Source organism: Kitasatospora sp. UYEF31, assembly GCF_057291755.1.
Genome location: NZ_JBXAWK010000028.1, coordinates 1 through 57671, shown reverse-complemented (window position 1 = coordinate 57671; position 57671 = coordinate 1). Strand labels below are relative to the sequence as shown.

At 69.1% G+C, this 57671-nt stretch carries 48 protein-coding genes, 2 pseudogenes and 1 riboswitch (1 of these 51 running past the window's edge); of the genes and pseudogenes, 27 read left to right on the top strand and 23 right to left on the bottom strand.

Annotation, left to right across the window (positions count from 1 at the left end; translation table 11 throughout):
• On the bottom strand, positions 1–355 hold the start of the coding sequence (locus AC0Z36_RS16115; RefSeq protein WP_485463570.1) for a C40 family peptidase. 764 nt of this gene lie to the left of the window's left edge; only the first 355 of its 1119 coding nucleotides appear in the window; it begins with the start codon at positions 353–355; its stop codon lies off the left edge, out of view.
• A gap of 3 nt (positions 356–358) precedes the next feature.
• A riboswitch (cyclic di-AMP (ydaO/yuaA leader) is annotated at positions 359–517 on the bottom strand.
• Positions 518–913: 396 nt separating this feature from the next.
• On the opposite strand from AC0Z36_RS16115, the gene pcrA reads away from it, so the two are divergent.
• Positions 914–3364 (top strand): DNA helicase PcrA, encoded by a 2451-nt coding sequence (gene pcrA / locus AC0Z36_RS16110; protein WP_485463569.1) that lies wholly within the window; start codon positions 914–916, stop codon positions 3362–3364.
• A 261-nt stretch (positions 3365–3625) separates the two neighbouring features.
• Here pcrA and AC0Z36_RS16105 read toward each other — a convergent pair whose 3' ends face one another.
• The gene (locus AC0Z36_RS16105; RefSeq protein ID WP_485463568.1) at positions 3626–5269 is read right to left on the bottom strand and encodes a M23 family metallopeptidase; all 1644 of its coding nucleotides are present in this window, start codon (positions 5267–5269) and stop codon (positions 3626–3628) included.
• Positions 5270–5393: 124 nt separating this feature from the next.
• Complete coding sequence (locus AC0Z36_RS16100) at positions 5394–6488, bottom strand: esterase/lipase family protein (RefSeq protein WP_485463567.1); 1095 nt, start codon at positions 6486–6488, stop codon at positions 5394–5396.
• Positions 6489–6716: 228 nt separating this feature from the next.
• Between AC0Z36_RS16100 and AC0Z36_RS16095 the strand changes: the two genes are divergently transcribed.
• The 5 genes from AC0Z36_RS16095 (at position 6717) to AC0Z36_RS16075 (ending at position 14316) form a co-directional block, all read left to right on the top strand.
• A complete protein-coding gene (locus tag AC0Z36_RS16095) occupies positions 6717–8057 on the top strand; it encodes an SWIM zinc finger family protein (RefSeq protein WP_485463566.1) in 1341 nt (446 codons plus the stop codon).
• Positions 8054–9547 (top strand): DUF5691 domain-containing protein, encoded by a 1494-nt coding sequence (locus tag AC0Z36_RS16090; protein WP_485463565.1) that lies wholly within the window; start codon positions 8054–8056, stop codon positions 9545–9547. Before AC0Z36_RS16095 ends, AC0Z36_RS16090 begins: the two co-directional genes overlap by 4 nt.
• Positions 9548–9663: 116 nt before the next feature.
• On the top strand, positions 9664–10785 hold the full coding sequence (locus AC0Z36_RS16085; protein ID WP_485463564.1) for an ATP-binding protein: 1122 nt from the start codon (positions 9664–9666) through the stop codon (positions 10783–10785).
• Positions 10782–13199: a DUF5682 family protein gene (locus AC0Z36_RS16080; RefSeq protein WP_485463563.1), complete on the top strand. Its 2418-nt coding sequence runs from the start codon at positions 10782–10784 to the stop codon at positions 13197–13199. The genes AC0Z36_RS16085 and AC0Z36_RS16080 overlap by 4 nt, the downstream gene beginning before the upstream one ends.
• Entirely contained in the window at positions 13186–14316 is a 1131-nt protein-coding gene (locus AC0Z36_RS16075) for a VWA domain-containing protein (RefSeq protein ID WP_485463562.1), read from the top strand. The genes AC0Z36_RS16080 and AC0Z36_RS16075 overlap by 14 nt, the downstream gene beginning before the upstream one ends.
• Before the next feature lie 70 nt (positions 14317–14386).
• Here AC0Z36_RS16075 and AC0Z36_RS16070 read toward each other — a convergent pair whose 3' ends face one another.
• Both AC0Z36_RS16070 and AC0Z36_RS16065 read right to left on the bottom strand, forming a co-directional pair.
• Positions 14387–15073 carry a Uma2 family endonuclease gene (locus AC0Z36_RS16070; RefSeq protein ID WP_485463561.1) on the bottom strand — a complete coding sequence of 229 codons (687 nt, stop codon included), beginning with the start codon at positions 15071–15073 and terminating at the stop codon, positions 14387–14389.
• A 140-nt stretch (positions 15074–15213) separates the two neighbouring features.
• Positions 15214–15405, bottom strand: coding sequence for a ferredoxin (locus tag AC0Z36_RS16065; RefSeq protein WP_485463585.1), 192 nt, complete (start codon positions 15403–15405; stop codon positions 15214–15216).
• Between the two features lie 28 nt (positions 15406–15433).
• On the opposite strand from AC0Z36_RS16065, the pseudogene AC0Z36_RS16060 reads away from it, so the two are divergent.
• From AC0Z36_RS16060 to AC0Z36_RS16050, 3 genes and pseudogenes are all read left to right on the top strand, one after another.
• Positions 15434–15511, top strand: a pseudogene (locus AC0Z36_RS16060) (CGNR zinc finger domain-containing protein); the annotation flags it as partial.
• 90 nt (positions 15512–15601) lie between these two features.
• The gene (locus AC0Z36_RS16055; protein WP_485463560.1) at positions 15602–16177 is read left to right on the top strand and encodes a Uma2 family endonuclease; all 576 of its coding nucleotides are present in this window, start codon (positions 15602–15604) and stop codon (positions 16175–16177) included.
• Positions 16178–16260: 83 nt separating this feature from the next.
• Entirely contained in the window at positions 16261–16626 is a 366-nt protein-coding gene (locus AC0Z36_RS16050; RefSeq protein ID WP_485463559.1) for an antitoxin VbhA family protein, read from the top strand.
• A gap of 22 nt (positions 16627–16648) precedes the next feature.
• Here AC0Z36_RS16050 and AC0Z36_RS16045 read toward each other — a convergent pair whose 3' ends face one another.
• On the bottom strand, positions 16649–20113 hold the full coding sequence (locus AC0Z36_RS16045) for a helicase-related protein (RefSeq protein WP_485463558.1): 3465 nt from the start codon (positions 20111–20113) through the stop codon (positions 16649–16651).
• Positions 20114–20555: 442 nt separating this feature from the next.
• Here AC0Z36_RS16045 and sucC point away from each other — a divergent pair, with 442 nt between their 5' ends.
• Entirely contained in the window at positions 20556–21731 is a 1176-nt protein-coding gene (gene sucC / locus AC0Z36_RS16040) for an ADP-forming succinate--CoA ligase subunit beta (protein WP_485463557.1), read from the top strand.
• A gap of 70 nt (positions 21732–21801) precedes the next feature.
• Complete coding sequence (gene sucD, locus AC0Z36_RS16035) at positions 21802–22689, top strand: succinate--CoA ligase subunit alpha (RefSeq protein WP_485463556.1); 888 nt, start codon at positions 21802–21804, stop codon at positions 22687–22689.
• Between the two features lie 163 nt (positions 22690–22852).
• Here sucD and AC0Z36_RS16030 read toward each other — a convergent pair whose 3' ends face one another.
• Positions 22853–23707, bottom strand: coding sequence for a SigE family RNA polymerase sigma factor (locus tag AC0Z36_RS16030; RefSeq protein WP_485463555.1), 855 nt, complete (start codon positions 23705–23707; stop codon positions 22853–22855).
• Positions 23708–23924: 217 nt separating this feature from the next.
• On the opposite strand from AC0Z36_RS16030, the gene AC0Z36_RS16025 reads away from it, so the two are divergent.
• Positions 23925–25667: a cell division protein PerM gene (locus tag AC0Z36_RS16025; protein WP_485463554.1), complete on the top strand. Its 1743-nt coding sequence runs from the start codon at positions 23925–23927 to the stop codon at positions 25665–25667.
• Here AC0Z36_RS16025 and AC0Z36_RS16020 read toward each other — a convergent pair.
• Positions 25664–26338, bottom strand: a complete 675-nt coding sequence (locus AC0Z36_RS16020; protein WP_485463553.1) for a hypothetical protein — start codon at positions 26336–26338, stop codon at positions 25664–25666. The genes AC0Z36_RS16025 and AC0Z36_RS16020 overlap by 4 nt on opposite strands.
• Before the next feature lie 223 nt (positions 26339–26561).
• On the opposite strand from AC0Z36_RS16020, the gene purN reads away from it, so the two are divergent.
• Both purN and purH read left to right on the top strand, forming a co-directional pair.
• Positions 26562–27215 carry a phosphoribosylglycinamide formyltransferase gene (purN, locus tag AC0Z36_RS16015; protein WP_485463584.1) on the top strand — a complete coding sequence of 218 codons (654 nt, stop codon included), beginning with the start codon at positions 26562–26564 and terminating at the stop codon, positions 27213–27215.
• Positions 27212–28777 (top strand): bifunctional phosphoribosylaminoimidazolecarboxamide formyltransferase/IMP cyclohydrolase, encoded by a 1566-nt coding sequence (gene purH, locus AC0Z36_RS16010; protein ID WP_485463552.1) that lies wholly within the window; start codon positions 27212–27214, stop codon positions 28775–28777. The genes purN and purH overlap by 4 nt, the downstream gene beginning before the upstream one ends.
• A gap of 112 nt (positions 28778–28889) precedes the next feature.
• Here the strand turns inward: purH and AC0Z36_RS16005 are convergent, their stop codons facing one another.
• The 4 genes from AC0Z36_RS16005 to AC0Z36_RS15990 form a co-directional block, all read right to left on the bottom strand.
• A complete protein-coding gene (locus tag AC0Z36_RS16005) occupies positions 28890–29687 on the bottom strand; it encodes a polysaccharide deacetylase family protein (protein WP_485463551.1) in 798 nt (265 codons plus the stop codon).
• A gap of 188 nt (positions 29688–29875) precedes the next feature.
• On the bottom strand, positions 29876–30028 hold the full coding sequence (locus tag AC0Z36_RS16000; protein ID WP_485463550.1) for a hypothetical protein: 153 nt from the start codon (positions 30026–30028) through the stop codon (positions 29876–29878).
• A 1-nt stretch (position 30029) separates the two neighbouring features.
• Positions 30030–31073 (bottom strand): glycosyltransferase family 2 protein, encoded by a 1044-nt coding sequence (locus AC0Z36_RS15995; RefSeq protein WP_485463549.1) that lies wholly within the window; start codon positions 31071–31073, stop codon positions 30030–30032.
• Between the two features lie 540 nt (positions 31074–31613).
• Positions 31614–33368: a Cys-Gln thioester bond-forming surface protein gene (locus AC0Z36_RS15990; protein WP_485463548.1), complete on the bottom strand. Its 1755-nt coding sequence runs from the start codon at positions 33366–33368 to the stop codon at positions 31614–31616.
• A 536-nt stretch (positions 33369–33904) separates the two neighbouring features.
• Here AC0Z36_RS15990 and AC0Z36_RS15985 point away from each other — a divergent pair.
• The 6 genes from AC0Z36_RS15985 to AC0Z36_RS15960 all read left to right on the top strand — a co-directional run bounded on the left by AC0Z36_RS15985 (position 33905) and on the right by AC0Z36_RS15960 (position 40828).
• Positions 33905–35434 (top strand): glycosyltransferase family 2 protein, encoded by a 1530-nt coding sequence (locus AC0Z36_RS15985; RefSeq protein ID WP_485463547.1) that lies wholly within the window; start codon positions 33905–33907, stop codon positions 35432–35434.
• Positions 35435–35519: 85 nt separating this feature from the next.
• On the top strand, positions 35520–36593 hold the full coding sequence (locus tag AC0Z36_RS15980; protein ID WP_485463546.1) for a glycoside hydrolase family 26 protein: 1074 nt from the start codon (positions 35520–35522) through the stop codon (positions 36591–36593).
• Complete coding sequence (locus tag AC0Z36_RS15975) at positions 36593–38389, top strand: ArnT family glycosyltransferase (protein ID WP_485463545.1); 1797 nt, start codon at positions 36593–36595, stop codon at positions 38387–38389. Before AC0Z36_RS15980 ends, AC0Z36_RS15975 begins: the two co-directional genes overlap by 1 nt.
• A 118-nt stretch (positions 38390–38507) precedes the next feature.
• A complete protein-coding gene (locus AC0Z36_RS15970) occupies positions 38508–39365 on the top strand; it encodes a bifunctional methylenetetrahydrofolate dehydrogenase/methenyltetrahydrofolate cyclohydrolase (RefSeq protein WP_485463544.1) in 858 nt (285 codons plus the stop codon).
• Positions 39362–39733 carry a DUF3017 domain-containing protein gene (locus tag AC0Z36_RS15965; protein WP_485463543.1) on the top strand — a complete coding sequence of 124 codons (372 nt, stop codon included), beginning with the start codon at positions 39362–39364 and terminating at the stop codon, positions 39731–39733. The genes AC0Z36_RS15970 and AC0Z36_RS15965 overlap by 4 nt, the downstream gene beginning before the upstream one ends.
• Positions 39734–39838: 105 nt before the next feature.
• Positions 39839–40828 (top strand): malate dehydrogenase, encoded by a 990-nt coding sequence (locus AC0Z36_RS15960; protein ID WP_485463542.1) that lies wholly within the window; start codon positions 39839–39841, stop codon positions 40826–40828.
• 114 nt (positions 40829–40942) lie between these two features.
• Here the strand turns inward: AC0Z36_RS15960 and AC0Z36_RS15955 are convergent, their stop codons facing one another.
• From AC0Z36_RS15955 to AC0Z36_RS15945, 3 genes are all read right to left on the bottom strand, one after another.
• Positions 40943–41410, bottom strand: coding sequence for an Lrp/AsnC family transcriptional regulator (locus tag AC0Z36_RS15955; RefSeq protein ID WP_485463541.1), 468 nt, complete (start codon positions 41408–41410; stop codon positions 40943–40945).
• 130 nt (positions 41411–41540) lie between these two features.
• Positions 41541–42764, bottom strand: a complete 1224-nt coding sequence (gene rocD / locus AC0Z36_RS15950; protein WP_485463540.1) for an ornithine--oxo-acid transaminase — start codon at positions 42762–42764, stop codon at positions 41541–41543.
• Positions 42765–42876: 112 nt separating this feature from the next.
• Entirely contained in the window at positions 42877–43788 is a 912-nt protein-coding gene (locus AC0Z36_RS15945; protein WP_485463539.1) for a dimethylarginine dimethylaminohydrolase family protein, read from the bottom strand.
• Positions 43789–44206: 418 nt separating this feature from the next.
• Between AC0Z36_RS15945 and trpS the strand changes: the two genes are divergently transcribed.
• From trpS to AC0Z36_RS15930, 3 genes are read left to right on the top strand one after another with little or no spacing between them, the layout of a single operon-like run.
• Positions 44207–45223 (top strand): tryptophan--tRNA ligase, encoded by a 1017-nt coding sequence (trpS, locus tag AC0Z36_RS15940; RefSeq protein WP_485463538.1) that lies wholly within the window; start codon positions 44207–44209, stop codon positions 45221–45223.
• A 5-nt stretch (positions 45224–45228) separates the two neighbouring features.
• Positions 45229–45789 (top strand): 2'-5' RNA ligase family protein, encoded by a 561-nt coding sequence (locus tag AC0Z36_RS15935; protein ID WP_485463537.1) that lies wholly within the window; start codon positions 45229–45231, stop codon positions 45787–45789.
• Between the two features lie 19 nt (positions 45790–45808).
• A complete protein-coding gene (locus AC0Z36_RS15930) occupies positions 45809–46828 on the top strand; it encodes a YihY/virulence factor BrkB family protein (protein ID WP_485463536.1) in 1020 nt (339 codons plus the stop codon).
• Positions 46829–47182: 354 nt separating this feature from the next.
• Here the strand turns inward: AC0Z36_RS15930 and AC0Z36_RS15925 are convergent, their stop codons facing one another.
• The 4 genes and pseudogenes from AC0Z36_RS15925 to AC0Z36_RS15910 all read right to left on the bottom strand — a co-directional run bounded on the left by AC0Z36_RS15925 (position 47183) and on the right by AC0Z36_RS15910 (position 50470).
• Positions 47183–48367, bottom strand: a complete 1185-nt coding sequence (locus AC0Z36_RS15925) for a beta strand repeat-containing protein (RefSeq protein ID WP_485463535.1) — start codon at positions 48365–48367, stop codon at positions 47183–47185.
• 48 nt (positions 48368–48415) lie between these two features.
• Positions 48416–48769, bottom strand: coding sequence for a hypothetical protein (locus AC0Z36_RS15920; protein ID WP_485463534.1), 354 nt, complete (start codon positions 48767–48769; stop codon positions 48416–48418).
• 176 nt (positions 48770–48945) lie between these two features.
• Positions 48946–49089 (bottom strand): annotated as a pseudogene (locus AC0Z36_RS15915) (transposase); the annotation flags it as partial.
• A 229-nt stretch (positions 49090–49318) separates the two neighbouring features.
• Positions 49319–50470 (bottom strand): D-alanyl-D-alanine carboxypeptidase family protein, encoded by a 1152-nt coding sequence (locus AC0Z36_RS15910; protein ID WP_485463533.1) that lies wholly within the window; start codon positions 50468–50470, stop codon positions 49319–49321.
• A 238-nt stretch (positions 50471–50708) separates the two neighbouring features.
• Between AC0Z36_RS15910 and AC0Z36_RS15905 the strand changes: the two genes are divergently transcribed.
• Positions 50709–50945, top strand: coding sequence for an SCO4848 family membrane protein (locus tag AC0Z36_RS15905; RefSeq protein ID WP_485463532.1), 237 nt, complete (start codon positions 50709–50711; stop codon positions 50943–50945).
• Positions 50942–52309: a cytochrome P450 family protein gene (locus tag AC0Z36_RS15900; RefSeq protein ID WP_485463531.1), complete on the top strand. Its 1368-nt coding sequence runs from the start codon at positions 50942–50944 to the stop codon at positions 52307–52309. The genes AC0Z36_RS15905 and AC0Z36_RS15900 overlap by 4 nt, the downstream gene beginning before the upstream one ends.
• Before the next feature lie 543 nt (positions 52310–52852).
• Here AC0Z36_RS15900 and AC0Z36_RS15895 read toward each other — a convergent pair.
• Both AC0Z36_RS15895 and AC0Z36_RS15890 read right to left on the bottom strand, forming a co-directional pair.
• Positions 52853–53701: an SGNH/GDSL hydrolase family protein gene (locus AC0Z36_RS15895; RefSeq protein WP_485463530.1), complete on the bottom strand. Its 849-nt coding sequence runs from the start codon at positions 53699–53701 to the stop codon at positions 52853–52855.
• 131 nt (positions 53702–53832) lie between these two features.
• Positions 53833–54324, bottom strand: a complete 492-nt coding sequence (locus AC0Z36_RS15890; protein ID WP_485463529.1) for a MarR family winged helix-turn-helix transcriptional regulator — start codon at positions 54322–54324, stop codon at positions 53833–53835.
• A gap of 119 nt (positions 54325–54443) precedes the next feature.
• On the opposite strand from AC0Z36_RS15890, the gene AC0Z36_RS15885 reads away from it, so the two are divergent.
• Positions 54444–54890 carry a VOC family protein gene (locus tag AC0Z36_RS15885; protein WP_485463528.1) on the top strand — a complete coding sequence of 149 codons (447 nt, stop codon included), beginning with the start codon at positions 54444–54446 and terminating at the stop codon, positions 54888–54890.
• 58 nt (positions 54891–54948) lie between these two features.
• On the opposite strand, the gene AC0Z36_RS15880 is transcribed toward AC0Z36_RS15885, so the two are convergent.
• Complete coding sequence (locus AC0Z36_RS15880) at positions 54949–55551, bottom strand: TetR family transcriptional regulator (protein WP_485463583.1); 603 nt, start codon at positions 55549–55551, stop codon at positions 54949–54951.
• A 58-nt stretch (positions 55552–55609) separates the two neighbouring features.
• Entirely contained in the window at positions 55610–56560 is a 951-nt protein-coding gene (locus tag AC0Z36_RS15875; protein WP_485463527.1) for an acyl-CoA desaturase, read from the bottom strand.
• 262 nt (positions 56561–56822) lie between these two features.
• Between AC0Z36_RS15875 and AC0Z36_RS15870 the strand changes: the two genes are divergently transcribed.
• On the top strand, positions 56823–57599 hold the full coding sequence (locus AC0Z36_RS15870; RefSeq protein ID WP_485463526.1) for a hypothetical protein: 777 nt from the start codon (positions 56823–56825) through the stop codon (positions 57597–57599).
• Positions 57600–57671 lie beyond the last annotated feature (72 nt).

The following is a 57671-nucleotide window of genomic DNA, read 5'->3' as shown; positions in this document are numbered from 1 at the left end:
GGCCGCCACCGCGGTACTGGGCGGCGGCGACCTGGCCGATCTGGTCGCGCAGGTCGTTCATCGCCGACTGCTTCTCGGACACGCGGGTCTGGGTCTGGCTGGACGTCCGCTGGAGCGTGTCCACCTTCTCCTGGACGCCGTTGGCCTCGTCGCCGGCCTTGAGGGCCTCGTGCGTGAGCTGGTTGACCTGCGCCTTGACCTGGTCGAAGGTCGGGGCCGGAGCGGCGTGTGCGCTGCCGCCGAAGGCGATCACGCCGGTCATGGTGGCCGCTGCGGTCACCACCGTCGCGGCTCCGCGGACCACGGTGCGGGGCTTCGGCTTGCGGTGCTGGCCTACTCGTCGTTGGGACGCCACTGCTGTTCCTTCCTCGGCCGCCTACCGGGTTAGCTGTCGGGTTCGGGCGGAAGAAGGCGCCCTACGGTCACCGGTGGGGGCCGGTGGCCGATTCACCCCAAGGAACGTCGTGCCGGTCCGTACGCCCCGGGCCGTGTTCGAACGGTCGGGCCGAGCGGACCCGCGGTGGGTCCCCGGCTCCGGCTCGGACCTGTGCACCGGACTGCGTCGCAGCACCTGCGCCGACTGCTTCATCGGCTGGGCTGCGACCGGTGGGTCGTGCGCCGGACTCAGCGGTGGTGACCGCGCCGACCGGGTGGACGGCGTTCTGCGATCACCTGGCCGAGAACAATAGTCACGGATGGATCACGGTCGACCCCGTTGTGAGATTCATTGCTGTTTTTTTACTATCGAATGCGTTTCCTTGCCCGGATTGAACTGGTTTGGCTGGTGTGATTCCTGTTACATCTGAGCCCTTAGAGCAACCTGGGGCTGCCGCGACGCACGTCACGTCCCGCCCGGAAGAGAATCGGCTCTTCGGCACGGACAGCCCTCCCCGGGCTCATAGACTCGTGGACGATGAGCAGCCTCTTCGATGACGCGACCGACCTGTCCCTGCCTGTGCGCGCGGCGGACGACATCCCCCTGCCCCCGGAGCCCGACGAGCCCGAGGACCTGTTCGGCGGCGCGTTCACGCCACCGTCGAACCCGGCCGAGTCGTACTACCGCAACGGCGCCCCCAAGCCGGTCGCCGACGCCGCACAACTGCTCGACGGGCTCAACCCGCAGCAGAAGGCAGCCGTCGTCCACGAGGGCACACCCCTGCTCCTGGTCGCCGGAGCCGGCTCCGGCAAGACGCGGGTGCTCACCCACCGCATCGCCTACCTGCTCGCCGCCCGCGGCGCGCATCCCGGCGAGATCCTCGCGATCACCTTCACCAACAAGGCCGCAGCCGAAATGCGCGAGCGCGTCGAGGCCCTCATCGGTCCGCGCGCCAAGGCGATGTGGGTGTCGACCTTCCACTCCGCGTGCGTGCGGATCCTGCGCCAGCAGTACAAAAAGCTGGGCATGACGTCGTCGTTCTCCATCTACGACTCGTCGGACTCGCAGCGGCTCATGGCGATGGTCTGCCGGGAACTCGACCTGGACCCCAAGCTCTACCCGCCGCGCAAGTTCAACGCGCAGGTCTCCAACCTCAAGAACGAGCTCATCGACGAGGAGACCTACTCCAGCCAGGCGGCCAACGAGACCGACCGGCTGCTCGCCCAGGCGTACACGATGTACCAGCAGCGACTGCGCCAGGCGCACGCGCTGGACTTCGACGACATCATCATGACCACCGTGCACCTGCTGCAGGCGTTCCCCGAGGTCGCCGAGTTCTACCGCCGCCGCTTCCGGCACGTGATGGTCGACGAGTACCAGGACACCAACCACGCCCAGTACATCCTGGTGCGCGAACTCGTCGGCGGCGCGGCCGGCAGCGCGCCGAAGAAGACCGTCGACGGTGACTACGTCAACCCCAACGCCGCCGCGCTCGCCGACATCCCCGCAGCCGAACTGTGCGTGGTCGGCGACGCGGACCAGTCCATCTACGCGTTCCGCGGCGCGACGATCCGCAACATCGTCGACTTCGAGCTCGACTACCCGAGCGCCGTCACGATCCTGCTCGAACAGAACTACCGCTCGACGCAGACGATCCTGGCCGCCGCCAACGCCGTCATCGAACGCAACACCAACCGCCGGGCCAAGAACCTGTGGACCCAGGCCGGCGACGGGGCGCTCATCACCGGCTACCTCGCCGACGACGAGCACGGCGAGGCGCAGTTCGTCGCCGACGAGGTCGACAAGCTCACCGACGACGGCAAGTGCAAGCCCGGTGACGTGGCGATCTTCTACCGGACGAACGCCCAGTCCCGCGTCTTCGAAGAAGTCTTCATCCGTACGGGACTCCCGTACAAGGTCGTCGGCGGTGTGCGCTTCTATGAGCGCAAGGAAGTCCGCGACATCCTGTGCTACCTGCGGCTGCTGGCGAACCCGGCCGACGTGGTGTCGCTGCGCCGGATCCTCAACGTGCCCAAGCGCGGCATCGGCGACCGGGCCGAGGCGTGCGTCGACGCGCTGGCCGCCCGGGACCGCATCTCCTTCGCCGACGCGCTGCGGCGCGCGGAGGACGCCCCCGGCCTGGCCAAACGGTCGGCGAACGCGGTCAAGGGTTTCGTGACGCTCATGGACGACCTGCGCACGGTCGTGGACGGCGGCGCGGGCCCCGCCGTGGTCCTGGAGGCGGTCCTCGAACAGACTGGCTACCTGGCCGAGTTGCAGCACTCCACCGACCCGCAGGACGAGACGCGGGTCGAGAACCTTCAGGAACTCGCCGCAGTGGCCCTGGAGTTCGAGCAGGCCAACCCGGAGGGCACACTCGGCGACTTCCTGGAGCGGGTCGCGCTGGTCGCCGACTCCGACCAGATCCCGGAGGACGGCACGGGCGTGGTCACGCTGATGACCCTGCACACCGCCAAGGGCCTGGAGTTCCCGGTGGTGTTCCTGACCGGCATGGAGGACGGCGTCTTCCCGCACATGCGCTCGCTCGGCAACACCAAGGAGCTTGAGGAGGAGCGCCGGCTCGCGTACGTCGGCATCACCCGGGCCCGGGAGCGGCTGTACATGACGCGGGCTCAGGTCCGCAGCTCGTGGGGAGCACCCGCCTACAACCCGCAGTCGCGGTTCCTGGAGGAGCTGCCGCCCGCTTTGATCGAGTGGCACGGCCTGAAGAAGGCCGCGGTGCCCCCGGCCCCGCGCGGCGGCAACCCCCGCTCCGGCAAGCTGACTTCGGGCTTCGGCGGCAAGCGGGCCGTGGAGCGCGAGGTCCTCGCGCTGAGCGTGGGGGACAAGGTCACGCACGACAAGTTCGGCATGGGCACGGTCCTGGAGACCGGCGGCGCGGCGGACAAGGCCGAGGCGACGATCGACTTCGGTACGGAGGGCAAGAAGCGGCTGCTCCTGCGGTACGCGCCGGTGGAGAAGCTGTAGTCGGCTACTGGCCGACAACGGAACGGCGGAGGCCGGGCATCCCCGGGTGGGGGTGTCCGGCCTCGGGTTTTGTGGCGCAAAAGATAGTAGTCAGATCGGTCTGTAGTTGTTCTGGTCATCGACGTGCTGGTCGGCGACGGCATCCAGGTCGGACCGGAGGGCGTCGGGATCGACGTCGGGTGCGCTTTTCCGTCGCCCGACCTTGCGGATCCGTCGCGCTCCAGGGCCCGACTGAGTCCGGCCCTCAGTCGTTGAAGCTGATCAGCCCGTCGGGTTGAGCCCGCGCTCCTTGAGCCACGGCAGTGGGTCTATCGGGCTGCCGCCGTCGGGGCGCACCTCAAGGTGGAGGTGCGGGCCGGTGCTGTTGCCCGAGTTGCCGGAGTAGGCGACGGTGTCGCCGGCCTTCACCGGACCTGAGCGGACCTTGTAACGACTCAGGTGGCAGTACCAGGACTCGGTGCCGTCCTTGGCCTTGATGATCGTCATGTTGCCGTACGCGCTGTTGTATTCCGTACGGACGACACCGTCCATCATGGCCCGCACGGGAGTTCCGTAATCGACCGGGAAGTCGATGCCGGTGTGATTGTGCGACCACCTGTCGCCGCCCTGGCCGAACACCGCGCTCAGCCCCGGCTGGGTGACCGGCAGGACGTACTTGGGGCGCAGGGCCTCGCGGCGCTTGCGCTCCTCGTCCTGCTGGCGCTGGACCTCCTCCTGGCGTTCGATCAGGGAGATCCGGGTCTGGGTGCGACTGGCCCGGTCGGCGAAGTCCTCGGCGCCGTCGCGCAGGTCCGTCAGCTGCTGGTCGAGCGGCGAGACCAGGGGCAGCTCGCGGCCGTCGGCCACCGTCACGCTGCCGGTGTCGGTGTCACCGGAGTCCACGGCCTGCATCCCGCCGACTGCGGCGCAGGCCATGGCGGCCACGCCCATGACCGCCATCGGCGTTCCGGTGGCCCGGGCGATGGACCGCGGCTTGCCCGCCTTCGGGTCCTTGCCGGTCCGTGGTGCGCTGCAGGGCTGCTCGGCCTTGTCCTTGCGACTCTTGCGCCCGCCCCGGTCCTGCGCGGGGATCGTGTCGGCTTCGAACCCTGTCCCGGGTGCTTCGCCGATCCCACTGACGACCGCGTTGTCAGTGGGATCTGGGAAGCTCCCGTCATGCCTCGGGGCGGACAGTTCGCCGTACAGCTCCGCGTCCGCGCGGTTGCCGTTCCACGGATCGTCCGTCAGGGGCCACTCGGTCGCGTTGTTGTAGGGAGCCTGCGGTTGGTCCCACGGCTGATCCCACGTCTGCTCCGGGGCCACCTCCTGCACGGCGGTGGCGTAGCCGGTGCCGTAGGACGTGTCGTAGGCGTTGTTGTGGGAGGCGTAGGAGTCGTGCAGGGCGTCCGGCGCGGGCACTGCCTGGGGGTAGTAGCCCGTCTCCTGAACACCGCCGTACGCGGTGGCGGGCCACTGGGTCCCGGAGGCGTAGGAGTCGGGGTAGGCACCGGTGTTGTAACCACCGGTCTGCGCGTAGCCGTGTTCGGTGGTGGGGGTGTCGTAGCCGCCGCCGTACTGCGCCGCGTACGTCCCGGTGTCCTGTGCGCCGCTGAACGCGGGGGCCCGGTAGGTCCCGGCTCCGTAGGCGTCGTACGCGCCGTAGTTGTCGTCGGTGGCCGTGGGCCACGCGCCCGAGGTGTCCACTGCGGTCGGGTGGCCGCCGGTCCCTTCGGTGCCCGTGGCGTACATCCCGCCGTAGGCCGGGTAGCCACCCGACCCGTCGTCAGCAGGGCCGTAGCCGCCAGCCTGGTAGGCACCTGCCTGGTAGCCGCCTGCCTGGTAGGCGCCTGAATACGCACCGGTAGCGTCCATGCCCGCGGGCACGTGTCCGTACGGGTCGCCGTTCGGATACCGGACGTCTGTCACTCCAGGCCGCCTTCTCTCGGAATGACACCTTGATACAAGCCAGGTGCAATAAGTCCGGGACTGTATCCGGCCGAAGCACCTCCCGACAATCCGTCGTGTAGGTGACGTATGTCCAGATGCGACCCTATGCCGCGAGCGTGGCAACGGTCACAGCGGGCGGCGGCGGGGCCAGGAGAAGGCAGATCGCGGCGACCACCGGGGCACACGCGGGCAGGGTCAGATGGCCCGCGCCGGGGACCAGTAGGCTGGTGGCGTCCAGGTCGGGATGGTCGACCGCACCCGAGGAGCGCGGAATGATCAGCGGGTCGAGGTCGCCCCAGAACGCGTAGAAACGGGTCGCGCAGCCGGGCGCCGGTTCGGCCAGTTCGGCGATGACCGCACTGTCCGGGCACATCTGCCGGACAAGCGGATGCGGGCGCAGCAGATAGGCCGTCAGGGTGCCGTGGTGTGGAGTTCCCAGAGTGACCACCGTACGGACGCGGTGCCGCGTATCGATGCGCTGGGCGTGGTAGCGGGCGATCAGGCCGCCCAGGCTGTGGCCGACCACATGGACGGCCGGCGCTCCGGTGCGTTCGCACACACGCTCTATGTGGACGCCGAGCAGTTCGGCCTTGGCCCGGATGTCGCCGCCGACCGGGTTGTGGTTGACCGCGTGGACGTCGGTGAAGCCTGCCTTCCGGAGCCGGCGGCGCAACTGGGAGAAGATCGACCGGTTGTCGGCCAGCCCGTGCACCAGGACGACCGGAAGGTGGCCGGGGCCGGGAGTGCCGTCGTCTTCCCGGTCTTCAACCGGCGCGGCCGTCTCCGGAAGTACGAGCCGCAGCACGTCGGCGGCCAGCGGCAGGGTGTAGAGCTGTGCGGGGACCAGCGGCTCCAGGCGGCGGCGGGTGGCGTGGGACAGCAGCGGTCCAGGGCGGGGCAGGTACGGCAGGCCTGGGAGGAGACCGGGCGGGCACAGCCCTGTCGGGTAGAGGGCCAGGTGCCCGACGATCCAGGCGAGTTCCCGCAGGGTGCCGCGCAGCCGGTCGGATCCCGGCCACAGGGAGAGCAGGATGTCGTCGGGGAAGGGTGGATGGTGTGGCGCTTCCCGGACCGGTTCGTGCGGGGTGATTGATGCGTTCGGGGTGTTCTGGTCGCTGGGGGTGTCCGGGGCGTTCCGGGTGTTCGGGGCGTTCCGGGTGTTCGGCGCGTCTGACGATTCCGGCGCGGTCGCAGCCAAAGCCGACCTCCTGTCGGTGAAACAGGACAGGAGCCCCGTCGTGAAAACCGAGAGGGTGTCGCAGCCCGTATACCGCCCGGTATCCCCGGCGCAAACCGGTGCGAAACAGTCCGTTAACGTTGCTGTCGCATGTGGGCGACGTGTGGTGATGGAGTGTCAGGAATTGGCTCAGGAGGGACTTTTGGTGCTCCTGGCCCGTTGTCGGTGTCACCCCGTAGCGTGACCGCCATGGTGGAACGCTGGACCGCGGAAAGGGTGCTGGAACTCGCCCCTGACGACGCGTCACGAAAGGCTGGGGCAAAACTCGCCGCACCACGCCCGTGGGAGGGGACGGGCCGCACTGAAGATGCCCTGTGGGGCGCCTGTAAGGGCAGCGGGCAGACGCCGTACCGGGTGGTCGTCGACCTGACCGGACCGGCGTACTCATGTACCTGCCCGAGCCGGAAGTTCCCCTGCAAGCACGCCCTCGGGCTGCTGCTCAGGTGGGTCGAAAGCACAGCGGTCGAAAGCACAGCGGCCGACAGCACAGCGGCCGACAGCGCGGCGACCGCGGGGGAGCCCCCCGGCTGGGCCGGCGAATGGCTCGCCGGACGCACCGGGAAGAAGCAGGCCGTCCCCGCCGTGCGCACCGTCGCGCCCCGAACCGCGCGGCAGCGTGCCGCCCGGGTGGCCGGTGGTGTGGCGGAGTTGCAGCGCTGGCTGGCCGACCAGGTCCGGCAGGGCGTCGCCGGCGCCGACCAGGAGGGCTACGACGTCGGGGAGCGCATCGCCGCCCGCATGGTCGACGCGCAGGCCCCCGGCCTCGCGGGGAAGCTGCGGGAGGCCGCCGGGCGGCCGGGGTCCGGGGCCGGCTGGCACGGTCTGCTCCTGGAGGACTACGCCGAACTGTGGCTCCTGGCCCGCTCGTACGACCGTATCGAAGCACTCCCCGACCCGCTGGCCGCCGGACTGCGGACCCGGATCGGCTGGACCGTCGACACCGCCGAAGTGCTCCGCGACGGGACCCCGGTCCGGGACCGCTGGCACGTCCTGGGCAGTCAGGACCGCAGCACCGACAAGGTCACCACCCGGCGGGTCTGGCTGCGCGGCGAGCGCACCGGCCGGCCGGCCACGCTCATCGCGTACGGCACTCCAGGACAGGCCCCGGCGCTGAGCCTGCCGGTCGGCGGACGCCTCGACGCCGACCTCGTCTACGCCCCGGCGGCGGTGCCGTTGCGCGCGGTCCTGGGTGAGAAGCACAGTGCTCCGGAGCCCGCTCCCGAACCTGCCGGCACCGGAACTGAGGAGGCCCTCGGCCGGTACGCGACGGCGCTGCGCGACGAGCCCTGGCTGGACGCCTGGCCCGTCGTGTTGGCCGACACCGTCGCGGTCCCCGGAAGCTTCGGCTGGCGGGTGGTCGACGCGGCGGGCTGCTGGCTGCCGGTGGACCGGTCCCGTACGGACGAACAAGCACTGTGGCGGCTCGCCGCCCTCGGCGGCGGGCAGGGGCTGACGGTGTTCGGCGAAGTAGGCGCGCGAGGTCTCTCTCCGGTGACCGCATGGCACGACGGACAGGTGGCCTCCCTGTGAACAGCGACTGGGACGAACTGGTTTCCACCGCACTGGTCGGCACCGGGCGGCGCACCGTCCGCGCTCCCTCCGGCACCCCACTGGCCGAACTCGCCGCCCGGCTCCCGCGAGGAGCCGACGGTGGGGCGGCCCGGCTCCTCGACCTGGCCGCGCTGACCGTCGTGCACCGCCGTGCGGGGCTGCGGCCCGGACGTTCCGCCGAGCGCACGCCAGTCTGCGCCGGGGACCCGCGCCCGCTGCCGCCCGCCCGCGCTGCGGTACGGCTGCGGGTCCTGCTCGGCTCCGCTGACGACACCGTGCTCCTGGCCCGCTGGCTCGCCGAAGCGCGGGCCCGCGGCCTGCGCGCGCCCGCGGCCGAACTCCCGGCCCTGCTCGATGCGGCAAAGGCGCACACTGAACTCCGTACAGACGTGGCTGACTTGGCCGGACCACGTGGACGCTGGCTGGCGCGGCTCGCCGAACCCGTGCACCGGCAGTGGGTCTGGCTCACGACAGTCGAGGCTCCGTGCGAGGGGCAGTCGGAGGAGGCGTGGTCCCACGGTCTGCCCGGTGAGCGGCTGGCCTACCTGAAGCGGATCCGCACCGAAAACGCTTCTCAGGCACGTGAGTTGCTCGAAGAGTCGTGGCATGTCGAAGCCGCCGACGACCGGGCCAGGCTGCTCGCCGTGCTGCGCACCGGGCTTGACCGTGCGGACGAGGAATTCCTCGAACAAGCCCTGGAGGACCGGGCTGTGGCGGTCAGGTCGGTGGCCGCCGGGCTGCTCGCCGTGCTTCCCGGGTCGGCGTACGGCGCGCGCATGGCGGCCCGGGCCCGCGTCTGCCTGCGGCCGTCCGGCCGTACGTCAGTCGTCGTGGACCCGCCGCAGGAGTGCGACGCCGCGATGCTCCGCGACGGCATCACCGTCAAATCGCCCACCGGGCGTGACGCGGAAGCCTGGTGGCTCGGCGAGATCATCGCGTCAACACCGCCGTCCCTGTGGACGGAGATCTTCGGCGAGCAGCCCGGACAGATCGTCGCCCGCCGGCTGCCACGCCGTTACGCCGACGATGTCCGGGACGGCTGGGCCCGCGCCACGATCATCCACAGCGACACCGCGTGGGCCCGCGTGCTGGCCGGGCGCGGGACACCTTTCCGGCTGCTCAGCGTGCTCCCCGCCGCCGAACGGGCCTCGCACGTCGCCCGGCGGATCGCCCTGCACGGCCTGTCAGAGGCCTTCCAGATCCTGGCCGGCTGCCCGGCCCCGTGGCCCGCGCCGCTCGGGGACGCCGTACTGAACGCCCTTGAACGGGCGTCGGCTGACGGGTCGTCCTATCCGTGGAGCTTCAGCGGCGTCACCGGGCTGACGGCGCGCAACCTCGACACCGCGTGCCTGGACCGGGTGCGACGGCTGGCTGAGGACGCCACGGAAGGGCGGCGCTGGCGCGAGGCGTTCGAGGAGATCGCGGACCTGCTGCGGCAGCGGGCACAGATCGCGGCCGAGTTCGGCTGAGTGGGCCGGTGGAGGGCGACGAGGGCAGAACCGAGCTGGGCCTCCATGTCAGACCTGACCGGCAGTCTGGGTCTCACACCGACCTACGCACCGCCACAGATCCGGGGGAAATTTCCGTGACCCTGAAAGCCGGTCAGAACGGCGGTTCGCAGAACCAGCCGGTCCTGCGCGCCCACGCCGAGCACGCCTTCGCCGACGAACTCGCCGCGCTCGCCAGGACCGACGACCGGCCACGGCCGCCGCGCTGGAACCTGTCCCCGTGGGCGGTGTCCACCTACCTGCTCGGCGGGACGCTGAGTGACGGCACGGTCATCACTCCGAAGTACGTCGGGCCCAAGCGCATCATCGAAGTCGCGGTCACCACGCTGGTCACCGACCGGGCGTTGTTGCTGCTCGGGCTGCCGGGGACCGCCAAGACGTGGGTGTCCGAGCATCTGGCCGCGGCGGTCTGCGGCGACTCCACGCTTCTGGTCCAGGGCACGGCGGGCACGCCGGAGGAGGCGATCCGGTACGGCTGGAACTACGCCCAGCTGCTCGCGCACGGCCCGTCCCGGGACGCGCTGGTGGCCGGTCCGGTCATGCGGGCCATGGCCGGGGGCCGCATCGCCCGCGTCGAGGAGCTGACCCGCATCCCGGCCGACGTGCAGGACAGTCTGATCACCATCCTCAGTGAGAAGTCGCTGCCGGTGTCCGAGCTGAACGACGAGATCCAGGCCGTACGGGGGTTCAACCTCATAGCCACCGCGAACGACCGGGACCGTGGCGTCAACGACCTGTCGTCGGCCCTGCGGCGGCGGTTCAACACCGTGGTGCTGCCGCTACCGGCGAGCGCCGACGAAGAGGTCGACATCGTCACCCGGCGGGTTGAACAGCTCGGCAAGTCCCTGCAACTGCCGTCCGCCATCGGTGCGGAAGCCGAACTCCGGCGGGTGGTGACGGTGTTCCGCGAACTGCGGTCCGGTGTCACCGAGGACGGCCGGACAAAACTGAAGTCGCCCACCGGAACGCTCTCGGTGGCCGAAGCGATCTCCGTGGTGACCGGCGGCCTGGCGCTCGCCGCGCACTTCGGGGACGGTGTCCTGCGCTCGGCCGACGTCGCGGCGGGCATCCTCGGCGCGGTCGTCAAGGACCCGGCCACCGACACCGTCGTGTGGCGGGAGTATCTGGAGACGGTCGCGCGCACCCGCGACGACTGGAAGGACTTCTACCGCGCCTGCCGGGAGGTGACCAGCCGGTGAGTGCGGTGACCGGAAAAGCAGAGCCGTTCCTGCTGGGTGTCCGGCACCACGGCCCGGGTTCGGCCCGCGCGGTCACCGCCGCGCTTGACCACCTCAAGCCCGACACCGTGCTCGTCGAAGGCCCGCCGGAGGCCGACGGCCTGCTGTCGCACGTACGCGGGCTGACCCCGCCGGTCGCCGTCCTCGTGCACGCCGTCGACCAGCCGTCGCAGGCCGGGTTCTGGCCGTTCGCCGCGTTCTCCCCGGAGTGGGCCGCGATCCGCTACGCGGTCGGACACGATGTGCCGGTGCGGTTCATCGACCTGCCGGCGGCGTACAGCTTCGCGCTCGACCGGGCCCGTCAGGAGCGGGTGGAAGAGCCCGTGCCACGCGGGACGGTGGGCGATCCGATCGGCGCGCTCGCTTCGGTCGCCGGTTATGACGACCCCGAACGCTGGTGGGAGGACGCGGTCGAACACCGGCACTCACACCACGATCCGCTGGCGCCCTTCGTCGCGCTCGCCGAGGCGATGACCGCACTGCGTACTGTGGACAATCGCGTTTCCGCGGGTGAGGCCGAAGCTCCGGACGCGTTGAGCGGCGTGGCGGCGCTGCCGGACTTCGAGCGCGTACGGGAAGCCCACATGCGCCTGGAGATCCGTGCCGCGCAGCGGGCCGGGCACGACCGCATCGCGGTGGTCTGCGGAGCCTGGCACGTGCCCGCGCTCGCGACACTGCCGCCGGTGACCGCCGACCGCGCGATGCTCGCGCCCTTCGCGGTCAAGGGCGCGGTAGGCCGGGTGAAGACCGAGGCCACCTGGGTGCCGTGGACCCACCGCAGACTCGCGCAGTCCTCCGGCTACGGGGCCGGTGTCCAATCGCCCGGCTGGTACGCCTACTTGCACGAGACCGCCGGCCGGCCGGCCGAACACCTTCTTCCGCGCTGGTTCGTCCGGATCGCCGAACTCCTGCGCGACGAGGGCAACCCCGTGTCGTCGGCCCACGTGATCGAGGCCACCAGGCACGCCGAAGCGCTCGCTGTTCTGCGCGGCCGGCCGCTGGCCGGGCTCGACGAGACTTGGGAAGCCGTACGGGCGGTCATGTGCGACGGTGACGACACACCGCTCACCCTCATCCGTGACCGCATCGTCGTCGGCGACCTCATCGGTGAAGTCCCGGACTCCGTACCGGCCGTGCCGCTGCAACGCGACCTCAGCCGTGAGCAGAAGCGACTGCGGCTCAAACCCGGAGCGGCGGACCGGACCCTCGAACTCGACCTGCGCAAAGACACCGACGCCGCCCGGTCCCGGCTGCTCGCCCGCCTAGTCCTGCTCGACATCCCGTGGGGCGCGCCTGCCGGGAACCGGCGCGGCACCGGGACCTTCCGGGAGACGTGGATGCTTCGCTGGGAGCCGGAACTGTCCATCCGGGTCGCCGAAGCCGGAGTGTGGGGAACTACGGTGGTTGCGGCCGCGACCCATCACGCGTCGGAACTCGCAGTCAACGCCGGGTCTTTGGCGGAAGTCACCGCCGTCGCTGAACGCTGCCTGCACGCCGATCTGCCTGGTGCGCTACCGCTGATCCTTCAGGTGCTGAACGACCGCGCCGCGCTTGACGCCGACGTCTCCCACCTGGCCGAGGCGCTTCCCGCGCTGGCCCGCGCGCTGCGTTACGGGGATGTCCGGGGGACTGACACGTCGGCGTTGACCGCCGTGGTGGACGCGCTGGTGCTGCGGATCAGCATCGGGCTGGTGCCCGCGTGCGCGGGCCTGGACGACGAGGGAGCCAAGGTGATGCGCAGTCATCTCGACGAAGTGCACTCGACTGTCGGGTTGCTGGAGCCGCACCGGAGCGAAGTGCGCGCGACAGTCAGGTTGCTGGAGCCGCACCGCAGCAACGATCCTGGGGTCTGCGGGGCAACGGACGCTCCGCAAACCCCAGGATCGTTGCCGACGGAGCAGTGGTTCACCGCCCTCGGACGGCTCGCCGACCGCGGCGACCTGCCCGGACTCCTCAGCGGCCGGGCGACCAGACTCCTCCTGGACGCCGGGCGGATCAGCGCCGACGACGCGGCACCGCGGATGTCCCGCGCGCTCAGCCGCGGCACGCCGTACCGCCTCGCGGCCACCTGGCTCGAAGGGTTCCTGTCCGGCGGCGGGCTGCTGCTCATCCACGACGGGAAGCTGCTGAAGCTGCTCGACGACTGGGTGGCGGACGTCCCGGACGCGGACATCATGTCCGTACTTCCGCTGCTGCGGCGCACGTTCGCGACCTGTGCGGCCCCCGAGCTTCGGACACTGGGGGGGCAGCTCAAGAATCCGAAGCGTCGGGTGGCGGCGGTGGCGGCCGACCCCGACGGCTTCGACCAGGCCCGCGCGGACGCCGTACTGCCCACCCTCGCCCTGCTGTTGGGAGCTTCCGATGACCGTCACTGAGGCTGAGCGCATGCGCCGCTGGCGGCTGATCCTCGGCGGCGAAGCCGACAGTACGGGATGTTCCCTGGGCGCCGAGGACCGGCGGGTCGACAAGGTGCTTGCCGCCCTCTACCGGCCGGGGGAGCCGGGCGACGGCCGGACCGGCGGCCTCGGCGCGTCCGCCCCGGGCGTCGCCCGCTGGCTCGGCGACGTCCGCGAACTCTTCCCCAGCGGCGTCGTCCAGATCATGCAGCAGGACGCCATCGACCGCCTCGACCTGACCCGGCTGCTGCTCGAACCGGAGATGCTCGAAGCCGTCGAACCGGACGTGCACCTGGTCGGCACGCTGCTCTCGCTCAACAAGCTCATGCCGGAGACGACGAAGAACGCCGCCCGTACGATCGTCGGCAAGGTGGTCGCCGATCTGGAACGCCGCATCGCACAGCGCACCCGCACGCTCGTCCAGGGCGCTCTCGACCGGTCAGCGAAGACGAACCGGCCCCGGCACCACGACATCGACTGGAACGCCACGATCCGGGCGAACCTGAAGCACTATCAGGCGGCCTACCGGACGATCGTTCCCGAACGCCTCATCGGGTACGGGCGTCGGCAGCGGGGTGTGCGGAAGGACGTCATCCTGTGCATCGACCAGTCGGGGTCGATGGCCGCGTCCGTTGTCTACGCCAGTGTGTTCGGCGCGGTGCTCGCCTCGATGAAGTCACTCAAGACATCACTCGTCGTGTTCGACACGGCGGTCGTGGACCTGACGGACAAGATCTCCGACCCGGTGGACGTGCTCTTCGGCACCCAACTCGGCGGCGGCACCGACATCAACCGGGCGCTCGCGTACTGCCAGACGCTGGTCACCCGGCCGACTGAGACGGTTGTCGTGCTGATCAGCGATCTGTACGAAGGCGGGGTCCGTGAGGAGATGCTGCGCCGGACCGCCGCGATGAAGGCGACTGGGGTCGAGTTCATCGCACTGCTGGCGCTGTCGGATGAGGGGGCGCCGGCCTACGACCACGGCAACGCGGCGGCGTTGGCGGCGCTGGGGAGCCCGGCGTTCGCGTGTACGCCGGACCTGTTCCCGGAGATCATGGCGGCGGCGGTCCAGGGTTGGCTTATTCCGGGTCGATGAACTTGAGCGGCGGACTCGCGCGCAACGGGCTTACGGGTGGCGGTTCTGTGGGTGGTTCCGCCCGACAGCTTCAGACCAATGTCGAGGTATCGATCGCCGGAAGCCCGTCCGGCAGGGGCAGTTTCTCCCCGAGGCGGACCCGCAACTCCCTGCGGTAGTGCGGGTCTTCGGGATCGTCGCTCGGGTCGGTGTAGGCCACGGCTTCGCCCTTTTGGCGGTCGATCAGCACATAGACTGGGATTCCGGCGCGGGCGTAAGTGCGGTATTTGCCCTCCCGGTCCACGCTGTGGTTGGACGGGGAGGTGACCTCGCCGACGAGCTGGACCATCTCGGCGGGGTACCAGCCGTCGTGGCTGCTGCGGTAGGTCTCGTCGGATTTGTCAGCCCGCCGGTGCTGGACGGCGAAGTCCGGGATGAAGGCACCGGTGACGTGCTTGGTTCCGGCGGGCTCGGTGCAGTAGCCGTTGCCGATCACTGCCAGGTCGAGACCGGCGGTGCGGAACTGGAAGTAGATCTCGCCCGCCCAGTAGTTGTGCTGGTCGTTGGCCGGCGGCGTCATGGAGTAGGCCCCTTCGATGTACTCGACCCGAATGCCCTTGGGGACCCGCAGGGTGGCGATGTACTTGGTCGGCTGGTCGAAGAAGAGCGCGAAGAGCGCTGAATCGGTGTCCTGCTCATGGGCGAGCGCGCTCATCGCGTCCTCCAGTAGTCCTGCCAGGTGGGACAGGATCGGGGGCGGTCCAGTCCGTTGATCCATGGTTGCTCATCCGCTCGATGTCAGCTGTGCTTCTGGGCCAGTTGTAGTCCGGTGCGTTGTGCTGCCGGGGGCCGAAAACCAGATATCACCCGTACGGATTACTTGGATGCGCAGTTGGATGCGGCGTTCCGCATGCGTGGCTATTCCTTGGTGATGCTGATCGCCCGGGCCGGGCACATCGAGGCTGCGGTCTTGACCTTCTCGCGCAGCCGCTCGGCGGGCTCGGCGTTGTAGAGCAGGTAGTCGTCATCGTCGAAGGAGAACACCTCGGGTGCGGCGAACACGCACTGGCCGTGGCTCTCGCACAGTTCCATGTCGACGGTTATGCGTATCTTTGAACTCGCTTTCCCTGTCAGGGTGCGCCGGTGGTGCTCGATGGCGGGCTGCGGCAACCGGGCGAAGGCGTCCCGGCACTACGCGCGGCATGGGCAGGGCTGACAGACTCGTGCGCCCGGCCCGCTGTGACTTGCGCCGTTACGCTGGACCCACGCGCTCTGACGATTGATGTCGTACGAGGAAGGTGCTGCTGTGACGGCCATATTGCCCGACTGGATGTATCCGCCCAATCCCGGCGGCTGGACCTCGGATGACCTCGATCTCCTGCCGGCTGACGCACCCCGCCATATCGAGCTGATCGACGGAGCGCTGATTATCATGATGTCGCCCCAGCGCCGGTTCCACTCCCGGGTGATTCGCCGCCTGTGTAACACGCTGGAAGCGCAGGCTCCGGCCGGATTCTGGATCGACCAGGAAATGACCGTCAAGCTGAGCAAGCGCACCAGGCCGGAGCCTGATGTCCTGGTCACCACCGTGCCTTACGACGGTGACCAGACCTGGTACGCACCCGGTGATGTGGTCCTTGCCGTCGAGATCGTGTCCGAGGAGTCGGAGGAACGGGACCGCAAGACCAAGCCCCTCAAGTACGCCGAGGCCGGCATCCGGTTCTACTGGCGGATCGAGGATGAGCACGGCCTCCCGGTCATCCACGCCTTCGAGCTGGAGCCGACCACCGGTGCGTACGTGGCGCAGGGCATTCACCGCGGCCTGTTCAGTACAACGGTTCCGTACCCGATGACGATCGATGTGCCCGCGCTGGTCGCCTGAGTCCGGATGATTTCGGAACGCCTCAGTGAGGTGGGCTCTGCCCGCTACCGCGAAATGTGTACACATAAGTACAAGCTTTAAGTATGGCGATTCCTGAGGTTCTCACTGTCCGCGAAGCCCGTGAGCAGCTTTCCCGCCTGCTCGGCGCCCTTGGCGCAGGTGACAACGGCGATCCGGTCTTCATCGGGTCGCACCGCAAGGCGCAGGGGGTCCTGATCTCGTTGGACGCCTACGAGTCGATGACGCAGGAGCTCGGGTTGGGACGGACCCAGGCAGCGGGATCCGCGACCGGATCTCTGCGGGCCGAAGGGTTGGTGACGACATTGGAGTACAGGCGGGACCTCGACGATTACGTCACGGGTCGCATCGATGTCGATGAACTTGAGCAGCGGACTCTCGCGCGCTACGGGCTTACGGGTGGCCGGTCCGCGGCGATGCTGGTCGCTTGAGCTCGAATGAGTTTGAAAAGCTTCAGTGCGGCGCTGTCCCCTGCCCCCACTTGTCACGCCACTTCCAGGTGATCGACGCGATCGACAGGTCGTCGAACTCCACGCCGCAGAAAGGGTCTTCGAGGTAGCGAAGATCGTCGTGCGTGGCCCCGTCCGGGTGGACGGAGACCAGGGACAGCCGGTAGCGCTCGGCGTTCTTGCCCTTCAGGACTTCCGTACGGGTGACGTGGAAATCGTCAGCGCCGAGGGTGCGGCCCTTGACCTCGATGAACACCCAGTGGCCGTCGGCCGCTTGGGATCGGATGTCGAAGCCGGGGTTGTTGTGCGGCATGACCTCGGGGGAGCGGCCGAGCGCGCGCTCGGCGGCCACGGTCGCGGCGACGGCGCGCATCTCGACCTCGCGGGTGTCGTGGGAGCAGGTCCTGGCGGCCGGGAGGGTGCCGAGGGTGCGTCCGCCGCGCAACCGGTCGACCAGGCCCTGCGGAACGACCAGGGCGAGCGCGGCCGGGACCGGCGGTCTGGCCTGGAGGTGCAGGTCGAGGTCCAGTCCGGCGAGCCGTGCGGCGAGGCGTCGTTCCAGGTCGCGGGCCCGCGCGGCGGCGGTGTCGGGTCGAAGGCGCACCTTGCGCCCGGCCAGGACCTGCCCGGCGAGCAACTGGGATTCGGTGTCCCAGTGCTCGACTTCCTGCGCGAGACGGAGCCGTACGACGGTCCTCGTCCGTTCGACTTCGGCGGTGATCCTGGCCCGGACCCGGTCGAGGTGTCCGGGCATGCCGTGCGCCACCGACCACGAGACCGCCAGGTCGCGCGGCGGACCGCCGGTCCACAGTGTCGACGCGCCGCCCAGGAAGGCGAGTTCGTCGGCGGTGGGCGCCTCGTAGTCGAGGTAGGGGGCACTGTCGGCGGGCAACGTGCCGCCGTCCGGGAGGAGTTCGACGAAGCCGAACCGCTTGGACACCGTACGCGGGGGGCGGTGCCCGTCGATGACCTCCTCACGCAGCGCGGCGAGCATCCGGACGTCCTCGCCCGGGTCGGCCCGGTCGATCAGCACGGTGCCGCCGGCGAGGACCTGTTCGTACCGGGCGATCGTGGTGTCCACCACCGCGTCGAACAACGGGTGCCCGGGGGACAGGAGTTCGGCGGAAATCCCGCCCTCCTGTTTGATGTTCGCCCGGTCGAAGCAGACCCGCGCGTACCGCGACAGGACGGTGCCGCCGCCCCGGCCGCGCCGGTCCCGCAGCTGGGCTGGGACTTGCGGGATCTCGAACCGGCCAGGCTCCCGGACGGCCATCCGTCCGCCGGCCCGGGTGAACGCGTCGGCGAAGAACGCCCGGAAGCTGTGCAGTTGCAGGCAGGTGGCCCGCGCCTCAGCCATCTCCAGGCGGACCCGTTCGACCTGAGTCTTCGTCAGCAGGTCGTTGTGCAGTGCGCGTTCGGCGACCAGTGCGCTCATCCCCGCGCCGACCTGCCGGTCGATGACCGTGTGCAGCCGCGCGCGGACTTCGGGGCGGTCCCCGTACCGGATCGCCTCGATGAGCAGCGTCCGCAGCGGCGTTCCCTCGAAGGCCTCACCCAGCACGTCGAAGACCTTGCCGTCGTAGGCCTTCCGTTGCTGTTCGACCTTTTCCAGGAGCCGCAGGAACACATCGCCTTCGCGGGTGTCGACAGCCACCAGGTTCCACAGGTGGCAGACCTCCGTCTGCCCGATCCGGTGGATGCGGCCGAAGCGCTGCTCGATGCGGTTGGGGTTCCACGGCAGGTCGTAGTTGACCATCAGATGGGCCTGCTGGAGGTTCAGGCCCTCCCCGGCGGCGTCGGTGGCGACGAGCACCGCGCAGTCCGGTTCCTGGCTGAACCGGGCCTGCGCGGCGCGGCGTTCGGTACGGGACAGGCCGCCGTGGATGGCGACGGCCGCGTCGTCGGAGCCGAGCAGTGTCCTGATCCGGCCGAGCAGATAGCTGAGGGTGTCGCGGTGCTCGGTGAAGATGATGATGCGGTGGGTGCGGCCGGTGACCGGGTCGCGGACGCCGTCCGACGTCAGCAGGTCGCGCAATTCGTTCCACTTGCGGTCGGTTCCGCAGTGCCGGACCGCGCGGGCGTGCACCGCGAGGTCGCGGACAACGGCGATCTCCTGGTGGAGTTCGACGGTCGTACGGGCGGCCGTGGCCGCGTCGACGACCTGGTCCTCGAAGGCTTCGAGGTCGCCTCCTGGCAGTTCGTCGGGGTCGAACTCGTCAGCGTCGAAGAACGAAGCCCGGCGCATCCCGTGCAGCCGGAGTTCGAGGCGCTCCTGCCGCCGTTCCAGTGACCGCAGGATCGCCTCCGGGCTGGACGCCAACCGCCGTTGCAGGACGGTGAGCGCGAAGCCGACGGTGTGGCCGCGGTGTCCTTCGCCGCTCTCCTTGAGTTCGTCCGCGCGGTTCATCTCCGTACGGACATAACGGGTTACGGCCTCGTAGAGGCCGTGTTCCGGCGCGGAGAGTTCGTACGGGACGGTGTACGCGCGGCGTTCGGGGAACAGCGGCTTGCCCTCGAAGGTCAGCAGTTCCTCCTTCACCCGCCGGCACATGATGCCGCGGGTGTCAGGGGTGCGACTCTGCCCGTCCCTGGGGTTGCGGAGGCGGCCCTCGAAGCGGTCCGGGTCGAGGAGCGCCAGGAACAGCTGGAAGTCCTCCTCGTTGCCGGTGTGCGGGGTGGCCGTCATCAGCAGGAAGTGCCGGGAGATCCGGCCGAGCAGCCGGCCCAGCTGGTAGCGGCGGGTGGTCTTGAGCTCGTGTCCGTAATAGGAGGCGGACATCCGGTGCGCCTCGTCGACGACTGCGAGGTCCCACTCGGTGCGCTCCAGGGCGGTGAGGAGGTCGTCGTTGCGGGCGAGCTGGTCCATCCGGGCGATCAGCAGCGGATGGGCGTCGAACACGTTGCCGCCGCCGACCGCCTGCTCAGGGGTGAGCACGTCGAAGCGCAGACCGAACTTCTCGAACAGTTCGTCCTGCCACTGCTCGACCAGGCTGCCGGGGGCGACGATCAGGCAGCGGGCCAGGTCGCCGCGCAGCGCGAGCTCCTTGATGTAGAGCCCGGCCATGATCGTCTTTCCCGCGCCCGGGTCGTCGGCGAGGAGGTAGCGCAGCGGCATCCGCGGCAGGAGGTCCCCGTACACCGCCTGGATCTGGTGCGGCAGCGGCTCCAGATCGCTTGTCGTGACCGCGAGCATGGGGTCGTGCTGCCCGGCCATGTGGATGCGCAGCGCCTCGGCGGCGAGCCGGAACAACCCCGCGTCGGCGTCGAAGGCCGGGCCCGCGTCGGCGGCGGGGGACAGTGCGGCCTCGTCGCCGCGGTAGAGGACCCGCTGACCGACCCCGCCGTCACCGTCCTCGTACGTGACGGCGAGCGCGTCGGGCCCGTGCCACCGCACGGCCACCACAACGACCTGCCCCTGCGGGAGCAGCCCACGGACGCGCACTCCAGACGTGAGCTCGTCGAGAGTCAAACTTGAGAGTCCTTAGCAGCGGAGTCGGTGCGTTTCCGCAGGCTAGCCCGTAGGGGCTGAGCGGCCGGGGCAAGCCGGACGGATGGTCGTGCGAATTGGCGCGTTGTCACCCGTACGGAGTACACAGACGCGGTGCCCGCCCCGGCCGGGGCCCCGGGGGACATGCGGCCGCGCCGTGGACGGGTCACTATGAGATGGAGTGGGGGGAGCTCGACGGCGCTGCGCAACGGACGGTGTGGAAGAGATTTACGCCACCCGGTTACATCGGTGCGGTGTGGTCCGGTTAACCTGCAAGACGGATTCAGCTACGCGTGCGGACGCCGTCTACCGATTAGTCGGGGGCGAGCAGAACCGGATCTTTTCCGGTCCGGACCCGAATGCGACGACGAACGCGGCTGCGGGCTCTCCTGATATACAACCGCGATCACAAGGACGGACGCGCGTGGACCTGTTCGAGTACCAGGCGAGGGATATCTTCGCCAAGCATGGTGTACCGGTACTGGCCGGTGAAGTCATTACGACCCCCGAGGCCGCCCGCGAGGTGGCAGAGCGTTTTGGCGGCAAGGCCGTCATCAAGGCGCAGGTGAAGGTCGGTGGCCGGGGTAAGGCCGGCGGCGTCAAGCTGGCGACCGACCCCGACGACGCGGTGGCCAAGGCCGGCCAGATCCTCGGCATGGACATCAAGGGCCACACGGTCCACAAGGTGATGCTCGCCGAGACGGCCTCCATCGTGGAGGAGTACTACGTCTCCTTCCTGCTGGACCGCACCAACCGCACCTTCCTCGCCATGGCCTCCGTCGAGGGCGGCGTGGAGATCGAGGTCGTCGCGGAGGAGAACCCCGACGCGCTCGCCAAGATCCCGGTGGACGCCATCGAGGGCTGCACCCCGGAGAAGGCCGCCGAGATCGTCGCCGCGGCCAAGTTCCCGGCCGACATCGCCGACCAGGTCGCCGACGTCCTGCAGAAGCTGTGGACCGTCTTCATCAAGGAGGACGCGCTCCTCGTTGAGGTCAACCCGCTGATCAAGTCCGGCGACGGCAAGATCATCGCGCTGGACGGCAAGGTCTCGCTCGACGAGAACGCCGAGTTCCGCCAGCCGGACCACGCGGCGCTTGAGGACAAGGACGCGGCCAACCCGCTCGAAGCGGCGGCCAAGGCCAAGAACCTCAACTACGTCAAGCTCGACGGCTCGGTCGGCATCATCGGCAACGGCGCGGGTCTCGTGATGAGCACCCTCGACGTCGTCGCGTACGCCGGTGAGGCGCACGACAACGTGAAGCCCGCCAACTTCCTGGACATCGGCGGCGGCGCGTCCGCCGAGGTCATGGCGAACGGCCTGGAGATCATCCTCGGCGACCCGGACGTCAAGTCCGTGTTCGTCAACGTCTTCGGTGGCATCACCGCCTGTGACGAGGTCGCCAACGGCATCCTCCAGGCGCTGGAACTGCTCAAGTCGCGCGGCGAGGCGGTCACCAAGCCGCTGGTCGTGCGTCTCGACGGCAACAACGCGGAGCTGGGTCGCAAGATCCTGTCCGATGCCAACCACCCGCTCGTGCAGCGTGTGGACACCATGGACGGCGCGGCCGACAAGGCCGCCGAGCTCGCGGCCGCACTGTAACGTCTGCGCGTCTCCGACACGACAAACGTCTGCGCGTCTCCGACACGACAAGGGACAAGAACTCCACACCATGGCTATTTTCCTGACCAAGGACAGCAAGGTCATCGTCCAGGGGATGACCGGCGCCACGGGCATGAAGCACACCAAGCTCATGCTCGCCGACGGCACCAACGTCGTCGGTGGCGTCAACCCGCGCAAGGCCGGCACGAGCGTCGACTTCGACGGCACCTCGGTGCCCGTCTTCGGCTCCGTCGCCGAAGCCATCAAGGCGACCGGGGCTGACGTCTCCGTCATCTTCGTGCCGCCGGTCTTCGCGAAGTCCGCTGTCATCGAGGCGATCGACGCCGAGATCGGCCTGGCCGTCGTGATCACTGAAGGCATCGCGGTCCACGACTCCGCGAACTTCTGGGCCCACGCCATCGCCAAGGGCAACAAGACCCGCATCATCGGCCCGAACTGCCCCGGTCTCATCACCCCGGGCCAGTCCAACGCCGGCATCATCCCGGGCGACATCACGAAGCCGGGCCGCATCGGCCTGGTCTCGAAGTCCGGCACGCTGACGTACCAGATGCTCTACGAGCTCCGGGACATCGGCTTCTCGTCGGCCGTCGGCATCGGTGGCGACCCGATCGTGGGAACCACCCACATCGACTGCCTCCAGGCGTTCCAGGACGACCCGGACACCGACGCGATCGTGATGATCGGTGAGATCGGCGGCGACGCCGAGGAGCGCGCGGCGGACTACATCGCCAAGCACATCACCAAGCCGGTCGTCGGCTACGTGGCCGGTTTCACCGCGCCCGAGGGCAAGACGATGGGCCACGCCGGCGCCATCGTCTCCGGCTCGGCCGGTACCGCGCAGGGCAAGAAGGACGCGCTTGAGGCCGTCGGCGTCAAGGTCGGCAAGACGCCGTCCGAGACCGCGAACCTCATGCGCGCGATCATGCAGAGTCTCTGACTCCGGCATGTAGAGCTGAGCGGCTGGTCGTCCGTACGCGATGACCGGCATGCAGAGCTGAGCGGCTGGTCATCTGTACGCGATGACCAATCGCACGCAGGGACCCCCGGAACTTCTGTTCCGGGGGTCCCTGCGTTTTATATCCGGTGTCGTCAGTTTCCCGTCAGCGCGCTTTAGCAGCCGGCGTCGCGACGGCTGCCTTGGGCGGCTTCGGCGCCTTGTTGTGGCCCGGATCGATGATCCGCGGCAGGGCCAGCACGGCGAACACCGCGATCACCACCACAAGCCCGCCGACCAGCATCATGGCTCGCTTGGTTGAGTCCTCCCGCATGGCCCGCGGGCTCTCCGTCGGCGGGTCACAGTCGTCCGAGAGCTGGGTGAACAGTGCGGCGATCCTGTCGGTCGCAGGCTGCGGACCCGGCCCCGGGCCCCGTGTCAGCGCCGGCAGTAGACGGGCCAGATCCTCGTGCGCCAGCCGCAGCCGGGCCTCCGCGCACCCGCGCGACGACTCCGTCTCGCAGGCGATCTGCCCGGGGTCCAGACCGATCTGGTGGTGCAGCACCAGGGCCCGCCGCCGGTGCGGCGGCAGCTCCTGAAGCGTCCTGAGTACGGTTTCCCCGCTCGGCTCGGGCTCCGGCGGATCACCGCCGAGATAACGGCGGATGCGGTGCAGCCGGTAGTGGATCCGGTCCGAGTGGTCCAGGGCCAGGTCCGCGGCCGTGGCCCGGACCCACGCTTCGGGCGCGGCGTGCGAACCCACCTCCGCCCAGTCCTGCCAGGCGCGGGCGAACGCCTTCCGGGTGGCCCGCAGGGCGCGTCGCCGGTCACCGGTGAGCAGGTATGTGTGCCGCAGGATGTCGGCGGCCACCGCCTGGTGGAAGGCGTCAAACGACTCGACGAGTTGCGCGTTGGCCGGGTGCTGGTCGACTGTGGGCGGCCAGGCGAACGGTTCCGGCGCCTTGGGCGGACGGTCGAACACCGGCGGCCAGGGTATGCGGTCCGAATCGGGCAGGGGCATTCCGGACAGCTCCTTCGGGGGTGTGCGGGGTGCCTGTGGGGGTGGTCTCCCTGGACGTCCGGTACCCGGCACCGCGCCGAGAAATGTCCGAAAATTGATCGATTTTGAACTTTACTGATCAAGCTTGGTTGCGTGTTGCAGTTGTCTGAATCCGACACGAAAGCCTCAGAAGCCATATCCAGGGCGAATCGTACGAACCACGACAGCATCAGATGCCATGACGGACACCGCGTACGGCAGGGCCACCGGGACCGCCCAGAGTGAACCGGACGGGCAGCGCGAACCGGACGGACACGGCGGACAGCCGGAGCACGAGAAACCACCGGGCTCGCCTCCGCAGTCACCGGACAGCGACCTCGACACCGACCTCGACCCCGACGTCGACACCACCCTGCTCCGCACCCTCGGCGCGACACTCGACGGCACCTTCGCCGCCCTCACCGCAGCCGCGCTCTCCTACGCCGTGGCGGCCTTCCCCGTACTGATCGACCTGTGCGCCCGCAGCACCCGCGGCGACGCACCGGGCCCCACAGCGGTGCTCAGAACCATCGGCCGGGTGTGGCTGGCCGCCCACCGCGTCGGCCTCGGCCTGGTTCCCGCCGACCCCACCGCACCCCAGGACCCCGTACCGCTGACCCTCGTCCCCCTCGGGATCACCATCCCGGTGCTCTGGCTGCTCGCCCGCGCCGGACGCAGTGCCGTGCGGGACGCCGCCGACCCGTACGGCGACCGCGACCCCCGCTACGCCCTCGTCGCCCTGGCCGCGCTCACCGGCGTCTACGCCACCCTCGCCTGCCTGCTCACCGGGTTCGTCGACACCCGCCTGGTATCCGTCGACCAAGGGTGGGCCGCCGTCGGCGCCGCCCTGACGGCGGTGCTCGCCGGAACCGTCGGCGCGGTCCGGTCGGGCGCCCTGCACCGGCTGCCCGAGCTGTTCCCGGCCCACGTCGCCACGAAGCTGCGGACGGCCGGGACCGTCCTCACCGACGGCGTACGGACCGGTGCGGTCGCCGCCGGAGTCATGGGCATCGGCGGCGTCATCGCGGTCGGCGTACTCCTCGCCGTGCACGCGGACCGGGCGGCCACCCTCACCGGCGCGGTCGCCCCCGCCGTCGGCGACGCGGTCGGCCTGTGGGTCCTGTGCCTGGCCCTGCTGCCCAACGCGGCGGTCTGCGCGGTCGCCTTCGCAGTCGGCTCCGGCTTCACCCTCGGCGAAGGGACCGTGGTCGACAGCACGGGCATCGCGCTGGGCCCCCTCCCTGATCTGCCGCTGCTCGCCGCACTGCCCGTCGACGCCGGGCCCGTGCCGCCCGCCGCGTACGTCCTCGCGGCGATCCCCCTGCTGGCCGGGATCACGGCCGGCGCGCACGCAGCCCGGGGCGGCGGCAGACTGCGCAGCGTCGGCACCGCGCTGACGGGCTCGCTGGCCGCCGGACTGTTCGCCCTGGGCGCCGCGTGGCTGGCCACCGGCGCGGCCGGGCAGGAGGCGATGGCGTCCATCGGTCCGTTCCCGCTGCCCACCGGGCTTGCGGCGGCGGCCGGCCTTGCGCTGGTCGCGGTGCCGGTCGCGCTCTGTCTGGCCTGGTGGCGGGGGCGGCCGTTCCTGGGGGAGGCCGATGTGGCAGCGGCGGCCGATGAGGCTACGGAGTCAGCGGAGTCAGCGGCACTCGAAGAGATCGCGGAGACCCGGACCGTGCTGCTGCCCGTGCCCATGCCTGTAGCCGTGCCCGTGCCTGTAGCCGTGCCCGTGCCCGTATCCATGCTCATGCCTGTAGCCGTGCCCGTGCCCGTGACTGGTGTGCACGATGTTGTGCCGACGACGCAGGATGAACCTGCCGCGGAGCTGGCCACGGAAACACCGGAGGCACCCTTCGCAGACGTGGCCCCGGATGCGCGGAACGGGCCCGCCCCGGAGGACGGACCCGTACCTGACCAGCCGGTTCAGCGGCCCGGGAGCTAAAGAACCCCGTTGTCCACCAGGTCGCGGAACTTCTCCGGCAGGTCGTTCAGGCACCTGTCCTGCGCGGTCTTCGTCAGCGCCTGGTCACGGCAGTCGTAGTAGTCCTGCTGGGACCACTGGAAACTCCAGACGCCGAGCACCCAGACGAGTGACAGCGCCCCGGTGACCAGACCGATCATGGCCCCGGAGGGCCGTGTGTCGCCTCTCACCACAGTGCCCGCGTGCTGCTCGCCGCTGCGGGCGTGGCCCGGGGTGTGCGCGGTGCTCCCGGGACCCGCTTCGACACGGGGCCCGGGAGTGGCGGGGTGCGGAGTCTTACGCATCACGCTGACGGCCATGCCGATGGCGGCGACGCCCAGCACAAAGGCGAAGACGTAGCTCATCTCGGACGGCAGGAAAATCGCCAGGAACAGCGCCCAGGCACCCGCCCACAGGGCGAACCTGGCCGTCCGGCGGCGCTTGACGGCCGGGTCCTTGGGGTCGCCCGGCTCACGCTCGCCGCCGGCCGGCCGGTTCGGCCGCCCCCACGGTGAGCGTTCACGGTCCTGCGGCGGCCGCTGCGGCTCGTTGTTCTGCGGAGCGTTCCACGGAGCCGCCGGCGGACGGTCGGGCGCGCCCTCCGGCGGCGGGGCGTAGGGGTCCCGCTCGTCGGTCTCGTTGCCGGTGCTCATTCTCGTAAGCCTGCCCTCGTCAGTGCCGGTGCCCCTCCCTATGGATCGTACGGGTGCACGCAGTTACGTGGACTACCGGCTTCGCTGAGGGAGGAGATGTCGCGCTATCGTTGGTGACGTCCAGGTGTCGCCCATCGTTCCCTTGGCGCCCACCGTTCCCGTCACCGCCCCCGTTCCGGGCGGCCGGCACCAGAAGAGGGCCTGATCCCCTGTGCCCGAGCACGTGGTAGACCCCGCCGTAGAGACCGTCACCTTCGCTGCGCACAATTCCGCGCCCGCGCGCCTTGTTGTGCTCGTCTCCGGATCCGGCACGAACCTCCAGGCCCTGATCGACGCTTGTACGGACGACTCGTACGGCGCGAAGATCGTAGCCGTGGCCGCGGACCGGGACGGCATCGCCGGTCTGGACCGGGCCGACACGGCGGGTGTCCCGGCGTTCACCGAGAAGGTGTCCGACCACCTCGACCGGGCGGCGTGGGACACCGCGCTCACCGAGGAGGTCGCGGCTTTCGAGCCCGACCTGGTCGTCTCCGCGGGGTTCATGAAGATCCTCGGGCCGGTGTTCCTGGACCGCTTCGGCGGCCGTACGGTCAACACCCACCCCGCCCTGCTGCCGGCTTTCCCCGGTGCGCACGGCGTCCGGGACGCGCTCGCGTACGGCGTGAAGGTCACCGGCTGCACCGTCCACTTCGTCGACTCCGGCGTGGACACCGGGCCGATCATCGCCCAGGGCACCGTGGAGGTCAGGGCCGGCGAGGACGAGGAAGCGCTGCACGAGCGCATCAAAACTGTCGAGCGTTCGCTGCTCGTTGAATATGTGGGCCGCCTGGCCCGTGATGGTTACCGCATCGAAGGAAGAAAGGTCACCCTCCCGTGACTTCGCCTGCCGCCCAGCGTCTGATCCGCCGCGCACTCATCAGCGTCTATGACAAGACCGGCCTTGAGGAGCTCGCCCAGGGGCTGCACGCCGCCGGCGTGGCCCTGGTCTCCACCGGTTCCACGGCGGGCCGCATCGCCGCCGCCGGGGTGCCCGTCACCAAGGTGGAGGAGCTGACCGGCTTCCCCGAGTGCCTCGACGGCCGGGTCAAGACGCTGCACCCGAGGGTGCACGCCGGCATCCTGGCCGACCTGCGCCTTGAGGACCACCAAAAGCAGCTGGCCGACCTCGGGATCGAGCCGTTCGACCTGGTTGTGGTCAACCTCTACCCGTTCGCCGCGACCGTGGCCTCCGGCGCGGCCGAGGACGAGGTCGTCGAGCAGATCGACATCGGCGGTCCGTCGATGGTGCGCGCCGCGGCCAAGAACCACCCGTCGGTCGCCGTGGTCGTGGACCCGGCCCGCTACACCGACGTCATCGCCGCGGTGGCCGACGGCGGCTTCACCCTGGACCAGCGCAAGCGCCTGGCCGGTGACGCGTTCGCGCACACCGCCGCGTACGACGTCGCGGTCGCGAACTGGTTCGCCGGCACCTACGCCCCGGGTGATTCCGCGTCGTTCCCGGCGTTCACCGGCCAGACCGCGACCCGGCAGAACGTGCTGCGGTACGGCGAGAACCCGCACCAGGCGGCCGCGATCTACACCGACGGCTCAGGGGCCGGCCTCGCCGCCGCGGAGCAGCTGCACGGCAAGGAGATGTCGTACAACAACTACGTCGACACTGACGCGGCCCGCCGTTCGGCGTACGACCACGACGCACCGTGCGTCGCGATCATCAAGCACGCCAACCCGTGCGGCATCGCCATCGGCGCGGACGTCGCCGAGGCGCACCGGCTGGCCAACGCGTGTGACCCGATGTCCGCGTTCGGCGGTGTGATCGCGGTCAACCGCCCGGTCTCGGTCGCGATGGCCGAGCAGGTCGCGGAGGTCTTCACCGAAGTCATCGTCGCCCCGGCGTACGAAGACGGCGCGGTCGAGGTCCTCGCCCGCAAGAAGAACATCCGCATCCTCGTGAGCCCGGCCGCACCGGCGACGGCTTACGAGACCCGTCCGGTCTCCGGCGGCACGCTCGTCCAGCAGGCCGACCGCATCGACGCCCCGGGCGACGACGCGGCCAACTGGACCCTCGCGGTGGGTGAGCCGGCCGACGCGGACACTCTGCGCGACCTGGTGTTCGCCTGGCGGTCCGTCAGGGCCGTGAAGTCCAACGCGATCCTGCTGGCCAAGGGCGGCGCGACCGTCGGCGTCGGCATGGGTCAGGTCAACCGCGTCGATTCCGCCAAGCTCGCTGTGCGGCGCGCGGGGGAGGAGCGGGCCGCCGGTTCGGTCGCCGCCTCCGACGCGTTCTTCCCGTTCGCCGACGGTCTTCAGGTGTTGCTGGCCGCAGGGGTCAAGGCCGTTGTGCAGCCCGGTGGTTCGGTCCGTGACGAGGAGGTCGTCGCGGCGGCCCGCGAGGCGGGCGTGACGCTTTACCTGACCGGCACGCGTCACTTCTTCCACTGAGTTTGAATACCGTACGGAATTGAACTCCGCAGGGCCCCGGCAGTTGCGACTGCCGGGGCCCTGCGGCGCGTCCGGGGTGTTCACGGTCGTTGTGCGCGCACCCACCCGGCGGTCACCAGGGCGCCACCGTGGCGTTGAACGTGACGGTGCCCCAGGCCGTGACCGCCTTGGTGCTCGGGACGACCCGCCCGGCGCACAGCTTGCGTTCGGCCAGCTTCTTCGCGATCTGCGGGATTGCTTCCAGCGTCGTCTTGTAGCCGTCGTGCATCAGGATGTTGCCGCCGGGCTGCACGGTCAGCGCATTGGCGACGATCTTCGCGGTCGTCGCCTTGTCGTAGTCGTGGGAGTCGACGGTCCACAGCACCTGGGTCATCCCGAGGCTGTTCACGCCTTGCACGAGGGCCGGGTTGCTGCGGCCGAACGGCGGACGGAACAGGGTCGGCGCGGCGCCTGTCAGCTGCTCCAGGATCTGACTGGTGCCCAGCACTTCGTTGAACGCCGCGACGGGCGGCAGTTCGTCGAGGAACGGGTGCGAGTACGAGTGGTTGGCGATCTGATGCCCGGCGGCCAGGGCGTCCTTGACGTACTGCTGCTGTTCCTGTGCGCGGGCGCCGATGACGAAGAAGGTCGCGCGGACGTTCGCGGCCTTCAGCGCCTTGAGGTAGTCCGGCGTCATTGCTGACGGACTGTCATCGAAGGTGATGGCGACGTACCCGGCCGCGCACTCCGGCGGCTTGGGCACTCCGGTCAGCGCGGCGAGGTTGACGTTGGGCGGCGGGGCCGCGGCCGGGGACTGCGTGGCACCGGACTTCTTCCCCGTAGAGCTGCCACCGAACGAGCACGCCGTGAGCGCGGCGGCACAGAACAGCGCGGACACGGTGGTCAGGGTGCGCCGTCGGGTGGCGGACACGGGGATTCCTTCCAGGGAATAGACACGGAGGGGAAATGGCACAGTGGGACAGAGCGCAGAGGAGGAAACAACACCGAGTGGACCGTCCCGCACTGTCGTCCGCGCTTGATGAACAAAGTGCGGCACGGACAGCCCCGGACGGTCCACTCGGCGGAGGAGCGTGCTGGTTTTTAGCGTAGACGCCGCAGTCAGCTGTTGCGAGCCGGCAGCAGCCGCTTGAGCGCCAGACCCGCGCTGAGCAGCGCGAAGGCCGCTACGACCGCCCACATGACGTTGGCTCCGGTGGCGGCGAGGGCGCCTCCTGTGCCGAGTGCTGCGGCGCCGGTGCTTGCGTTGTACATGTCACCAATTCCTTTCTTTTTTGAATAGTGCGTCCCAGAACGCTTTGGCCTGGGCCGCCTGGAGAAACAGGTCGAAAGCCATTTCGACCACCACAAGCGCGCCGATGAACATCTGCAGGGGACCGCGTTTGCGGACGGTCACCGCGCGCTCGAGCGAGAAGATCACCGTGATGGCCATCCACATCGGTTTGATGGTGAGATGGCCGGTGGCGATCAGGGCTATTACCACCGAGCTGAGGTAGATGATGACGACGAGCAGACCTACCAGGGACAGGAGTTGCCGTCCCCAGTAGTTGCGCGTCACCCGCGTCCAGCCGTAGTCGGAGAGGTTTTCCAGCGCACCGCGCTTCCAGCGCACCCGTTGCTTGAACAGCTCCGACCAGGTGGGCATCACCTCGGTCATCAGCGTGCACTTCGGCGGGCAGATGATCCGGAAGCCCAGGTGCAGGATGGCCAGGGTGAGTTCGTTGTCCTCGGTCAGCACCCGGGTGTCGTACACGTGGCCGTCCCCGGGCAGTTCCCGGACCCGCCGCGCGACTACGACCTCTTTGATGGTCAGCGCCCGGAACAGCGTCGCGGTGCCGGTCAGTACGAGGGCCTTGCCGGCCAGGCGCTCCACGTCACGCATGTAGCGCGCGTACTCGTTGCGCTGCATCGTCCCGATGAAGCCGCCGCCGGGCTTCCCGGTGAAGGTGCCGCCGACAGCGGCGTATTTCCCGCTCGCCAGTCGGATCAGAGCCTGTTCGAGGAACTCCGAGTTGAGCGCCGAGTCGGCGTCCATCACCAGGACCGCGTCGAGCGCGCCCATCTGTGGCAGCACCCGGTCCAGGACCTGGTTGAGTCCGCCGGCCTTCTTGTGCATGTTGTCCACGGTGGTGAAGACCTGGACGCCGTAGCTGTGCGCGATTTCCACAGTCCGGTCCGAGCAGTTGTCCGCGATCACGATGATCCGAGCCGGCGGACGGGTCTGTGCGAGGAGCGACTCGATCGTCTCGGCGATCTGGTCTTCCTCGTTGTGCGCCGGGACCAGGGCGGTGATCTTCATGTGCTCGAGCGGGGCGGCTGGCAGGGATCTCCGCCGTCGCCGTTTGGGCTTGAGCTTGAAGGGTTCCGCCCGCGTCGGGGCGTGCTTACGCCGCCGCCCCTGTCCGGCACCGGCCGGCACCACGTCCGGCTGCGGCTGGTATCCCGGCTTGAGCAGCCGGATGACCCCCGTGTCGGTCAGATCCGGCGTCGGATCCGGCGTCGGATCGGAACGCGCGGGACCGTTCTCTGAAATCTTCGGCAGGACGACGGTTGACGGATTCTCGTAGGTGCGCTCAGGCGATTCGATCCACCCGTGTTGGCTCGACAGGACAACCCCCCTGGATCTTCCCGTATACCGGCAATCGTCCGAAAAGATCAGGTATTTGTAAACATGATCTGAATCACCGTCCGAATAGCTCCGCTATGCGCGTTTCGGGAAATTAACGGGCGCTTAACGGCATTTGCGGTGTCTGTCGATCGGGGCGACCGAAGTCCCGACCTCGACGGGGTCGGGACTTCGGCCCGGCACGCCTGATGAATCAGGGTGTTTGGTGGTATTTCAGGCGTTGTTGCTGGCCCGGCGACGTCCCATGTACACAGCACCGGCTCCGCCGAGCAGCAGGGCGCCCGCGATGCCGCCGCTGATGCCCGCGGTGTTGCCGCTGTCGCCGGCGCCGGTCTCGGCGAGGTCGGCCTTGGCCTCGGCGACCGGGACCCAGTCCACGGTGACGTCGGGGTTCTTCGTACCCGGCTCGACGACCGGGCGGGACGGCTCCTCAGGCGTAGAGGCGGTGGGCGGTACTGCCGACGGCTTGGCCGAACTGCTGGCCGGAGCGGGAGCCGAGGTCGACGGCTTCACCGAATCCGACGGCTTGGCCGACGGCTTGACGGACTCTGACGGCTTGTCCGAAGGTTTCCCCGACTCCGACGGCTTGACCGACTCCGACGGCTTGACCGACTCGGACGGCTTCGTCGGGGTGTCGGGCGAAGCTGACGGGCTGGCCGGCGCGCTGCTGGACGCCGACGGCACCGGGGTGGGCCCGACCGGCGGGATCTTGCAGTTCAGCGTGCCCGCGAAGGACTTCTCGAAGCCGGCCGCGTTGACCTTGACGTTGTACGCCGTGTCCTCGGCGACCTGCACGAAGTGGTGCTTCGTCTCGCCGGGCTTGACGGTGAGCTTGTCCGCGCCGCCGGTGGCTGTGCCTATGGAGAACACCGCGTCGGCGTCACCGGAGTTGGTCAGCGTCACATCGACGCCGCCCTTGGCGCAGTCCTCCTTCAAGGCCGCACCCGGGAGCGCGGTCTTCTGCTTGTCCCAGCTGACCGTGGCGGCGCCCTTGACGGTGACGTCCGTCGAGCCGGCCGTGATGAGCGTCTGGGTCTTCTTGCGGCTCTCGCCGAGGAAGACACGACCGATGTTGACCCCGGCCTTGGCCTCTGCCGTCAGCTTCACCGAACCCGGCTTGGTGCCGGCCGGGACCTTCACGTACAGGTTGCTGTCCTTGACCGCGGTGGTCAGCGGTGCGCCGGCCTGGTCGACGAGTGTGACCCCGGCGGGGGCCTGTCCGTCGATGGTGACCTTGACGGCGTCCCGGGCTGTGGTCTTGACGGTGACCGGGCCGACTCCGGGCTGGTCGCCGTCGTTGCCGTTGGTCTGCTCCGGGGTGAGCCGCAGCGACGCGGTCGGTTCCTCCGCGAGGCCGACGTTGGCCTTGCCGACGAGGTAGTTGTACAGCGCGGTGATGTCGGCGTTGTCACCTCGGCTGCCGAGCCAGTTGTCCCAGCCGCCGGACCGCAGGGCCACATCGTTGCTGAAGTGCCAGACGGCGGCCTGCGTGGCAGCGGTGGCCTCGGCCTCGGAGAGGTCGTACTTCTTGTCCTTGCCGCGGCCCTTCAGGGGCAGCCCGGCGGTCTTGGAGAGCGCGGTCAGGTCGAGGACGTTCGGGTACGAGTTGTTCAGCACCCAGTTGATCTTGGACACCTTGGCGGTGTCCTGGAGCCAGGAGTCCTTCCAAGCGCCCTCTTCGTACGTCGCGTTGCCGCTGACGCCCGTTTCCAGATCGATGCAGTAGACGAGGGTCTGGCCGCGCCGGCCGTCACCCAGGACCATGAGACCGGTCTGGACGTTCTCCCGGCCGTGCTTCGTCTGGAGGGAAACGCTGCCCTTGGTCCCCTTCTTGGTGCCCTCGAACCGCATCGGGACCTGGTCGGCGGCATTCGCGACGGGAGCCAGGGTGAGCGCGGTGGCGGCGGTGAGGCCGGCTATCGCCAGCATCGATCCGGCGCGGGTGGTGGCCCGCTGTGTCCAGAACATGAAAAGGAATGCTCCTCGCGAGAAACAGGAAGGGGCGGCCGTTTCAGCATTGAACCGGGGCAAAACACCCGGCGCCGGAAATTCCCACTCCGGCGGGCCGCCGGGGACAGCTTTCAGGCCGCGCGTACGTACCGTCAATTCGCGGCGCGGAACAATTCGACGCTTCCGCCGACGCTGATCCTTCTACCGTGCTCACGCCGGGTCCAACGGGAGGGGGCGTGAGTAATATCACGCCAGTCCGGGGCGGAACTTCGAAGCGGAAACCGTCCGGTAACGCGTCGGGGGTGACTGCCTGGGCCATTCAGCTGACATTGAACGCCCGAAAGATGCTATATGGACACTTTGTCCATCTTTTTCATCATACAGAGCAATTAATCCATCCGGTTTTCCATAACAGTCGCGAAATATGCGGCTTTCGTCGTCCCAAAGCCTACGGAACCGCCGAATGTGATTGCTAAAATCCCCAAGCTGCGGAGCCGGGCCTGGCAACACACGGGAAGGGGCCCCGGCAGCCGAACTCAGGGAGTACAGCGCGTATGGCGAACACTGTCCAAAGGCCGCCCGGCTTACGACGTGACGCGGCGTCACGGCACCGCAGCCGACGGCGCGCCTCCCCACCGGACATCGTCTCCGAACAGACCGGCCTGCTCCCCGTCCCGCCCAACGACCGGGAGAAGTACAACTACGTCAAACGCAACCTGTGGGTGCTCTCCCTCTTCTCCTTCCTCGGCTTCCTCGGCCTGCTCGTCAGCCAGTTCCGGCTGACCTTCAGCTCCGCCTGGTTCTGGGTCTACACGCCGGTCCTCATGTTCGTCGCGGCCGACTACCTGGTGTCCTTCTGGGTCAACGGCGTCAGCAGGGACTTCGACATCCGGGCCCACCGCCGCCTCGTCAACAACTGGCACCCCGGTGAACACCCCTCCGTGGACGTGTTCCTGCCGATCTGCGGCGAACCGGCCGACGTCCTGCGCAACACCTGGACGTACGTCACCCGGCTCCAGGAGCAGTACCGGGGCCACGTCTCGACCTACGTCCTGGACGACGGCGCCAACCCCGAAGCCGAGGCGCTGGCCGCCGAGTTCGGCTTCGTCTACGGCACCAGGCCCGACCGCGGCGTGTGCAAGAAGGCCGGAAACCTCAACTTCGGGCTCAGCTTCTCCGACGGCAAGTACGTCCTCATCCTCGACGCCGACTTCGCCCCCCGGCACGACCTGCTCGACGAAGTCCTGCCGTACCTCGAAACCGACGCCCGCCTCGGCATCGTGCAGACCCCGCAGTACTTCCACGTACTGGACTGGCAGAACTGGGTCGAACGCGGCGCGGGGGCCATCCAGGAGCTCTTCTACCGCTTCGTCCAGGTCTCCCGGAACAGCCGCGACGCCGCGATATGCGTCGGCAGCTGCGCGGTCTACCGGCGCGAAGCGCTGGATGAGAACGGCGGCATATCCCAGGTCTCCCACACCGAGGACGTGTTCACCGGATTCGACCTCGCCCGGCACGGCTGGCGGCTGCGCTACATCCCCATCGCCCTGTCCACCGGCCTGTGCCCCAACACCGTCAGCGCCTTCTACAACCAGCAGTACCGCTGGTGCTACGGCTCGATCCAGATGATGGTCGACACGAAGTTCTGGACCGCGAACCTCCGTCCCGTCACCCGGCTCTGCTACATATCGGGCTACCTGTACTACATCCAGACGGCGCTGTTCGTCTTCATCGCCCCGCTGATCCCCGTCATGCTGCTGCTCATCGCCCCCGAGACGGTCGACATCGACTCGGTGTGGTGGACATGCCGAGCCTGGTCTACGCCGCGCTGGTCTACCCGTTGTGGCACCGCAACCCCTACCGGCTCGAAGCGTACGGTGTGCAACTGCTGTGCAGCTGGGCCCACGTGTTCGCCATCTGGGACTGCATCAGGGGACGCCAGATGGGCTGGGAGCCCACCGGCGGCAGCACGGTCAAGGACAAGAACCACCGGATGTTCCTCGGCGTGGGCATCTGGTCCGGCGGCGCCACCCTCGGCTGGCTGGGCCTCGCACTGTGGCGCATGGTCGGCACGGACCCGGTGAACTTCGGCTTCGTCTTCGGCGCGGGACTCTTCTACGCGCTGTCCATAGGACGCGTCCTGGTCGAGCCCCGGACGGCGGTCGTCGCGTGACCCGCACCGCCGACCGCACCCGCACCGCACTCGCCGCGTCCGCACTCGCCATCGTCCTTGCCGCGACCGGCTGTTCCGGATCCTCCGGGGACTCCGCAAAGACACCCGGCGGGGGAACCCCAGCACCCCTGCCAGGCGACGCCGGGACAACCGGCGACCCTGCGGCGAAGCCGGGCGAATCCGGGAAGACCGACCCCAAGAAGGGGCCGGAAATCCCATACGACATAGGCCCGTTGCTGCGCCCGAAGAGCAAATACCTCGGCGTGGCACTGGACGGCGTCCCCGCCGACGTCAAACCACTGAAGGCCTACACGACGACCATCGGCAAGACCCCGAACCTGGTGGAGTTCTACGCAGCCTGGGGCCACGGCTTCGACACCGACGGCGCACGGCGCGTCTGGGAGGCCGGTGCGGTCCCGTACGTCGCCTGGGAACCCTTCACGCCGACGATGAAAGAGATCGCCGCCGGGAAAACCGACGACTACGTACGGAAGTTCGCATACGCGGTGCGCGACCTGAACGTCCCCGTGGCGCTCAGCATCGGGCATGAGATGAACGGCCACTGGTTCGAGTGGGGCACCAAGACGACCAGTCCCGCCGACTTCGTCAAAGCCTGGAAACACGTACACGACCTGTTCACCCAGGCCGGGGCCACCAACGTGCTGTGGGTGTGGAACCCGAACGTGACCGTCCCGGTCCCGGACGTCCCCCTCGCACCGCTGTACCCGGGCGACGCGTACGTCGACTGGATCGGCATCACCGGCTACTACACCAAGACCGGGCCCAAGGACTTCGCGACGCTGTTCAAGCCCACCGCACAGGAGGTCCGCACCTTCACCAAGAAGCCGGTCCTCGTCACCGAGACCGGCTCACAGGCGGGCCCGCGCAAGGCGAAGGACATCGCCGACCTGACGAAGTCGGTGGCCGCTGACCCGGACTTCCTCGGCTTCATCTGGTTCGAGTACAACAAGGAGTCCGACTGGCGGGCCACCGCGGACCCGGCGGCACTCGCGGCCTTCAAACAGGGCATCACGGACCGGAGTTACGGCTTCGACGTGAGGAAGCCTTGATGGCGGGTCGCCGTGCCGCGCCGAAACCGCGCGGCATCCGGCGGCGCGCCGTCGAAGAAGTCACCGAACGGCCGGTCGGACAGCCCACCGGGCACTTAGAAGAAGTCACCGAACGGCCGGTCGGACAGCCCACACGGCACTTAGCCGAGCGGCCCGCCGGAGGCCTCGTCGAAGCCGCCACCGCACCGCTGCCGGTCCTCCGGCCCAAGGGCACGGTCGCGGTACGCCCCCGCACCCGGCCGCCCGTCCCAGTGCGGCACTACCGGACCCCGCCACCGCCGCCCGCACCGCCCCGCCGGATGTGGGTCAGCCGCGCCCTCCTCGCCGTCATCCTGCTCGTCCAGGCGGTGATGACCCTCAGCCTGCACAACACCGCGTTCCAGGACGAAGCGCTGTACCTCTACGCGGGCCACGAGGAGATCGCCAACCTGCGGGACGGCACGCCACTGTCGGCCGACTACGCCGGCTACTTCTCCGGCGTCCCGGTCCTCTACCCGGTGGCCGCCGCGTTCTTCGACGGCCTCGGCGGCCTCGCCGCCGCCCGCGGCTTCAGCCTCTTCTGCATGCTCGGCACCACAGCCCTGCTGTACTCCCTGACCCGGCTGCTGTTCAACGAACGCGTCGGACTGAGCGCCGCGGCCCTGTTCGGGGTGGCCACCCCGGTGCTGTTCCTGGGGAACTTCGCCACCTTCGACGCCCCGGCCGTGGCGCTGCTCGCGCTCGGGACGTGGAGCGCGGTCCGCTTCGCCCGCGCCGACCGCCCGTACTACCTGGCCGCAGCCCCGGCCCTCGCCCTGGCAGTCGGGGTCAAGTACGCGGCCCTGATGTTCGTGCCCACCGTGGCGGCGGTGGCCGCGCTCGCCGCGTTCCCGTTCCACGCCTGGCGGGCCCTCCTCCGGGCCGTCCTGCTGTCAGCCGCCGCCGCTGCCCTGCTCGGCCTGTCGGTCCTGATCCTCGGCGCCGGCGCGCTCAAAGGAGTCACCTTCACCACGACCAACCGGATCGCGGGTGACTCACCCACCTGGGGGATGGTCCACAACTCCTGGACCTGGGCCGGCCTGGTCTTCCTGCTCGCAGCCCTCGGCACCGTCGCCTACACCCGCCGGGCCCGTACGGAAGAACAGAACACCGGACCGCGCAACCCCTTCCCCGCCGAAGCGCACACCACCCGGATCGAGAGATGGTGGCGCCTCACCCTCAGCCTGGTGCTCACCGGCACCGCAGTGCTGCCGCTGGCCTACCAGATCCACCTGCACACCCACGTCTCGCTGCACAAGCACCTCGGCTTCGGCCTCCTGTTCGCCGCGCCCATGGCCGGCATCGGCCTCACCCGGATATTCGGCGAACACTTCCGCCGCCCGCAGATCGGCGTCGCAGTCTGGGTCCTGGTCACCGTGCTGGGCCTCAGCCAGGCGCAGAACCTGTTCCACTCATGGCCCGACTCGGCCAAAGCCGTCCAGACCGTACGGCCGCACCTGAAACCTGACGGGCACTACCTCACCGACGTCTACGAAGTACCGGTCTACTACTTGCGGCCCGGGACGAGCCCGACCCAGTGGACCTCCCCGTACTACTTCCAGTACGACCAGCCAGGACGCGCCCCCCTGACCGGGCCGGACGCCTACCGCACAGCCGTCAACGACGGCTGGTTCGACCTGATCCTCTTCGAGAACAACACCTCAACCTTCAACGCCACGCTCACCCAGACCGTCCGCGACAGCGGCCGCTACCGACTGCGCGCCTCCCTGCCACAGCCCGGGAACGTCGGCACCTACTACATCTGGGTCAAATCCTGACCCGGCCCGGCCCGGGTCCCCGGCACCACCCCCGTGCGGGACAATTGTCGGAGAGCGACCAGCACCAGGTCCCGGTCGCTCCAAGACCCGTCATCCGCCTCGACCAGGAGACGCATTCGTGAAGGCGCACAAGCTCGACGGCAAGGCCACAGCGGCACAGATCAAGGCCGAGCTGGCCACCCGCGTCCAGGCCCTCAAAGCCCGCGGGATCACCCCGGGCCTGGGCACCGTCCTGGTCGGCGACGACCCCGGCAGCCGCTCCTACGTGGCGGGCAAGCACCGCGACTGCGCCGAAGTCGGCATCGCCAGCATGCAGCGCCAACTGCCCGACGACGCCTCCCAGGCCGACGTCGAAGCAGTGGTCCTCGAACTCAACGCGGACCCCACCTGCACCGGCTACATCGTCCAGCTGCCACTGCCCCGGCACCTCGACGCCAACAAGGTCCTCGAACTCATGGACCCGCAGAAGGACGCCGACGGCCTCCACCCGATGAACCTCGGCCGCCTCGTCCTGGGCGAGGAGGCCCCGCTGCCGTGCACCCCGCGCGGCATCGTCGAGCTGCTGCGCCGCTACGACGTGCCGATCAACGGCGCCGAGGTGTGCGTCATCGGTCGCGGCGTCACCGTCGGCCGCCCGCTCGGCCTGCTGCTCACCCGCCGCAGTGAGAACGCCACCGTCACCCTGTGCCACACCGGCACCAAGGAGATGGCCCTGCACGCCCTCCAGGCCGACATCATCATCGCCGCGGCCGGCGTCCCGGGGCTCATCAGCGCCGACATGGTCAAGGCCGGCGCGGCCGTCCTCGACGTCGGCATCACCCGCACCGAGCACGGACTGGTCGGCGACGTCCACCCCGAGGTCTACGAGAAGGCCGCCTGGGTCGCCCCCATGCCCGGCGGCGTCGGCCCGATGACCCGCGCGATGCTGCTCACCAACGTCGTCGAGGCAGCCGAGCGGCAGGCCGCCCGGCTGTGAAGGCGGCGAGCCCCGAGCCCGGCGGCAAGGCCGGCACGTACACCCCGGAGGGGGGCACCTCCCCGGTCGGCCCGGCGGGCATCCGCGAGTGGCCGGCGGTCCTGGTGTTCTCCTGCCTGGCGGTGTCCCTGTTGTCCGGCTCGATCTTCGGGTTCCGGACCGGCTCGATCATGATCGGGGCGACGCTGGTGCTGGCCGCCGGGCTGCGGCTGGTGCTGCCCGAGGTCGGGGTCCTGGCCGTCCGCAGCCGGTTCACCGACATATCGGTGCTGCTGTTCCTCACGGTCGCGGTGGTGCTGCTCGGCCTGTCGGTACCCCCGCCGCTGATAGACCTGCCGCTGATGCCGTCCCGTACCGGGGTCAAATAGGCGCCGTTTCCCGGTGACCGGGGCCACCGGACGGCGGAGTAGTCTGACCGCCGAAGCGTCCCGGACATGAGCTTTAATCCGCCAGGTACCCAGGAGACCAACGCAATGACCCGCACCCCCGTCAACGTCACTGTCACCGGCGCAGCCGGCCAGATCGGCTACGCGCTCCTCTTCCGCATCGCCTCGGGCCAGCTGCTCGGCGCAGACGTGCCGGTCAAGCTCCGCCTCCTGGAGATCCCGCAGGGCGTCAAGGCCGCCGAGGGCGTCGCCATGGAGCTCGACGACTGCGCGTTCCCGCTGCTCGCGGGCATCGACATCTTCGACACCCCCACCGAGGGCTTCGCGGGCGCCAACGTCGCGCTGCTCGTGGGCGCCCGCCCGCGTACGGCCGGCATGGAGCGCGGTGACCTGCTCGCCGCCAACGGTGGCATCTTCAAGCCGCAGGGCGAGGCCATCAACGCCGTCGCGGCCGACGACATCAAGGTGCTCGTGGTCGGCAACCCGGCCAACACCAACGCGCTCATTGCACAGCGGCACGCGCCGGACGTCCCGGCCGAGCGCTTCACCGCCATGACCCGTCTGGACCACAACCGCGCGCTGACGCAGCTCGCGAAGAAGGCCGGCGTGTCCGTCGCGGACATCAAGAAGCTGACCATCTGGGGCAACCACTCGGCGACGCAGTACCCGGACATCTTCCACGCGGAGATCTCCGGCAAGAACGCCGCCGAGACGGTCAACGACCAGACGTGGCTCGCCGACGACTTCATCCCGACCGTCGCCAAGCGCGGTGCGGCGATCATCGCGGCCCGCGGCGCGTCCTCGGCGGCTTCGGCCGCCAACGCGGCGGTCGACCACGTCCACACCTGGGTCAACGGCACCGCCGCCGGCGACTGGACGTCGATGGGTGTCGTCTCCGACGGTTCCTACGGTGTGCCGGAGGGGCTGATCTCGTCCTTCCCCGTCACCACCAAGGACGGCAAGTGGGAGATCGTCAAGGGCCTGGAGATCGACGCGTTCTCCCGCGGTCGCATCGACGCCTCGGTGGCCGAGCTGTCCGAGGAGCGCGACGCGGTGCGCGAGCTGGGCCTCATCTAGCACTGGACCTCAGCTGAGCCGATCCGGCACTGAACTGACGCAGGAGAAACCCGGCCCCGACGGTGACACCACCGTCCGGGCCGGGTTTTTTCGTACGGAGGAACCGACGCTCGGTCAAGGACTCGTGCGGGAGCGTTCCAACAGCCGGTTCAGCACCACTGTGCTGCGCGTCTTCAACACCACCGGCTCCCGCCGGATCGTCTCAAGCACCGTCTCGAGGTGCCGGACATCGGCCGCCATCAGGCGCACGACCGCGTCGGCCTCGCCGGTCACCGTGTCCGCGGTGACGACTTCGGGGAAACGCTCCAGGCACTCCAGGAGCTTCGCCGGGGAAGTGCGCGGAACGCAGTAGACCTCCACCCACGCCTCCGTCGTCCAGCCGAAAGCCCGGGGGTCGATCCGTACGGTGAAGCCCTGGATGATCCCGTCGCGCCGGAGCCGGTCCACCCGCCGCTTCACCGCGGGGGCCGACAGGCCGACGTCGACGCCGATGACCGAGAAGCTCGCGCGGGCGTCCCGCAGCAGGCAGGTGACGATCCGCGAATCGAGATCGTCGAGGGAGAGGTTCGAGGTGCGCGACACGAGTCCATGGTGAACCCCAGCTCCGGCTGGGGTGTCCGTATTGCGATAACCGGTCGCGGAACCAGGAGCGCGGTGCACAGGACCGGGCGTGCGCCCGCGGGGACGCACGCCCGGTCCCGTCGGCCGGTCGTCAGGACAGCACGGCCCGCAGCTGCTCCAGCGCCCAGTCCAGATCGTCCTTCGAGATCACCAGCGGCGGCGCGATCCGGATCGTCGAACCGTGGGTGTCCTTCACCAGCACACCGCGCTCCATCATCGCCTGCGACACCTGGCGGCCCGTCCCGCGTGACGGGTGGATGTCCACCCCCGCCCACAGACCGCGACCGCGCACCGCGGTCACCGTGCCGTCGCCGATCAACGACTCCAGCTCGCGGTGCAGGTGCTCGCCCAGCTCCGCGGACCGCAGCTGGAACTCGCCGGTCCGCAGCATCGCCAGGACCTCCAGGCCGACCGCGCACGCGAGGGGGTTCCCACCGAACGTCGAGCCGTGCTCACCGGGCCGGAAGACCCCCAGCACATCCCGCGACGACACGACACCCGACACCGGCACGACGCCGCCGCCCAGCGCCTTGCCCAGGATGTACATGTCCGGCACGACCCCCTCGTGCTCACACGCGAAGGTGCGGCCCGTACGGCCCAGCCCTGACTGGATCTCATCGGCGATGAACAGCACGTCGTTCTCGGCGGTCAACTGCCGCACCGCGGCCAGATAACCCGGCGGCGGCACCAGCACCCCGGCCTCGCCCTGGATCGGTTCGAGCAGCACCGCCACGGTGTTCCGGTCGATCGCGGCGCGCATCGCCTCCACGTCGCCGTACGGCACCACTTCGAACCCGGGGGTGTACGGACCGAAGTGCCGCCGCGCCTCGTCGTCCGTCGAGAAACTCACGATCGTCGTGGTCCGGCCGTGGAAGTTCTCCGCCGCCACGATGATCTTCGCGCGCCCGTCCGGCACACCCTTGACCTCGTAACCCCACTTGCGGGCGGTCTTCACGGCGGTCTCGACCGCCTCCGCGCCGGTGTTCATCAGCAGGACCATCTCCATGCCGGCCAACTCGGCCAGCTGCTGGCAGAACGGTGCGAACTGATCGTTGTGGAACGCCCGGCTGGTCAGTGTCACCCGGTCCAGTTGCCGCTTCGCCGCCTCGATCAACCGCACATTGCGGTGCCCGAAGTTCAGCGCGGAATAACCCGCCAGCATGTCCAGGTAACGCTTGCCCTCGACATCGGTCATCCACGCGCCCTCCGCCTCGGCCACCACGACCGGGAGCGGATGGTAGTTGTGCGCGCTGTACCTGTCGGCGGTCTCGATCAGCTGTGCGCTGCCCGGCTGCGTGTCGTGCTGCGTGCTCAACGCGTACGTCCCTTCAACAAAGATCCGAAGCACCGGCGGATGACCGGTGCCGAATCCCTCCGCGGACCCCCTTGTGAGGGAGCGGCACGGAAAGCCGCCGTCCTCGGGCTGTCTAACGAGCGTCGGACAGTTCGAGTACGCAACTGCGCACACCCGCGCCGTGCGGGTGGTACGCGGACATCTCCAAGGACACCGGCCGGAAGCCGTGCCGGGCCAACGCGGCGCCGAAACCGGGCGCGCCGGCGGGCAGGACCACGTTCAGCCCGTCGCTGACCGCGTCCAGGCCGAACGCCAGGGCGTCCTCCTCGCCGACGGTGATCAACTCGGGGAACAGTCGGGCCAGGACCAGCTGTGCCTGGGTCGAGAACGCCGCCGGGAAGTACGCGGCGACGCCGTCGGCCAGCACGGACAGGGCGGAGCCGAGTGCGTGGAAGCGCGGATCGACCAGCTCGACCGGGACGACGGGGCGCCCGAGGAAGTCCCCGGCCTCGCGGTGGGCGGGCAGTTCGGTGTGCGGGCCGTACGCGGCGATCAGCCAGGGACCCGCCGCGACCAGGTCGGCCTCGCCCTCGTGGGCGAACACGGGCTCAAACCGGCTGCGGAAGCCCCGGTCGGCGAACCAGCGGAGGTATTCGGGCCCCTGGGCGAGTTGTTCGGTGCGGCGGAACCTGGCCCCGAGGACCCGGCCGTCGACGACCGTGGCGGCCCGCCCGGCGAGCACCATCCACGGCAGCCCGACCCTGGGCGGGATCAGGCTGACCCGGTGGCCCAGCGCGATGAGGTTGGTGCGCAGGGCGTTCCACTGCTCGTGCGCGGCCGGACCGGCACCCGGGCCGTTGAGGTGGGTGGGCGGGCACATCAGGAAGTGGCGGGCCCGCGCCTGCCGGGGGGACTTACGCGCCTGGGCCCGCTGCCGCCGGGGCCGGGGGAGCCGCACCTGGCCGGTGGCTGTGCGGGCGGCCGACCCCTTGGCGGGAGAGGTCGACGTGTCTTCGAAACGGTCGCAGGGCGAGCTGAGGTGCACGTGATCTCCCCCTGGAGTGTGGAGCGGGAATTCGCGGACCGGTGGGGTCCGCTTGTTCCGGCGTCGGTGCCGGCATCGGCACGGCCCCGGGCTGACGGGTTCACCACGCCGGGGTCGGTGGAACCCGCGGCAGGGTTCCCGTCGCTGTATGTGATCGGGTACGCAGCGTGCTGGTTCGGAGCCCAGCTTAAGCGCAAGCAGCCGCGCCGTGTGTGCCCTAATCGTGCGTGGAATTGGTGGATCGTTGCGCTGAATGGCCTAATGCCGGTGGATCGTTGTCCGAGTGGTCCGCGGGCCGGATCCCGGTGGTCCGGTTCCGGTCCGCAAATATGAGTGGGCGCGCCCGGCGCCGCGGACCGACATTCCAGTTGGCGAAACCCGTTGGGGATCACCGCGCGGCACCTGAGAGAATGCGGTCATGGTCTCGCCGCGTCCCCGCTCCCTGTCCGGTATCCAGCCCACCGCCGACTCGTTCCACCTCGGCAACTACCTGGGTGCGGTCCGTCAGTGGGTCGCGCTCCAGGAGACCCATGACGCCTTCTACATGGTCGTCGACCTGCACGCGATCACCCTGCCGCAGGACCCCGCGAAGCTCCGTGCGCGTACCCGCGCCTCGGCCGCCCAGCTGCTCGCCGCCGGGCTCGACCCGGAGCGCTGCACCCTGTTCGTGCAGAGCCACGTGCCCGAGCACGCCCAGCTCGGCTGGATCATGAACTGCCTCACCGGCTTCGGCGAAGCCGCCCGGATGACCCAGTTCAAGGACAAGTCCGCCAAACAGGGCAGCGACCACACGTCGGTCGGCCTGTTCACGTACCCGATCCTGCAGATCGCCGACATCCTCATCTACCAGGCCGACGCCGTGCCGGTCGGCGCGGACCAGCGGCAGCACGTCGAGCTCACCCGCGACCTCGCCCAGCGGTTCAACGCCCGCTTCGGCGAAACCTTCACGGTGCCGGCCCCGTACATCGTCAAGGAGACGGGCCGGATCACCGACCTGCAGGACCCGACGATCAAGATGAGCAAGTCGGCGTCGTCGCCCAAGGGCATCGTCGACCTCCTCGACGACCCGAAGGCCGCGGCGAAGAAGATCCGCAGCGCGGTCACCGACACCGGCACCGAGGTCCGGTTCGACGAGGAGGACAAACCCGGCGTCTCCAACCTGCTCACCATCCACTCGGCGTTCTCCGGCACCCCGGTCGCCGAGCTTGAGGAGCGGTTCGCCGGCGGCGGCTACGGCGACTTCAAGAAGGAGGTCGCCGAGGTCCTCGTCGACTTCCTGGTGCCCTTCCAGGAGCGTGTCCGCGGCTACCTCGAAGACCCCGCCGAGCTGGACCGCGTCCTGGCCGTCGGCGCGGCGAAGGCGCGTGCCGTCGCCGGGCCCGTCCTGGCCAAGGCGTACGACCGCATCGGCTTCCTGCCCCCGGCGAAGGGCTGACCGGCGTGACCGGGGCGGCGCCGGCGGGCGGGGCGCACACCATCGGTGTGTCCATCGCCGTCCCCGAACCGCACGGCACGCTGCTGCAGCGCTGGCGGGCCGGCTTCGGCGACCCGCTGGCCTCGGCCATCCCCACGCACGTCACCCTGCTGCCGCCCACCGAGGTGGACGGAGCGGATCTGCCCGCGGCCGAGGAGCACCTGCGGGCCGTCGCCGCCGACGAACGGCCGTTCGAGCTATTGCTTCGCGGCACCGGCACCTTCCGCCCGGTCTCCCCGGTCGTCTTCATCGCCGTCGCCAAGGGCATCGCCGACTGCGAACGCCTGGAGACCGCCGTCCGCAGCGGCCCCCTCGCCCGCGAACTCGCCTTCCCGTACCACCCGCACGTCACCGTCGCCCACCACCTGGCGGACGACGTCATGGACCACGCCTTCCAGACACTCGCCGACTACGAGGCCGCCTTCACGATCCCCGGGTTCAGCCTGTACGTCCACGGCGACGACGGCATCTGGCGGCCCAAGTGCTACTACGCCTTCCAGGCCCTCCCCGGAATGACCGCACCTTGAGAAGGGCATGCGTACGCCCGTGGCATGGACTGATCGCATCGCTTCCTGGCCGTACGTCGGCCCGGTCTGGCGCGCCTACTCGCGGTACAACGACAAACGCGGCGACCGCCTGGCCGCAGCCGCGGCCTACTACGGCTTCCTGTCGCTGTTCCCGCTGCTGACCCTGGCCGCCGCGGTCATCGCCGGCATCCTGGACCCAAGCCGGGTCAAACAGCTCAAAGACAAGATCTCCGAACAGATCCCCGGCGTCGCCGACAAGATCGACATTGATGCGCTGGTGGACAACGCCGGCACCGTCGGCGTGGTCGGCGGCGTCCTGCTCCTGATCGCCGGGACCAGCTGGATCGACGCCGTACGCTCAGCCATCCGGACGATATGGGGCGAGGTCGAAGCCCCCGGCAACATGATCACGGGCAAGCTCGCGGACATCGGGGTGCTCATCGGACTCGGTCTGACCATGGGACTGTCCGTCGCCGCCTCCGGCTTCGCCACCGTCGTCATCGGACAACTGTCCGACACCATCGGCCTGGCCGGCAACCCCGTGGGGCGGATCCTCCTCCAGGTCGCCGCCTTCGCCGTCGCCGTCGGCGCGAGCCTGTTGCTCTTCCTCTACCTGCTCGTCGGCGTGCCCCGCCTGCAGATGCACCGCCGGGTCGCCGTCCAGGGCGCGCTCATCGGCGCGGTCGGCTTCGAGATCCTCAAGGTCCTGGTCTCCTCGTACATGGCCGGCGTCGCCGGAAAGAGCATGTACGGAGCCTTCGGCGTCCCCATCGCCCTGCTCCTGTGGATCTACTTCGTCAACCGGCTCATGCTGTTCTGCGCCGCCTGGACCGCCGTCATGGAGACCGCGCGGGACACGACAGTCCGCTACATCACCGTCGCCGAGGACCCGGGCCCGGAGCGCCGCTTCCCCGACCACCCGGCCCCCGAACGCCGCCGCATCGGCCCCTACATCGCGGGAGTCCTCAGCACCGCGGGCGCCGGAGTGGTCCTGGAGAGGCTCACCAGGAACGGCGGACGCAACCGGACGAGAACCTGATCGCACGGAGGAAGGCCCCGGCGTGCTGCCGGGGCCCCGGTGACACCTTGGGCAGACTCCGTGCGCCGGTATCGGACATCGCAGTCCACCGATCAAGAAGGCGAGCAACCGGGTGGATGAGTCTTCGACCCCGGTGGTGGTCGGGCGGACCACCACCGCCCGCCCGTCGGCCGTGCCAGCGGACGGTGGTGGTCGGGACTGGCTGCTCCCCGAGAGCTCGCCGGGACGTGCGACGAACACGCCGTTCCCGGTTCACGCGCCTCCCCGCCGGATCCACCGGCGGGGAGGCGTTGACCTTCGAGCGGCTTCAGGAACGCCGCCCGCAGTCGTAGCCGGGGTCAGCCGCCGAAGCGGTTACGGGACGATGGTGCAGTTGTTGACGGTTCCGGTGTTGGCGGGGAGGAAGTGGCACAGGTTGGTGCCCGCGTTGCCGTCGACAGTGCCGAAGTTGCTGTCGCTCGGGTGGAAGCCGCCGGCGGTGCCGGTGGCGGTGATGTCGTCATCCCCTGTGCCGCCGTTGATGACACCGGCGTTACCGACCCCGTTACCGTTGCTACCGACGCCACCGCTGGCTCTGACCACGTCGTTTCCGCCACCGCCATTGATGGTTGCATTGTTACCGTTGTTGCCCAGATCGACGCCGTTGCCGCCGGTGACGGTGATGGCGTCCACCCCGGCGCTGCCGGTGATCGTGCCGTTGCTGTTGCCGGCGCCACCATTGGAGCCGCGGCCGGTGCCGGTGCCGCCGGTGGCGGTGATCGTGACGCTGCCGGTGATGGTGCCGCCGTTGTTGCCGTCGCCGGCGTCGGCGAAGCCGGTGGTATCACCTTGGATGACGTCGCCGCCGGTGGCGGTGACGCTGCCGCCGTTCGTGCTGCCGGTGAGGGTGCCGATGTTGCCGTGGCCGCCCGTGGGGTTGGCACCGGCACCGGCGTTGTCGCCGGTGCCGCCGGTGGCGGTGATGGTGCTGGCGGTGCCGGCGCCACCGGTGATGGTGCCGCTGTTGCCGACCCCGCCAACCAGGCCGTCGCCGCCGGTCACCTGGATGGTGTCGGTGTCGGTGCCGCCGTTGATGGTCCCGGTGTTGGCGGTGCCGCCGGTGAAGAACCCGCCGACGCCGCCCTTGGCGATGATGGTGTCGTTGCCGGTGCCGCCGTTGACGATGCCGGCGTTGCCCACCGCGCCGCCCAGGAGGAGGCCGCCGCCGTTGACGGTGATCGCGTCGTTGCCGTCGTTGCCGTTGACGGTCGCGCCGGCCTCGACGCCGGCGCCGCTGCCGTTGACGGTGACGGAGTCGTTGCCGGCGCCGGCGTTGACGGTGTCACCGGTGGCCACGGTGCCGCAGACGATGACGTCGGCGCCGGAGGTTCCGCTGATGGTGTGGTTGGTGGAGGTGGTGCTTTGGGCGGTACCGTTGACGACACAGTTGGTGGCGGAGACGGCACTGGCGGGGCCCGTCATACACACGCCCGCCACCAGCACGCCCGCCGCCAGCAGCGGCAGCCGGTGGAGCCTGGTCAAGCCTTTGCTATGTGACACGATTGTCACTCTCCTTGTCGGGTCAGCCCGAGTTCCGAAGACAAATCGTCACGCGGTTCGAACGCTACGCCGCAGGGGGCTTCCTGTCCACTGGACTAACTGCGAAAAAGTTCGTGGCGGGGTGTTGGCCGGCGCTGCTTCCTTGAGCGGACTTCCGGCGTAGGCCCAGCGGAAGGGTCCGGCGGTTTCTTCGCGGTTGATGGTGTAGCGCTGGGTCTTGTCGACGAGGGCGTCCGGGGTGGCGAAGTCTCCGTGCCGTGGGACCCGGCGGGTCAGCGTGGAGAAGACCAGCTCGACCTGGTTGAGCCAGGAGGCGTCGGGGAAGGCGGTGAAGGTCACCGCGTCGTTGCCTGTGATCACCTCGGTGAGCACTTCGCCCGTGCGCACGTCTAGGGCCGCCACCAGACGGACGGTGCCGTGGCGGACGTACTCATACCCCTGGCGGACCGGTTCGCCCCGGGGCGGCCGGGGTGCTTGCGGGAGCGGGCCGCGATCGTGGTCTTCTCGTCGACGGACAACAGCACCGCGTCTTCGGGCGGGTTGTGGTACAGGTCGCAGATGTGCTCGACGCGCTGCCAGAACCCGAGGCAGTCTGTGATCAGGTGGCGCTTCCGACCTGCCACTTTCTTCCCCGCGTCGTATCCGCGGCTGTCGGCGCCGACAGTTTCCGCGGTTCGGACGGATTGGGAGTCGATGATCGCCGCGGTCGGGTCCGTCTCCCGCCTTCCGCCTGTCTCACCAGGTCACGCAGGTCACGCAGGTCATTGTGGACCGCGTCGACGTCACCGTCCTGGTACCGGCCGGTGAAGATCGCGCGCGCGGTCCGCCAGGGCGGGTTGTGCTCGGAGTGGTTCGTCACCACCGGGCTGTCAAGAGGCCCTGTCCCTATGGGGAGTTATGGGCGAAGACGCCCGCTCGGCACTCCCTGGTGGATCGGCTTGTCCACAGGCACTAAGGCAACACGTCGAAACCGTCCGCGTCGGACCGGGCCCGCCGCCGCAGCACCACAAACACCGCACCGCCGATCACCAGCCCCGCCGGGACACACACCCCCAGCCACAGACCCCACGGCAACGCGGAATCCCCACCCGACACCGCGGCCTTCACCGGGGCGGCCTGGGTCTGCTGCTGCGGCGACGCAGCCGCAGCCGGTGTCTGACCGGGCTTGGCCGCCGGACCCACCAGCGCCCCCACCGGCTGCGCCTTCCCCACCGCCTGGAAACCCCAGTCCAGGAGCTTGGCGGTCTCCTCGTACGTCTTGCCCTTGCCCTTGACGTGCATGACGCCGACCAGCAGAGTGCGACCGTTCCGCTCCGCCATCCCGACGAACGTGTTGTCCGCGTTGGTCGTGAAACCGTTCTTCACCCCGAGCATCCCCGGATACGTGTCCAACATCGTGTTCGTGTTGTGGATCCCGAACGGCGGATCACCCGGCTTCCCGGGGAACTGCGCGTTCCTGGTGCCCGCGTAGCTCTTGAAATCCGCGTTCCTCATACCCTCCCGGGCGAACAACGACAGGTCGTACGCCGACGACACCTGCCCCACCTCGTCGTACCCGTCCGGCGTCACCGCCGTCGTGTCCAACGCGCCCAGCTGCTTCGCGCGCTCGTTCATCTGCCGCACCGTCTCCGGCACACCACCGTTCATCGCACACAGCACATGCACCGCGTCGTTCCCCGACTGTAGGAAAACCCCACGCCACAGGTCCTCGACCTTGTACGCCTGGTTCTCCTTGATGCCCACCAGACTGCTCCCGGCACCCAAACCCTGCAGCTCCTGCGGGGCCACCAGATGCTCGGTGTTCCGGTCGATCTTCGGCAGCACCGTGTCGGCGAACAACATCTTCAACGTCGACGCGGGCGGCAACTTCCAGTGCGCGTTCTTCGCCGCCAACACCTCACCCGACACGGCGTCCGCGACCAGCCACGAATAACCCGTCACCTCAGGCAACGGAGCAACCCCGGCGGGAACATCAGCCTGCACACCGGGCAGCGCCAACCGCGGCCCGCCCACATCCGACATCCCCGCCGGTGGCGGGGGCTCCGGCGCAGGCGTATCCGCCGTCGGCGGCCGCTCCGGGGCGGCGACCGCTACCGGCCCCACCCCCAGAAGGGTGACAAGGGTCGCCGCAGCGATCGCAACAGGCTGGAGAACACGGTGTGACCTGGGCGGCATACATATGAGCGTATCCACGAGCCCCGGCTGCGGTGCGACCGCCGCACCGGCGCATACTGGACCCATCGGCGTGAACGACCGGAAATCCACCCGCATGCCCCAACAACCAAGGGCATACGGGACACCGGCCACCCGAAAAGAACACCAGCAGCCCAAGGAGCAGCACGTGCGGATCGGCCGCGGCATGTCCGCCTTCCTCGCCCTCTTCGGACTCTGGACCTGGATCCTGTGGCCCCGGTTCCTCAAAGCGATCTGGGACGACGACCGCTCCTGGAACGACGGCCCCACCACCTTCTTCCTCATCCACATCCTGCTGATCGCCGCGTCCTTCGCGTTCGGCAACATCATCGGCTGGCTCGGCGTCAAGGGCCTGCGCCACGACCGCCGCACGCTCCCGCGATGACCACGCCGAGCACGGGCTGCCCCCTCGACGGCACCCTTGACGGCTCCCTCGGCGTGCCGCTCGACGACCTCGTCGACAGCCTGGTCGGCGGTTTCGCCGACGGCCCTCCTGGCACCGTTCCCGACGGCCCCGAACTCTTCACCCGCGAATTCGGCACCGACCCGTACCCGGCTTACGCCCACCTGCGCGAACACGCACCCGTCCACCAGGTGAAGCTTCCCAGTGGCGTCGAGGCCTACCTCGTCACCCGCTACGCCGACGGCCGCCAGGCACTCGCCGACCAACGCCTCAGCAAGAACCCCCGCCACGCCTACAAGGCCTGGCAGCAGGGCAAGGTCGGCGTCCCGGGGGAGCACCGCTCCGGCATCGGCGCGCACCTGCTCAACATCGACCCGCCGGACCACACCCGGCTCCGCCGCCTGGTCTCCAAAGCCTTCACCCCGCGCCGCGCCGAAGCCTTCCGGCCGCGCATCGAGGAGCTGACCGACCGGCTCATCGACACGTTCGCCGCCAACGGCAGCGCCGACCTCATCCACGAGTTCGCGTTCCCGCTGCCGATCTACGCGGTCTGCGACCTCCTCGGCGTCCCCGCCGAAGACCAAGAGGACTTCCGCACGTGGGCCGGGCTGATGATCCGCCACCGCATCCCCGGTGAGAAGCCCCCGCCCCGCGGCGGCATGCGCCGCGCCGTCAACCTCATGCAGACCTACCTGCGCGAACTCATCATCCGCAAACGCGCCGGACTCAAGACCGACGGCGGTGACGACGACCTCATCTCCGGGCTCATCCGGGCCAGCGACCACGGTGAACACCTCACCGAGGACGAAGTCGTCTCGATGGCCTTCATCCTGATCTTCGCGGGCTTCGAGACGACGGTGAACCTCATCGGCAACGGCCTCCACACCCTGCTCACCCACCCCGGGCAGCGCGCCCAGCTCGCCGCCGACGCGGACCTGATCGTCTCCGCCGTCGACGAGCTCCTGCGCTACGACGGCCCGGTGGAGATCGCCACCTGGCGCTTCACCACCGCCGCCGTGACCATCGGCGAAACCGACATCCCCGCCGGCGAACCCGTGCTGGTCGTCCTCGCGGCGGCCGACCGCGACCCCGAGCGGTTCCCGCAGCCGGACACGCTGGACCTCACCCGAGCCGACAACCAGCACCTGGGATTCGGCCACGGCGTCCACTACTGCATCGGCGCGCCGCTGGCCCGGCTCGAAGGCCAGATCGCGATCAGCACACTGTTGCGGCGACTTCCCGATATCCGGCTTGACGAGCCGTCAACGGAATTGTTCTGGCGCGGCGGACTCATCATGCGCGGACTGCAGCGGCTGCCCGTCGCATTCACCGCCGAAGAGCGCTGAAACAAGCAGCTGAGACAAGCTGCTGAGACGAGAAGCTGCGACAAGCCCCATGGGGTGGACGGCGGAATGCGGAATGACGGAAGGCCCGGTGTGCGAGCACCGGGCCTTCCGTCATTCCCCCCGCGGCACGCTCCCCAAGAACCAGCCGCTGGTCCGGATCAGCCGCTTCCCCGAGAACCGGCCGACCCTTCTCCCCCTGTTCCCCGCAGTGGAGGCCGCACCGGGTGTTTCCCCGACGCCCGGTGCGGCCTCTGCTGCCGTGAAGCCCCTCCGCTCCCCAGCGGACCCTCACAACGTCATTTGTACCCCCGGGGCAGGGCATCCGACTACAAACCTTGACCTGATTCACTGACAGTGGTGAATTACTGTCACAATCTCGGCACAGCAGGTTTCTTCGGTGGTGGTACGCGGAATGTGAGCGGGATTTCCGCGCGGTGAATTCCGCGCACCAGTCGGCCGCCTGTTTCAGCGTCAGGGCGAAGTCAGACGGAAGTCAGACCGACGTCAGACGGAAGTCAGGCCGACGTCGGACGGAAGGGGATATCAGACCAGCACCTTCGCGAAGGTGTCAGCCAGCACCTGGTAGCCCGCGGGATTCGCGTGGATGTCCTGCTTCGTGCACATGAACGTCCACTGGCAGACCCGCGCCACGTTCAGCGGCACCTCACCCACACCCGGCAGCGGGACCGTCGGCGAGAACGAGTTCGTCGAGAACGCCGTGGCCACATCGGCCGTACGGAAGCCCTTGACCGTCAGATTCCACCAGATCACCTGGTTGAACGCCGACTGCAGGAAGTTCGAGAACCGCGCCGTCCCCTGCCCCTGCGGACCGGCCAGCCACGCGGCCAGGAACGGGTTGTAATACGTCATCCCGGCGTACTGCACCTTCGATCCGCCGGCCGCCTTCAGCTGCCCGAGGATCACCGGCAGGTTCCGCCCCACCGCGGCGATCCCGTCGATCGTGCACTTCAGGTTGACCGTCCCACCCGCCGCACACCGGCCGACATCGTTCGCGCCGATGTCGATCGTCACGTAACGCACCTGGGACTTGTGCGCCTTGACGAACTTCACCGCCGCGTCCAGCTGCGACTTCGCGCCTTCGTACGTACACCGGTCGCCGTTGATCATCGACGTGGTGGTCGCGCCCGAACAGCCGAGCTTGATGTGCTGGAGCTTGGAGTCCTTGGCCTTCAGCTGCGTGTACAGCCGGTCCGTGTAGCCCTGGTCGGTGTCACCCAGGCCCGGCATGTAACCCCGGGCCAGCGAGTCACCGGTCGACACGTAGTACGTCGGGCCCATGTCGGCCGTGGCCGACGCCGAAGCGATTCCACCAGCTACCAGCATGGCGGCGCAGGCGGCGAACGCGAGCACAGTCCGCGATCTGAAACGCATTCCGTTCCCCCCAGAGGTGCCCTCAGGACCACCGGCGGCGGTCGTGGGCGCCCATTGTGGAACGTTCCGCGCCAGAAGTCCCTACCCGCGGGTAGATCCTTCCGCCGGATGATCGACCTGACCAAGCCCTGCTAGTCGTTGTCGAACGGCCCTATCACCGAACGCAACAGCCCGGCCAGCGTAGCCCGTTGATCCAGCGTCAGCCCGCCGAGGATGTCCCGCTCGTGCTCAAGCAGGTCGGCCATCGCCAAGTCCACCCGCTCCCGGCCGGTCGCGGTCAACTGCACCAGAACCCCACGCCGGTCACCCGGATCGGGCAGTCGCCGCACGAGGTCTTTGGCCACCAGACGGTCGATGCGATTGGTCATCGTTCCGGAGGTCACCAGCGTCTGGGTGAGGAGTCTTCCGGGGGAGAGCTGATAGGGATCGCCAGCCCGCCGCAACGCCGAGAGCACGTCGAACTCCCACGACTCCAGGTCCCGCGCGGAGAACGCCGAACGCCGCGCCCGGTCCAGATGGCGGGCCAGACGGGTGACGCGGCTGAGCACCTCAAGCGGTTCAACGTCGAGGTCAGGGCGTTCCCGCCGCCATGCCTCGATCAGCCGATCGACCTCGTCCCTCATGGGGGCGAGTCTAGCGAGTACTTCGACGCCGAGCCTCTTGACGTCGAGACAAAGCGCGGGCAGGCTGAAGGAAGTCTCTCGACATCAAGATAAATTGGGTACGGAGGAACCGGACCGCCATGTGGAACCCCCGCCGATACCTCCACTACACCGACGAACGCGACCGCCCCTTCCACGACCGCACCGACCGCATCCCCACCCACAACCCGCACATCGTCATCGACCACGTCCAACTCGCCGCACCGGTCGGCAGCGAGGACATCCTGCGCCGGTTCTGCACCCAGGCGCTCGGCATGACGGAGATCCCCAAACCGCCGATGCTCACCGCCCGCGGCGGCTGCTGGTTCGCAGCGGGAGCGGTCCAGCTCCACTACGGCACCGAGGCCGACTTCCGACCCGCGCGCAAGGCCCACCTCGCCCTGCGGGTGCGGGGGATCGACGCGTACGGAACACACCTGGCCGCCTGCGGCAGCACCGTGACCTGGGACGACAACCTGCCGGGGCACCGCAGGTTCTACGCCGACGACCCGGTGGGGAACCGGCTCGAATTCCTGGAACCCCACTGAGCCTGGCATGCCGGAGGGCGCCGCACCCCCACAGGAGAACGACGCCCTTCGAACGCGATCAGGTGCTGCGACGCCCCATCAGATGCGGCTTGGACTCAAGCCCTGACAAGCCGTTCCACGCCAGGTTCACCAGATGCGCGGCCACCTCGGCCTTCTCCGGCTTCCGCACGTCCAGCCACCACTGCCCGGTCAGCGCCACCATGCCCACCAGCATCTGCGCGTACATCGGCGCGAGACGCGGGTCGTAGCCACGCGACTTGAACTCATGGCCGAGGATGTCCTCGACCTGCGTCGCGATGTCGTTCAACAGCGACGCGAACGTGCCCGTCGACTGCGCCACCGGAGAATCCCGCACCAGGATGCGGAAGCCGTCCGTCGACTGTTCGATGTAGTCGAGCAGGGCGAACGCCGCCTGTTCCAGCAACTCCCGCGGATGCCCGCCGGTCAACGCGCTGGTCACAAAGTCCAGCAGCGTCCGCATCTCACGGTCGACCACGACCGCGTACAACCCTTCCTTGCCGCCGAAGTGCTCGTACACCACAGGCTTCGAAACACCGGCCTTGTGGGCGATCTCCTCGACACTCGTACCGTCGAAACCGCGCTCGGCGAACAGCGAGCGGCCAATGTCGATCAGCTGCTCACGGCGCTCCTTACCGGTCATGCGCACGCGACCGCCGCTGCGTGCGGCGGCCCTTCTGTTGCTGTCGGTCACCGATACATCATGTCGCGCGTCGGGCCTCCACTCGCGCCCGGTCCGGCCAGCGGACGTCGGATACCCACTTCAACTGCTCCATCCACCGGATGATCCTGGCACTGGAATCGAGCTGACCACGCAGTACGCCGTGACGCGCCGAGGTCTGGTCGGCGTGGTGCAGGTTGTGCCACGACTCGCCCATCGAGGGGATCGCCAGCCACCACACGTTGCCCGACTTGTCGCGGGACTTGAAAGGACGCTCACCCACCGCGTGGCAGATCGAGTTGATCGACCACGTCACGTGGTGCAGCAGCGCGACCCGGACCAGACCGGCCCAGAACAGTGCCGACAGCGCCCCCTGCCAGGACCACGACCACAGACCGCCGACCAGCGCCGGCGCGAGGAGCGACACAGCGACCCACAGCGGGAACTGGCGCGAGACCCGCACCATGTCCTTGTCCTTCAGCAGGTCGGGCGCGTACTTGCTCTGGTCGCTCTGCTCGGTGTCGAACAGCCACCCCATGTGGGACCACCACATGCCCTTGGTCAGCGCCTTGAACCCGGTGCCGTACTTCCACGGGGAGTGCGGGTCGCCGTCCTGGTCGGAGAACTTGTGGTGCTTGCGGTGATCCGCCACCCAGCGGACCAGCGGCCCCTGGATCGCCATGTTCCCCGCGATCGCCAACGCGATCCGCACCGCGCGGTGCGCCTTGAACGACCCGTGCGTGAAGTACCGGTGGAACCCGACGGTGATGCCGTGCCCGGTGATCGCGTACATGACGGCCGCGATGACCACGTCCCGCCAGTGCAGCCCCCACCCCCAGGTCACCGGCACGGCGGCGATCAGCGCCAGGAACGGGAGCCCGATGAAGAGCCCGAGCGCGATCTGCTCGGCCAGGTTCTTCTGCTCACCGCCCATTGTGCCGCTTGCCTGCGGCGGCGTGTCCAGGACAGCGGTACTCGTGGGAGCGGTCATATAAGGAGCCCTCACCGGTAGGCAACAGAGAAAACCCCAGGACAGGGGTGGATCTACGGTGCCGTAACTTACGCACCCGTAGGTTTTGCCAGTATTGCAGGACGATACCCGGATCGAACAGGGGCGCTACGTCAAACGGTTTTCAACGCGGTAAGACATGCGGGACCGGCCTGAACAAGCCGATCCGGCTGGATTCACTCGATGAGATGGTCTACCTAGACGATCATGGACATCAGGACATTCGTGCGAGGAGGCTGCTCGTATGGACGAACTGAGCGGGCGGGTGGCGAGCCGACTTCAGGCACAGAGGGGCGGCCTCTCCGGGCCCGCAACCACCGTTGCAACCCCGGACCAGGTGCCCGAAGGGCCCCGGCACCTACGCAAAGAGCACGCGCGAGCGCTGCGCTGTGAAGGGCTCACGTGCCTGGAAATCGCACAGTTGATCGGAGAGCCCAAGACGACCGTTACCTACTGGACCCGTGAGATCCCCGTACCGAAGCGTGCCAACCGGCAGCGCACTTGGGTAGAGAACGCGCGGGCGCAGGAGGTCATCGCCGAGTTCCGCGCCGAGCACGGTGAACCGGACTCCCCGCTGAAGTCCAAGCTGCAGAACCTTCGTCGGACGGGGCCGAAACCCCATGCAGTCGCGGATGAACTCCGGGCGATGGCCCGTGAGATGCGGCTGGCCGGGAAGACGTACGACGAGATCGAGCTGGAAGTCGGCGTATCGAAGAGTACGGTCTCGCTTTGGGTGCGGGACCTGCCGAAGCCAGAGCGCCGCTACCGGCCGCAGGAAGGACACATGGCCGCCATGCGCGATGCCCGACACATGCAGTTGGAGGCGAGGCGTGCTGCGAACAAGTCGGAAGCGCAAGCTCAGGTCGGACAGATGACAGACCGAGATCTGTTCATGGTGGGTCTGTCGCTTTACTGGGCCGAAGGGGCGAAGGACAAAACCCACCGACGGTCTGAGAACGTCCTGTTCGTCAACAGCGACCCCGATGTGATCGATGTCTTCAGAGTGCGGTTCGCACCGTAATGCCCGGGTTTGGTGTCGCTCGATGGGGTGACGTTGGGGCATCTCTGCCGGTCGGGCGTTCGAGGTTCGCTT

Bases quoted from the DNA above. Each gene is read 5' to 3' on its own strand.
- AC0Z36_RS15885 (WP_485463528.1), top strand. From the start codon at position 54,444: ATGTGGAACCCCCGCCGATACCTCCACTACACCGACGAACGCGACCGC.
- AC0Z36_RS16030 (WP_485463555.1), bottom strand. From the start codon at position 23,707: ATGCCCCTGCCCGATTCGGACCGCATACCCTGGCCGCCGGTGTTCGAC.
- trpS (WP_485463538.1), top strand. From the start codon at position 44,207: ATGGTCTCGCCGCGTCCCCGCTCCCTGTCCGGTATCCAGCCCACCGCC.
- AC0Z36_RS15895 (WP_485463530.1), bottom strand. From the start codon at position 53,701: ATGCGTTTCAGATCGCGGACTGTGCTCGCGTTCGCCGCCTGCGCCGCC.
- AC0Z36_RS15875 (WP_485463527.1), bottom strand. From the start codon at position 56,560: ATGACCGCTCCCACGAGTACCGCTGTCCTGGACACGCCGCCGCAGGCA.
- AC0Z36_RS16075 (WP_485463562.1), top strand. From the start codon at position 13,186: ATGACCGTCACTGAGGCTGAGCGCATGCGCCGCTGGCGGCTGATCCTC.
- AC0Z36_RS16095 (WP_485463566.1), top strand. From the start codon at position 6,717: ATGGTGGAACGCTGGACCGCGGAAAGGGTGCTGGAACTCGCCCCTGAC.
- AC0Z36_RS16025 (WP_485463554.1), top strand. From the start codon at position 23,925: ATGACGGACACCGCGTACGGCAGGGCCACCGGGACCGCCCAGAGTGAA.
- AC0Z36_RS15960 (WP_485463542.1), top strand. From the start codon at position 39,839: ATGACCCGCACCCCCGTCAACGTCACTGTCACCGGCGCAGCCGGCCAG.
- AC0Z36_RS15990 (WP_485463548.1), bottom strand. From the start codon at position 33,368: ATGTTCTGGACACAGCGGGCCACCACCCGCGCCGGATCGATGCTGGCG.
- sucD (WP_485463556.1), top strand. From the start codon at position 21,802: ATGGCTATTTTCCTGACCAAGGACAGCAAGGTCATCGTCCAGGGGATG.
- AC0Z36_RS15995 (WP_485463549.1), bottom strand. From the start codon at position 31,073: ATGAAGATCACCGCCCTGGTCCCGGCGCACAACGAGGAAGACCAGATC.
- AC0Z36_RS15975 (WP_485463545.1), top strand. From the start codon at position 36,593: ATGGCGGGTCGCCGTGCCGCGCCGAAACCGCGCGGCATCCGGCGGCGC.
- AC0Z36_RS15900 (WP_485463531.1), top strand. From the start codon at position 50,942: ATGACCACGCCGAGCACGGGCTGCCCCCTCGACGGCACCCTTGACGGC.
- AC0Z36_RS16070 (WP_485463561.1), bottom strand. From the start codon at position 15,073: ATGGATCAACGGACTGGACCGCCCCCGATCCTGTCCCACCTGGCAGGA.
- pcrA (WP_485463569.1), top strand. From the start codon at position 914: ATGAGCAGCCTCTTCGATGACGCGACCGACCTGTCCCTGCCTGTGCGC.
- AC0Z36_RS16050 (WP_485463559.1), top strand. From the start codon at position 16,261: ATGGCGATTCCTGAGGTTCTCACTGTCCGCGAAGCCCGTGAGCAGCTT.
- AC0Z36_RS16020 (WP_485463553.1), bottom strand. From the start codon at position 26,338: ATGAGCACCGGCAACGAGACCGACGAGCGGGACCCCTACGCCCCGCCG.
- AC0Z36_RS16000 (WP_485463550.1), bottom strand. From the start codon at position 30,028: ATGTACAACGCAAGCACCGGCGCCGCAGCACTCGGCACAGGAGGCGCC.
- AC0Z36_RS15890 (WP_485463529.1), bottom strand. From the start codon at position 54,324: ATGAGGGACGAGGTCGATCGGCTGATCGAGGCATGGCGGCGGGAACGC.
- AC0Z36_RS15870 (WP_485463526.1), top strand. From the start codon at position 56,823: ATGGACGAACTGAGCGGGCGGGTGGCGAGCCGACTTCAGGCACAGAGG.
- AC0Z36_RS15985 (WP_485463547.1), top strand. From the start codon at position 33,905: ATGGCGAACACTGTCCAAAGGCCGCCCGGCTTACGACGTGACGCGGCG.
- AC0Z36_RS15880 (WP_485463583.1), bottom strand. From the start codon at position 55,551: ATGACCGGTAAGGAGCGCCGTGAGCAGCTGATCGACATTGGCCGCTCG.